General features: G+C 63.3%; 43 protein-coding genes. 22 read left to right on the forward strand and 21 right to left on the reverse strand.

Annotation, left to right across the window (positions count from 1 at the left end):
* Positions 1-83 precede the first annotated feature (83 nt).
* The 3 genes from AXK11_RS06300 (at position 84) to AXK11_RS06310 (ending at position 2,802) form a co-directional block, all read left to right on the forward strand.
* On the forward strand, positions 84-986 hold the full coding sequence (locus AXK11_RS06300; protein ID WP_068630420.1) for a tetratricopeptide repeat protein: 903 nt from the start codon (positions 84-86) through the stop codon (positions 984-986).
* A gap of 41 nt (positions 987-1,027) precedes the next feature.
* Positions 1,028-1,870 carry an ABC transporter ATP-binding protein gene (locus AXK11_RS06305; protein ID WP_082780972.1) on the forward strand — a complete coding sequence of 281 codons (843 nt, stop codon included), beginning with the start codon at positions 1,028-1,030 and terminating at the stop codon, positions 1,868-1,870.
* Positions 1,871-2,013: 143 nt separating this feature from the next.
* The gene (locus tag AXK11_RS06310; protein WP_068630422.1) at positions 2,014-2,802 is read left to right on the forward strand and encodes an ABC transporter permease; all 789 of its coding nucleotides are present in this window, start codon (positions 2,014-2,016) and stop codon (positions 2,800-2,802) included.
* A gap of 350 nt (positions 2,803-3,152) precedes the next feature.
* Here the strand turns inward: AXK11_RS06310 and AXK11_RS06315 are convergent, their stop codons facing one another.
* From AXK11_RS06315 to AXK11_RS06325, 3 genes are all read right to left on the reverse strand, one after another.
* Positions 3,153-4,667: a UDP-N-acetylmuramate--L-alanine ligase gene (locus AXK11_RS06315; RefSeq protein ID WP_068630424.1), complete on the reverse strand. Its 1,515-nt coding sequence runs from the start codon at positions 4,665-4,667 to the stop codon at positions 3,153-3,155.
* A 179-nt stretch (positions 4,668-4,846) separates the two neighbouring features.
* On the reverse strand, positions 4,847-5,764 hold the full coding sequence (locus tag AXK11_RS06320; protein WP_068630427.1) for a glycoside hydrolase family 16 protein: 918 nt from the start codon (positions 5,762-5,764) through the stop codon (positions 4,847-4,849).
* Positions 5,765-6,091: 327 nt separating this feature from the next.
* Positions 6,092-9,031 carry a TonB-dependent siderophore receptor gene (locus tag AXK11_RS06325; protein ID WP_068630429.1) on the reverse strand — a complete coding sequence of 980 codons (2,940 nt, stop codon included), beginning with the start codon at positions 9,029-9,031 and terminating at the stop codon, positions 6,092-6,094.
* Between the two features lie 287 nt (positions 9,032-9,318).
* Here AXK11_RS06325 and AXK11_RS06330 point away from each other — a divergent pair, with 287 nt between their 5' ends.
* The gene (locus AXK11_RS06330; protein WP_068630430.1) at positions 9,319-10,422 is read left to right on the forward strand and encodes a LacI family DNA-binding transcriptional regulator; all 1,104 of its coding nucleotides are present in this window, start codon (positions 9,319-9,321) and stop codon (positions 10,420-10,422) included.
* Positions 10,423-10,475: 53 nt separating this feature from the next.
* On the opposite strand, the gene AXK11_RS06335 is transcribed toward AXK11_RS06330, so the two are convergent.
* The 5 genes from AXK11_RS06335 to AXK11_RS06355 form a co-directional block, all read right to left on the reverse strand.
* Positions 10,476-11,984 carry an ArnT family glycosyltransferase gene (locus AXK11_RS06335; RefSeq protein ID WP_068630432.1) on the reverse strand — a complete coding sequence of 503 codons (1,509 nt, stop codon included), beginning with the start codon at positions 11,982-11,984 and terminating at the stop codon, positions 10,476-10,478.
* A gap of 109 nt (positions 11,985-12,093) precedes the next feature.
* A complete protein-coding gene (locus AXK11_RS06340; protein ID WP_156469231.1) occupies positions 12,094-14,094 on the reverse strand; it encodes a bifunctional ADP-dependent NAD(P)H-hydrate dehydratase/NAD(P)H-hydrate epimerase in 2,001 nt (666 codons plus the stop codon).
* Between the two features lie 185 nt (positions 14,095-14,279).
* The gene (locus tag AXK11_RS06345; RefSeq protein WP_068630435.1) at positions 14,280-14,885 is read right to left on the reverse strand and encodes a hypothetical protein; all 606 of its coding nucleotides are present in this window, start codon (positions 14,883-14,885) and stop codon (positions 14,280-14,282) included.
* Positions 14,885-15,343: a holo-ACP synthase gene (gene acpS, locus AXK11_RS06350; RefSeq protein ID WP_082780974.1), complete on the reverse strand. Its 459-nt coding sequence runs from the start codon at positions 15,341-15,343 to the stop codon at positions 14,885-14,887. Before acpS ends, AXK11_RS06345 begins: the two co-directional genes overlap by 1 nt.
* The gene (locus tag AXK11_RS06355) at positions 15,340-16,260 is read right to left on the reverse strand and encodes a pyridoxine 5'-phosphate synthase (protein WP_231865780.1); all 921 of its coding nucleotides are present in this window, start codon (positions 16,258-16,260) and stop codon (positions 15,340-15,342) included. The genes acpS and AXK11_RS06355 overlap by 4 nt, the downstream gene beginning before the upstream one ends.
* A gap of 74 nt (positions 16,261-16,334) precedes the next feature.
* Here AXK11_RS06355 and AXK11_RS06360 point away from each other — a divergent pair, with 74 nt between their 5' ends.
* The 3 genes from AXK11_RS06360 to AXK11_RS06370 all read left to right on the forward strand — a co-directional run bounded on the left by AXK11_RS06360 (position 16,335) and on the right by AXK11_RS06370 (position 19,816).
* Entirely contained in the window at positions 16,335-17,141 is an 807-nt protein-coding gene (locus tag AXK11_RS06360; protein ID WP_231865781.1) for a VC0807 family protein, read from the forward strand.
* Positions 17,142-17,280: 139 nt separating this feature from the next.
* On the forward strand, positions 17,281-17,904 hold the full coding sequence (locus AXK11_RS06365; RefSeq protein ID WP_068630437.1) for an OmpW/AlkL family protein: 624 nt from the start codon (positions 17,281-17,283) through the stop codon (positions 17,902-17,904).
* Positions 17,905-18,469: 565 nt separating this feature from the next.
* A complete protein-coding gene (locus AXK11_RS06370) occupies positions 18,470-19,816 on the forward strand; it encodes a DNA recombination protein RmuC (protein ID WP_068630439.1) in 1,347 nt (448 codons plus the stop codon).
* A gap of 100 nt (positions 19,817-19,916) precedes the next feature.
* Here AXK11_RS06370 and AXK11_RS06375 read toward each other — a convergent pair whose 3' ends face one another.
* The gene (locus AXK11_RS06375) at positions 19,917-20,855 is read right to left on the reverse strand and encodes a PEP-CTERM sorting domain-containing protein (RefSeq protein ID WP_082780976.1); all 939 of its coding nucleotides are present in this window, start codon (positions 20,853-20,855) and stop codon (positions 19,917-19,919) included.
* A gap of 379 nt (positions 20,856-21,234) precedes the next feature.
* Here AXK11_RS06375 and AXK11_RS09485 point away from each other — a divergent pair, with 379 nt between their 5' ends.
* The 10 genes from AXK11_RS09485 (at position 21,235) to AXK11_RS06420 (ending at position 34,388) form a co-directional block, all read left to right on the forward strand.
* Positions 21,235-21,384, forward strand: coding sequence for a type II toxin-antitoxin system Phd/YefM family antitoxin (locus AXK11_RS09485; protein WP_082780977.1), 150 nt, complete (start codon positions 21,235-21,237; stop codon positions 21,382-21,384).
* 27 nt (positions 21,385-21,411) lie between these two features.
* Positions 21,412-21,801, forward strand: coding sequence for a TIGR03067 domain-containing protein (locus AXK11_RS06380; RefSeq protein WP_068630444.1), 390 nt, complete (start codon positions 21,412-21,414; stop codon positions 21,799-21,801).
* A 517-nt stretch (positions 21,802-22,318) separates the two neighbouring features.
* Entirely contained in the window at positions 22,319-23,623 is a 1,305-nt protein-coding gene (gene dxr, locus AXK11_RS06385; protein ID WP_068630447.1) for a 1-deoxy-D-xylulose-5-phosphate reductoisomerase, read from the forward strand.
* 26 nt (positions 23,624-23,649) lie between these two features.
* The gene (gene rseP, locus AXK11_RS06390) at positions 23,650-25,098 is read left to right on the forward strand and encodes an RIP metalloprotease RseP (protein ID WP_068630449.1); all 1,449 of its coding nucleotides are present in this window, start codon (positions 23,650-23,652) and stop codon (positions 25,096-25,098) included.
* Positions 25,091-27,310 carry a (E)-4-hydroxy-3-methylbut-2-enyl-diphosphate synthase gene (gene ispG, locus AXK11_RS06395; protein ID WP_231865782.1) on the forward strand — a complete coding sequence of 740 codons (2,220 nt, stop codon included), beginning with the start codon at positions 25,091-25,093 and terminating at the stop codon, positions 27,308-27,310. Before rseP ends, ispG begins: the two co-directional genes overlap by 8 nt.
* Before the next feature lie 140 nt (positions 27,311-27,450).
* Positions 27,451-28,278, forward strand: a complete 828-nt coding sequence (locus AXK11_RS06400) for a hypothetical protein (RefSeq protein ID WP_068630451.1) — start codon at positions 27,451-27,453, stop codon at positions 28,276-28,278.
* A 106-nt stretch (positions 28,279-28,384) separates the two neighbouring features.
* Entirely contained in the window at positions 28,385-29,251 is an 867-nt protein-coding gene (locus AXK11_RS06405) for a hypothetical protein (RefSeq protein WP_068630453.1), read from the forward strand.
* A gap of 602 nt (positions 29,252-29,853) precedes the next feature.
* The gene (dnaA, locus tag AXK11_RS06410) at positions 29,854-31,326 is read left to right on the forward strand and encodes a chromosomal replication initiator protein DnaA (RefSeq protein WP_068630455.1); all 1,473 of its coding nucleotides are present in this window, start codon (positions 29,854-29,856) and stop codon (positions 31,324-31,326) included.
* Positions 31,327-31,420: 94 nt separating this feature from the next.
* Positions 31,421-31,960, forward strand: a complete 540-nt coding sequence (locus AXK11_RS06415) for a hypothetical protein (RefSeq protein WP_068630457.1) — start codon at positions 31,421-31,423, stop codon at positions 31,958-31,960.
* A gap of 112 nt (positions 31,961-32,072) precedes the next feature.
* Positions 32,073-34,388: a beta-N-acetylhexosaminidase gene (locus tag AXK11_RS06420; protein ID WP_068630459.1), complete on the forward strand. Its 2,316-nt coding sequence runs from the start codon at positions 32,073-32,075 to the stop codon at positions 34,386-34,388.
* Between the two features lie 344 nt (positions 34,389-34,732).
* Here AXK11_RS06420 and AXK11_RS09785 read toward each other — a convergent pair whose 3' ends face one another.
* From AXK11_RS09785 to rplM, 5 genes are all read right to left on the reverse strand, one after another.
* Entirely contained in the window at positions 34,733-34,873 is a 141-nt protein-coding gene (locus AXK11_RS09785) for a hypothetical protein (RefSeq protein WP_156469232.1), read from the reverse strand.
* A gap of 444 nt (positions 34,874-35,317) precedes the next feature.
* Positions 35,318-36,211 (reverse strand): hydroxypyruvate isomerase family protein, encoded by an 894-nt coding sequence (locus AXK11_RS06430; protein ID WP_082780980.1) that lies wholly within the window; start codon positions 36,209-36,211, stop codon positions 35,318-35,320.
* Between the two features lie 46 nt (positions 36,212-36,257).
* Positions 36,258-37,700, reverse strand: coding sequence for a Gfo/Idh/MocA family protein (locus AXK11_RS06435; protein WP_068630466.1), 1,443 nt, complete (start codon positions 37,698-37,700; stop codon positions 36,258-36,260).
* Positions 37,701-38,160: 460 nt separating this feature from the next.
* Positions 38,161-38,562: a 30S ribosomal protein S9 gene (rpsI, locus tag AXK11_RS06440; RefSeq protein WP_068630468.1), complete on the reverse strand. Its 402-nt coding sequence runs from the start codon at positions 38,560-38,562 to the stop codon at positions 38,161-38,163.
* Between the two features lie 16 nt (positions 38,563-38,578).
* The gene (rplM, locus tag AXK11_RS06445; RefSeq protein WP_068630470.1) at positions 38,579-39,007 is read right to left on the reverse strand and encodes a 50S ribosomal protein L13; all 429 of its coding nucleotides are present in this window, start codon (positions 39,005-39,007) and stop codon (positions 38,579-38,581) included.
* A gap of 266 nt (positions 39,008-39,273) precedes the next feature.
* Between rplM and AXK11_RS06450 the strand changes: the two genes are divergently transcribed.
* On the forward strand, positions 39,274-39,891 hold the full coding sequence (locus tag AXK11_RS06450; protein ID WP_068630472.1) for an HNH endonuclease: 618 nt from the start codon (positions 39,274-39,276) through the stop codon (positions 39,889-39,891).
* 408 nt (positions 39,892-40,299) lie between these two features.
* Here the strand turns inward: AXK11_RS06450 and AXK11_RS06455 are convergent, their stop codons facing one another.
* Complete coding sequence (locus tag AXK11_RS06455; RefSeq protein ID WP_068630474.1) at positions 40,300-41,409, reverse strand: AIR synthase related protein; 1,110 nt, start codon at positions 41,407-41,409, stop codon at positions 40,300-40,302.
* Between the two features lie 182 nt (positions 41,410-41,591).
* Positions 41,592-43,517 carry an amidophosphoribosyltransferase gene (locus AXK11_RS06460; RefSeq protein WP_068630476.1) on the reverse strand — a complete coding sequence of 642 codons (1,926 nt, stop codon included), beginning with the start codon at positions 43,515-43,517 and terminating at the stop codon, positions 41,592-41,594.
* A gap of 563 nt (positions 43,518-44,080) precedes the next feature.
* On the opposite strand from AXK11_RS06460, the gene AXK11_RS09790 reads away from it, so the two are divergent.
* Both AXK11_RS09790 and purL read left to right on the forward strand, forming a co-directional pair.
* Complete coding sequence (locus tag AXK11_RS09790; RefSeq protein ID WP_197456827.1) at positions 44,081-44,983, forward strand: PEP-CTERM sorting domain-containing protein; 903 nt, start codon at positions 44,081-44,083, stop codon at positions 44,981-44,983.
* Between the two features lie 214 nt (positions 44,984-45,197).
* Positions 45,198-49,673 carry a phosphoribosylformylglycinamidine synthase gene (gene purL, locus AXK11_RS06465; RefSeq protein ID WP_068630479.1) on the forward strand — a complete coding sequence of 1,492 codons (4,476 nt, stop codon included), beginning with the start codon at positions 45,198-45,200 and terminating at the stop codon, positions 49,671-49,673.
* A gap of 488 nt (positions 49,674-50,161) precedes the next feature.
* On the opposite strand, the gene AXK11_RS06470 is transcribed toward purL, so the two are convergent.
* The 5 genes from AXK11_RS06470 to AXK11_RS06490 all read right to left on the reverse strand — a co-directional run bounded on the left by AXK11_RS06470 (position 50,162) and on the right by AXK11_RS06490 (position 53,503).
* A complete protein-coding gene (locus tag AXK11_RS06470) occupies positions 50,162-50,650 on the reverse strand; it encodes an FKBP-type peptidyl-prolyl cis-trans isomerase (protein ID WP_068630480.1) in 489 nt (162 codons plus the stop codon).
* Positions 50,647-51,345 carry a lipid-binding SYLF domain-containing protein gene (locus AXK11_RS06475; RefSeq protein WP_068630482.1) on the reverse strand — a complete coding sequence of 233 codons (699 nt, stop codon included), beginning with the start codon at positions 51,343-51,345 and terminating at the stop codon, positions 50,647-50,649. The genes AXK11_RS06470 and AXK11_RS06475 overlap by 4 nt, the downstream gene beginning before the upstream one ends.
* A gap of 159 nt (positions 51,346-51,504) precedes the next feature.
* Positions 51,505-52,095, reverse strand: coding sequence for a CinA family protein (locus AXK11_RS06480; protein ID WP_068630484.1), 591 nt, complete (start codon positions 52,093-52,095; stop codon positions 51,505-51,507).
* Positions 52,092-52,742, reverse strand: a complete 651-nt coding sequence (locus tag AXK11_RS06485; protein ID WP_082780981.1) for an SET domain-containing protein — start codon at positions 52,740-52,742, stop codon at positions 52,092-52,094. The genes AXK11_RS06480 and AXK11_RS06485 overlap by 4 nt, the downstream gene beginning before the upstream one ends.
* Positions 52,742-53,503: an exodeoxyribonuclease III gene (locus tag AXK11_RS06490; protein WP_068630498.1), complete on the reverse strand. Its 762-nt coding sequence runs from the start codon at positions 53,501-53,503 to the stop codon at positions 52,742-52,744. The genes AXK11_RS06485 and AXK11_RS06490 overlap by 1 nt, the downstream gene beginning before the upstream one ends.
* Before the next feature lie 164 nt (positions 53,504-53,667).
* Between AXK11_RS06490 and AXK11_RS06495 the strand changes: the two genes are divergently transcribed.
* Positions 53,668-55,230 (forward strand): PLP-dependent transferase, encoded by a 1,563-nt coding sequence (locus AXK11_RS06495; RefSeq protein WP_231865784.1) that lies wholly within the window; start codon positions 53,668-53,670, stop codon positions 55,228-55,230.
* Positions 55,223-55,577, forward strand: a 355-nt coding sequence (locus AXK11_RS06500; protein ID WP_068630490.1) for a DUF167 domain-containing protein, incomplete at its 3' end; no start/stop codon positions are given. The genes AXK11_RS06495 and AXK11_RS06500, both read left to right, overlap by 8 nt.

The following is a 55,577-nucleotide window of genomic DNA, read 5'->3' on the forward strand; positions in this document are numbered from 1 at the left end:
CACGCGCAGTGGAGCCTTCCAGCCGCGCGGGTGCCTTTCGGGGTTGTTTGCCTGCAGTTACGTTGCGCAGGCTTTGCCGCGATATGACTCGCTCCCCTTTCGCTGCCCATTTTGCCGCCCGCCTTTGCGGGTTGCTGCTCGGCCTCGCGGCTTTTGTTCCGTTTTTGCACGCCGCCGATTCAGCCGAATTTCAAAAGGCGCGGGCGCTCTTTTTATCGCAGCGTTATCCTGAGTCGCGCGCTGCCTTTGAAGCGCTTGACCGCAGCAGCGAGCCCAACAATCCGCGCATCCACTATTACCTCGGTCGCATCGCCATGAAGCGCGGCGACGAGAAGGCCGCCATCACGCACTTCAGCCGCGCGACCGAGCTCGATCCGGCGAACTCTGGCTACTTCGCCGAGCTCGGCGGGGCCTACGCCGCCGCTATCGACAAGGCCTCGCTTTTTGAAAAGCCCGGCCTCGCGAGAAAAATCCGCGCCGCACTTGAGCACGCCGTTGAGCTCGACCCCGAGAATCTCGAAGCCCGCATCGGCTTGGTCGATTACTACCGCCAGGCCCCCAGTTTTTTAGGCGGCGGCATGGCGAAGGCCCAAGCCCAAGCGGAGGAAGTTCGCGCCCGCGATTTTGACCGCGGCACACACGCGCTCGCACGGCTCCTCGTTCGCCAAAAACGTTTCGCCGACGCTATCGATGCCTACGAGCAGCTCCTCGGCCAGAGCCCCGACAACTACCGCGCGCACTACGCCATTGGCCACCTGGCCGCCGAGCACCGGGTCGAGCTTGAGCGCGGCACCCGGCACTTGCGGGCCTGCCTCGACCAACAGCCGCGCGCCGATGAGCCCAACCACGCCGAAGTGCACTGGCGGCTCGGCCAAATCGCCGAAGCCCGGGGCGACACTGCCGCCGCACGTGCGGCCTACGAAGCTGCCGTCGCGCTCGCTCCCGGTTTCTTCCAGGCGCGCGAAGCACTCGACAGATTAAAGTAAAAGGAAACAAGCGGTTGAGAGTGATGTCATAACCCAAGGACATGAGCCCTGCTTCAGCCGAGGCGGCCAAAGACAAGGCCGCGACTCCGCCTCACCGACTAAAAGAGGCCGCTGCCCTTACGCTGCGCGGCGTGACCAAGTGCTACGGCGACGGCCCGCCCGTCCTCGACTCGATCAACCTCAGCGCACGTGCGGGCGAAGTGCTCAGCCTGATCGGCCCGAGCGGCTGCGGAAAATCCACGCTCCTGCGCCTCATCGCCGGCCTCATCCCGCTGACCCGCGGCACGCTCGAAATCGCTTCTCACGCTGAAGTCGGCTTCATCTTTCAGGAGCCCACGCTGCTGCCCTGGCTCAACGTTGCCGACAACGTCGCCCTCCCCCGAAAGCTCAAATCCGCGCCGCGCGGCACCACCCGTGCCACGCCCCCGTCCACCGCGCCAATTCTCCCGAGCACCGACACGCGGGAACTCCTCGCCCGCGTAAAACTCAGCGCGCGCGCGCGCGCCTATCCACACGAGCTCTCCGGCGGCCAAAAGATGCGCGTCTCAATCGCGCGCGCCCTGACGCTCAACCCGCAACTGCTGCTCCTCGACGAGCCCTTTGGCGCGCTCGACGAGATGACCCGCGAGCACCTCCAAGAAGAGCTGCTCGCCCTCCACGCTGCGCAGGCCTGGTGTGCGATCTTCGTCACCCACTCCGTCGCCGAGGCCGTTTTTCTCTCCGACCGCGTGTTCGTCATGAGTGCCGCGCCCGGGCGGCTCGCCCACGAAGTCGCCATCAACCTGCCCCGGCTGCGCAATGCCGATACGCGGCTGAGCCCCGCCTACCAGGCCCAGGTCACCCACGTCTCGCGCCTGCTGCGCAGCGTCGAGCAACAGGCCTGAGCCACACGCGCAAATACAGCGCCGCCCAGACGACACGCACCGCCCGCGCCCGCCGACCTCCCCCCCCACCGCAGCAACGCCGCCTCCGCCACTCGCCCCTATTTCCTCAAGGGTTGCCCTCGCCACGCCAATCAACTCGCCCAATGCCCACCCGATTTCGCAATATCCTCGCCCCCGCTGCGACTTGCCCCGTCGTAATCGCCCTTTGGTACACGCTGTGGCACCTGCTCGCGCCCACGCAACGCTTCCTGCTCCCGCTGCCGCACGAGATCCTCGCCGCCCTGCGCGATAACTTCGCGATCCTCGCTCATGCGATTCTCAACACCACCAAGGGCGCGCTCCTCGGCTTCACGCTCGCCGTCGCCCTCAGCCTGCTAAGCGCAGTGCTGCTGTCGCTCTCGCGGCTCATCCGCGCGAGCCTCTACCCCTACATGATGGTGCTCCAGATGACGCCGATCCTCATCATGGCGCCGATCCTCGTCCTGTGGGTCGGCCCGGGGCTGCCCAGCGTCGTCGTGATCACCTTCATGATGTGCTTCTTCCCGCTCGTAGTAAACACGACCCAGGGGCTCATCTCCACCGACCGCGGACTCGTTGAGCTCTTCAAACTCTACCGCGCCACCAAATGGCAAACGCTCTTCCGGCTCCGGCTCCCCGGAGCGCTCCCGTACTTTTTCACTGGCCTGCGCATCGCCGCGATTCTCGCCCCCATCGGGGCGCTCGTGGGCGACTACACCGCCGGCAGCTCCGTAAACGGCGGCAGCGGACTCGGCTTCCAAGCCGTCATCTTCAGCGGCCAAGGCAAGTACGCCGCACTCTTCGCCACCGCCGGGCTCACCTGCCTGCTCGGCTTTCTCTTCGCCACCGCCGTCATCAGCCTGAGCTGGCTGTGCCTGCACAAGTGGCACGACTCCTACCACCAGCACCACTAGAGCCTTCGCTCAACCGATTGACGAGGAATGGCCCCACTACGCGTGGGGCGGTGGCGGGTCGCCACGTGCCATTCAATTTGCGATTTTGCCCGTGCGCTGCGCGCCCAAGCAAAATCGCAAATTTAACGGAAGCTCCCCTGTCGCATTGCGACAGGGAGGAAACTCAAAACGCGAATGGAGCCTATTGGGGAGAGATGAAGCGATTTACCGGTGAATCACCGACTAATGATTGGGACCTTTCTACTGTGCGGCTTGTTCGTCGGGCGGAACGCCCGACAGCAAGCCGCACAGTAAATGGGTGCAGGCACTGCCTGCCGCCCCACGCGCAGTGGGAGGAGTCTTCGACTCTTTCACTGGACGGCGCAGCAACGGCTCGCCTTCGCGGCCTCGACGAAGTCGGCAATGATCCCGTCAAAAGACCCGCTGGTGAAAAACGCGAGCAAGCGCGGCCCACCCGTTTCGGCGCGCGTTGCGGTTAACGGGTTGGGCGACGAGTCCAGCAGCTCGGCCTTCATCCGCGCGAGCAGCTCCGCATTCGCCGCTGCCGTCTGTGCGCGAACGCCCTTTGCTGCGAGCTCGGCAATCACCCGCGCCGTATCAAAACGCGCTTCGCCTGCGATCCGCGACTCCGCCACCGCACCGAGGTAAACGCCATCGGCCTGGGCCAGTGCGGCGATAAACCCATCGAGCAGCACGCTCGTTCGCGCCGTGTTACTGCGCGGCTCAAACGCGGCGTAAACCGCATGCTCCGGATAGCGCGCCCGCAGCGAGCGCAGCGTCTCCCCCAGTGCAGTCGGATGGTGACCGAAGTCTTCAATCACCTTGAGCGCGGGCAAGTTCACGCGCAGCTCCTGCCGCCGCCTCACTCCGCGGAAGCGCGTGAGTGGCGAAAGGTCGAGCCGCGCAGGCGAGTCCGGCACCGTGGCGAGTGCGGCCGCCGTCGCCGCCATCGCTGCATTGCGCGCGTTAAACAAGCCCGGCTGCGCCCAATGCACGCGCTGCCCCCACGGCGCCCCCTTCCACAAAAGCGAAAACTGCGCGCCCGCTGCATCTTCCTCGAAATCCACGATCCGCACCTCGCAGCTCGCGCACTGCCCCACGCGCACGACTCGCGTCCACGGCATCGGCCCCAGTGCGGCGAGGTTCTCGTCGTCCCCGTTGAGCACTACCCAACCGCTGCGCGGCACCAGCCGCGTGAGGTGCCTAAAACTGCGCTGCACATCCGCCAAATCGCGAAAGATATCCGCATGGTCGAACTCCAGATTACCCAGCACTGCGACCTGCGGCGCGTAGTGGACGAACTTGCTGCGCTTGTCGAAAAACGCGCTATCGTACTCGTCGCCCTCGATCACAAACGGCGCCCCTGCACTGCCGAGATGCTGGCCCACAGGCGGATCGAGCGGCACGCCGCCGATCAAGAAACCCGGATCGAATTCGCCCACGCATGTCTCCGCACGCTCGCGCTTCCCCGCTGCTTGCCCGCGCAGCAAAAATGCGGTCAGTGCCGTCGTCGTCGTCTTCCCATGCGTGCCGCAGATGACAACCGGCCGCCGCCCCTTCAGGATAAACTCCGCCAGCCACGCGGGCAACGACGTGTAAGCCAGCTTCCGCGTATCGAGCAGCCACTCCACCTCGGGGTTTCCGCGCGACTGCGCGTTGCCGACGACCACGAGATCGGGTGCCAGCCCTTCCAGACGCGCCGCATCGTAGCCCTCGTAAATGGGGATGCCCGCCTCGCGCAGCACCTCGCTCATCGGCGGATAAATGCCCGCATCGCTGCCCAACACCTCGTGGCCGCTGGCACGCGCGAGCAACGCAGCATTCCCCATCGCCGTCCCACAAATCCCCATGAAGTAAATCCTCATCGCACAGAGGCTCCACCACTCCCCCGCCCAAGACCAGCCCGCAAAGCACCACTGCACGTGGGGGCTTCGACTCTTTCATTATGCGCGCGGCTCGCCCTCCCGCCTGGCCGCGTGTCTTCGACCCGTTTCATCTGCCGATGCCCCTCGCTGACGGCTCGTCAATCAATTGACAGATTCAACTAATCTTGGGCCGCGTAAACGCGCACGTAGTCGATGCGGTACTCCTGAGGGAATTCGGTTGTGTCATCGGGGTAGCCGGGCCACTTGCCGCCGACGGCGAGGTTGAGCAGGAGGAAGTGCGGCGTCTCGTCGAAAACCCAGTGTGCTCCTTCTGGCAGCTCGGACTCATCTACGACGTGATAACGCAGGCCGTCGCAAAACCACTCGATCCGCCCGGGCCGCCACTCGACGGCAAAGACGTGATACGCGCTGCTGAAATCCGCCACGATGCTCTCTCCTGAATCGCCTTCGGGCGACTGCCCGCCCATTGCGGCATGCCTCACCGATCCGGTGAGTGAATCGATGCCCGAATATCCCGGGCCGTGCAGGCTTCCATAAACGCGCTCCGGTTCGTGGCCGAGTAACTCCATGACGTCGATTTCGCCGCAGTGTGGCCAGCCGTGCTCGGCCTCATTTTCGCCCAGCATCCAGAAGGCCGGCCAGATGCCTTGCCCTTTGGGAACTTTGAGTCGCGCTTCGATTCGCCCAAATTTCACTGCGAATTTTCCGCGCGTAGTAATCCGCGCCGAGGTCGTGCGCCCAACCTCATCGCGCAGCGCACGGATGACTAATACCCGTCCGTCGCCGGCTTCGGGATCGGCGGCGACAAGGGAATTTTCGCGCGAGTCGGTATAGCACTGGAGCTCTGCATTTCCCCAACCCGAGTCGCCCAAGGCATAAGTCCAACGACTTTCATCCGGCCCCGAGCCCACAGGCTGATCAAACTCGTCGTGCCAAAGAAGCGCACCCCACTTTGCCGGAGTCGCTGTGGAATCGGTCGCGCGCGCAGACACGGCGCACACCGCGCAGAGGATTGCGAGCAGCGGAAGCGCGAGCCTATGAGCGGCGGCGGCGCGGCGGAAATCAATCGAGAGCATCGGAAGTGTGGAGGGGATAGATGGGGCTATCGGGATAAGACTTTGGGAAAAGCAGCAGGAGCAGGTTCAGGAGCGCGACTCCGGGGCAGCTTCGCTGCGAACAAACAGAGCGGAGCACGATCAAGCGGGCCTCGCCTGCGCAGCCTCGGGGATTCGCAGGCGCCAGCGGTTTCAGAGGCTGGCGACTTCGGGCGCCTCTCACAGGCAGAGTTTCCGCGCCCGTTTTTCGCGCGTGGAAAACTCGACCTGTGAGGAAAACTGCGAAACCGAAAAAATCGCCCGAACGGGTAAGCCCCACCCGTCGGGGCCACCCCCTCCCGGGCAGGCTCAGAAATTAAGCCCGACTTCGAGCCGCACACTGCGACCCGGCGCGTAGATCAGGCCGTAGAGGTCGCGGTCGTCTTGCAGGTTGTAGATGTTGAGCTGTGCGTAGGCTTGACGCTGCGCGATCTCGAAGGGGTATCGCAGCATCAGGTCGAGGTTGAGCCGCGCCTTGTGTTTTAGGGTGATCAGCTTGCCGTCCTTGTTGGTCTGTTTTTGACCCGCGACGGAGATGCCCGAGAAGTACTCGCGCTCGGACTCCCACTGGCCACCGAAGCCGATTTCGAGGCCTTTTAGCGGGCCTGCCCAAGTGCCGACTTTGTAGTGCGACCACAGGCTCAGCGAGTGCTTCGGTGTGTCGTCGCGACTCTGGCCCGCGCCCCAGCCGATGCCCGTCCAGGTCGAAGTGTCGCTCGGGTCGGTGTAGACTTCCTCAATCGGATAGCCGGTGAGCCCCCACTGGCCGTCGGGGTAAAACCACGGCGCCCAGCGGTTTTCGGGGTGTGGGTATTTGATGAATTTCCCCGGATGGGTGATCACGCGCTTGGTGTGCGCGTAGGTCACGATGAACTGGAGGTTGTCGGTGGGCGTGATCAGGATCTGCGCGTCCCAGCCCTCCGACTGGTCTTGCTGCTGCACGTAGGACTGCACGCCGCCGCCGTCGCCGCGGTCTTCCCAGCCATTGTTCGTGTGTTCGTCGCTCGTGAACAGCCAGCCGGCCCAGCCGCCGATCTCCTGGCTGACACGGATCACTTCGTCGAGGTAGGCCGCGCCCTCCGCCTGCGAAGCGTTGACGTACCAGGTGGGCACGCCGCCGGTCGTGCGCTGGTAAATCGCGCCGCTGGCGACCGCCGCGTTCCACTGCGAAATCGCCAGGTCCATCGCGCCATTTCCGCCGTTGCTCACGCCGGTGACGCTCGCGGGGCTGTAGTCGCTAAGGTTGTAGATGATCGGCCGCGTGGAGTCGAAGTTGCCCTTGAGTGTAGGCATCCACCATTGGCCGAAGGGCACGCCCGAGCGCTTGATCTTGAACTTGCTGATCGTCCCCGAGATGCGGCCATTCGCCAGCTCGACCTTGAGGCCGATCTCCTTGCTCTTGGCGACCGTCGGCCCGAGCGGATCGCCCGCTGCGTCGCGCAGACCGTCGAAGTTGGGCTGGATGCCGCTGGCGCGCAGCGCGTACACGCTGAGCTGCGGCGTGAGCTCAAGCATCGCGCCAAACTGGTCGGTCGTGTCGCGCATGGCCGGGCGGCGCGCGAAGCTCTCGCTGGCCGTCGGGTGGTAGACGGTGCTGCCGACGGCGTTTTCGTTTCTGTCGCTGCGCACGCCGCCGACGAGGATCAAGCGGTCGTCCAGAAACTTCCCTTGATACACGGCGTAGTCACCGGTGTTGCGTGCGGTGCTGTCGGTGCGGTTGATCGCGACCATCGGCACGTCGGCGGAGCCATCGCCCTGCCGCCCGAAGCGGATGTAGGAAGTGTCGGTCGGGCTCTTGTAATTATACGTGTTGTCGGCGCTGCGGGTCAGCGCGGTCTTGCGCACGGCCTTTTCGGTCGAGCGGCCAAAGAGGAAGCTGTTGCGCATCGCCAGCCACTTGCGCTCCTCGAAGAGGTTGAGCGCATAGTTGAGCTCTACGCGCACCTGGTCGCGAGTGGACCGCTCGGTCAGGTCGCTCCACTGGTATTGGAAAATCGTGTTGGGGCTTTGGCCGAGGGCGAACTCTGCGCCGTTGGCCACATCGAGCGGAAGCACCGTGATCGTGTCGCGCAAGTCCACGGGGCCCACGTTTTGGCGCATCGTACCGTTCACGTCGCGCACGTCGAAATCGACCCGCGAGTGGTTGTAGCCCGCGAGCAGGTTCAGGTTGCGCGCGAGCTCCTGGGAGCCCTGCACGCGCAGGTTAAATTGATCGGAGTCGCGGTACGTGTCTGGCCCCGACCAGCGAAACCGGCGCGGGTCTTTCCCCGCAAACTGCACGAAGCCTGCGTTCTGGAGCCGATCCGCCTGACCGATCCCATCGACATCCGAGCGCGCACGCACGCTCTGGAAACCGAGCCCTTTTTCGCGCGACTCGCCAAACTCCAGATCGACCAACAGGTCGGTCTTCGCAAAGGGCTTCCACTCAAAACTGGGCGAGGCAAACCAGTGCTCCTCATCGTAGAGCTCCGTCTGGTTTCCCGTGTTTTGCCAAGCACCCGTCAAGCGATAGCCCAGCGTGCCGGAGCCGCCGAGCGGTGCCGTCGTGTCGACCCAGGCTCGTTTGAAATCGTGGCTCCCGTAGGCCGCGCCGACCTGTGTCTCTGCGGTGTCGAGGTTTGGCGTTTTCGGCAGGTAGTTTACGATCCCGCCGAAGTTGCCGATCCCGTACAGCAAGGCCGCCGGGCCGCGGATCACCTCGATACGCCCGATGTTGACCGAATCCGTCGCACTCTGGCGGCGGTACCCGTCGCGCAACACCACATCGGTGATGTAGCCGCGGATCTTGAAAGTCGATTGCGTCTTGTTCGCCGTCGCGCCCTCCGGATTGTGCACGCCGCCCGCGCCGTAAAACGCGTTGGCGCCTTGGTCGTTTTGCGACTGGAGGATGATCCCCGAGCTATAGCGCAAGCTCTGCCGCAAATCGCTGGAGCCCGTGTCGCGCAAAAACGACTCGGTGATCACCTCGATCGGCATCGGTAACTCACGGATCGGCGTGTCGAGTCGTGTGCCCGAAATACTGTTCGTCGCGCGGTACCCCTTGTCCGCGCTCGTGCTCACCGTAAACGGAGACAGCACGAACGCCTCATCCGAAAGGCCGATGCGCGGGCTCTCCAGCTCGGCGGCCACTTGATCGGCCAACGTGGAGGAAGTCTCTTGGGCAAAAATCGCCGAGCTCAGCGGCGAGAAAATCAGGCTCCCTGCAAACGCCAAAAGCGCAGCACGGCCTACGATCAGAGGAGGCGTCATAACGAAGTAAGGGTGGTTGCTGTTTCGAGGGGGGGGGTAGGGAGGCGCCATCCCTTCATGAGGGTCGGCACCTTGGCCTCAAAATCCCAATCTCACTTCGTTGCGGTCAACCGAAAGCCAGCCTTTTTGTTGCATTAAAAATAGGGATTTATTTTTATATAACTTATTATTAATTAATATTTTGATAAAATTTAAATTCGTTAAATTACGAATAACATACGCAATTTTTCATTTTTGTTGCATTAAATTTCAGGCAACAAAATCTCAAGGTACAGTCACTCAACACTATGTCCCCAAAGCTCAACCAGGCCCTCCTTGCCGAACGGCTGAAACTCTCGCGAGCGACCATTTCGCGCAGCCTCGCTGACCACCCCGCAATCAGCCTGGAGACCCGCCAACGCGTCAAAGAACTCGCCGCCGAGCTCGGCTACCAGCTCTCGGATGCGCGACTCGCCGCCCGCGCAGAACGATTGGCCTCGCACGGCAACCGCCCGACACGCGGAGGCCGGGCGGATAAAGCGAGCGGATCAAGCCGCGAAGCCGGACTTACGGTCGGCGCGCTCATCGGGATTCCCGATCATCCCACGAGCATGACCGTTTACTCGCAAATCGTGAAAGGGCTGCGCGCCCGCGCCCAAGTCGAGCGCGTCACTCTCGACCTGTGTTACCAGCCTCCCGAAGAGCTCGACGTCGGGCGCATCCGCCAAGGCGCCATGAGCCAGATCCGCAACAACGCGTGGCGCGGCGCACTCCTCATCCACCCCTTCCCTGCCCAAACAGTTGCAGCACTCAGACGACGCCTCCCGCTCGTCTCCATTCTGGAGCGCTATGCGCAGACCGAGCTGGACATCATTGATGTCGATGACGCACCCGCGATCGCTCAGCTTGTCCGCCTCCTCGCCGAGGCCGGGCACAGCCGTATCGGCTTCGTTTCGTGGACTTACCCCGTTGCGGGTGGCTGGATCGCGCGCCGCTTCAGCGGCTATGTAGAAGCCCTCTTTTCACTCGGGCTGGAGTTTCGCCCCAAGTGGGTGCTCAACGTGCACCAAACCGCTGCGCCACTCGCCCCCCGCGCCGTCAGCGACCGCGTTGCCCAGCTTTTGGAAAAAGATCACGTCAGCGCCTGGGTCTGCGCCGCCGACCACCAAGCCTACGGCCTCATCTCCGACCTAAGCGAACGAGGCCTGCGCGTCCCGCAAGACTGCGCCGTAACTGGCTTCGACGGCCTCGCCCCACCCGCAGGGCTGCCTCAAGTCACCTCAATGGCTGTCCCCCACGAGCAAATCGGCGCCGCTGCCTTGACCCGCCTCGTCAACCGTATCGCCAACCCACTTTCCCCCTACAGAAAAACCCTCGTCGACCCACAGCCCATCCCCGGGCGTACAATCTAAACCGCAGTGATAACTGCCCCAGGACGCTAACTGCTCAACCCGGCCCAGTCAGCTCAATCTGACGTACGAAAATTCGTTAACACATAAATATCCTCCTTAGGATACTCCAAGAACACATCCTTTTTATAAGGATTCAGAAACTCTCGCCAAGGATCGGAAAGCCCATCTTTCATTTCCTCTAGAGGCTCAAACTCTCGTGAGAAGAGGATATAAAAGTCAATATCAGCGTATGAAACGGCACCTGCGCCCTCTCCCAAGACATGGACATAGGAGTAATTACAGCTATTCACATAGTACTCCACAACCTTACCTAGTACCGTGGAGCACACCAAGTTAACTGTTCGCCCTGTGCGCCGCCCCTCTTCGTTTACCTTCTCCAATATCTGACGAGTATGGGCTTCATAGTCCCAGACTCCAACTTTGTAAAAATTGGCATTCAAGGTGAAATTGATACCACAAGCCAGCACCAATAAAGAAATAACACCCCCTCTTAGATATCCCCCGAGGTCATTTAAACAAAAACAAAAAAGAATTACCAAAAGGGGATACAAGAACAAGGCCACTCGATCAATCGGATACCGAGCCCCAGCCAAATAATATGCCGCCACAATCGTCACTACTAAAAAAGTGGTTAGGCCAACGAAGACATTCCTTAAAGAAATCCACTCTCTTTTGAAGAAAAGTGCCGCCGATACCGTCACTCCCAGAGATAAAAGAAGAAAATTCAGGGCGAGATACACATTAGACTCATTACCTAAAGAGCCCAAGCTATATTTAGCCAATGAAAACAGAGTATCATTATAAAAATCGTGCACACCCCCGTAGTATAGCTGTCCGTACTTATGAAGGCGAAAAACGACAGGAAGGATAAAACAAAGAAATATCGCACCCACGGAACAACTAATCCCTAGCCCCTTTTTTAAAGAAGCTGCGTCTTTCCTGAAAACTGGCACCAGATTTAAAATAAAGGTCAAGGCCAGAAAAAAGTAGAGCATGGAAAATACGCTAACAGCAGACAGTCCTGCTAAAAAAATGCTGGCCAAAAACTTACGAACAGAAGGAGACTTAAAATCCTCTGAGGCAAAATAAAGCGAACCCATCATGAACGCAATCGACAGGCCATAGCCTCGCGCTAATCCGAAAAACTCCAATAAAAAAGGATTAGCGAGGGCCAACACAAAGAGCCCAATCCCCACAGCCGTGGATAAATTCCGAAGGGCTATCTTGTATAAAAAATAAGCATAAAAGGCGAATGAGATCACATTAGGTAGCCGCGCCCAGAACAGGGACACATTGCCAATGTAAAAAAAAGACTTCACCAATAGAGTATTTAAAACATGATTATTCGCATGGCGACTCCCCCTATTTATTAAAATATCCCAAAATTGCCATTTCTCAGCAGTTTCAATGGTCATCACCTCATCATAAACAGCGCCCACATGTAAAGCCCTGATCACTATATAACCCAAAAACAAGGCCCCTATCACTACGTAGGTGATCTGTACCCTCCACGGGCTATTCGCAACAGCACTTTTACCAGAAAACGGAGAGGAAGTAGTCATTTATTTAGTTTGAGTGTCCGATGGACTTTTTCGCTGCCAGTCAAAAGCCAAATGGCTGGTCATCGTAAAAAGAGGCGACTGTCCCAAAACCCACTTTGGCGAGGACATTTTATGAAAAAAATGTCTTATTTTGCCTTAGTGCATCCCCCAAATGATTGAGGAGCTGGACGGTGTGGGTGGTTTCCGGGTTTTGGGAGAAGGAGAGGGTTTCGGCGGTGAGGCCGTGCCAAGCTAAAGCGCGGCAGGTTGCCTGGAGGCAGTTTTCCTCGGGTCGTTTTGCGAGCTGAGTCCCAATCATCCCCGCCAGCAGGTCTCCACTCCCTCCCCGGGCCAGCACGGGGTCGCCAAAGAGACTGTAGATGATCACTGGTTCACCGTGCGCAAAATCGGTACGATCACTTGGGGGAGTAAAGCCGCGGAGGGCGCTCACCTCACCCGCAACAGGCACGGTTTCACTGCCCGGGCTCTCGCGAGAGCTACGAGGGCGGCCTGACTCCACCGGCATGGAGGCACTGTACAGACTCTGGTTGAAGCTGCTCAAGTGGCGTTCACTCGGGCAGTGTTCAGCTGCCGCACCCACTGCGCTGCCGTCACAAATCCGCGTTACTGGCCCTTTTAAAACGACGATTGCCCCTGCGCGGCTCGCAAACTCGCGCAGGTGAGCATCGGTCGGCTCGGTGCCTGCGATGCGCCTAAACTCGCCCGCATGCGGAGTGAGGATCAGCGGGCTTTTCGCGTTTTTAATCAGCTCAGATTGGAGTGCATCGGCATCAAGCAGGAGCGGAAGCACTGGGCCGTACGCTTTCACGAGCTCAGTCACGAGGGTTTGGGTCTCACGCTCGCGGCCAATGCCCGGACCGATCACTAGCGACGCTCCGCCCGCCGACCGACTGCCAACCGCTCGCTCAATGCGCTCCCGCAATAAATACTGCCCTTCCAGCGCAAGGCCGCCGCGTTCCGTCTCCGGCCAGCCTACCCAAATGGCCTCCGGCACTTGCGCGGCAAAGCTCGGCACGAGCGACTCGGGCACGAAGCCCGTCACCAGCCCCGCACCGCTGCGCAGGGCTGCGAGCACACACATGAGGGCCGCGCCCGGATACTCGCGCGAACCAGCCAGCACAAACACGTGCCCCTCGCGCCCTTTGTGCGTCTGCGGATCGCGCCACGCACGCAGTGGGGCCAGCACCGCCTCGGTAAGGACGCAATCTCCTGCCAGCGACGCCCCACTCGGAAGCGGCGGAAACGACTCGCGCTTGAAAAAGCCGAGGTCGAGGTAGCGAAGGCGCCCTGCTTCGCGGCGGCCCAAGACCTCGCGTTTCACCGATCCGGTCGCGTAGGTGAAATCTGCCCGGAAAACCGGCCCCGCGACATCTCCGCCAGCGACCTGTGCCGCCGGAAGATCGGTATGCGGTGCGGCATCGACAGGCGGCGATTGCCGCGAACCCTCCGTCGCCGACGCCCTAAGCCCGCTGGGTAGATCGACAGCGGCACGCAGATCAATCGGAAGCGCATTGACCGCAGCTACGGCAGCCACTGCGCGCGCATCCATAGGTGGTCGAAATCGAAACCCGAACACGCCATCCAGGCACAGCGTGTAGCGCACCTGCGCATTCACTCGTGTCGATAAATCGCGCGCCGAAATCGGCCTGACCCGATCCGGGAAGCGACTCTGTAGCGTCGCCCAAGCCCGCCAAGCGAGCGGCCGCAACGCGCGCAGACCATGTACCAAAAACACCTCCGCGTGCGCTGTAGGCTGCTCGGCCAAAATCGCCTCCGCCGCGATCAGAGCGTCGCCGCCGTTGTGCCCCTTGCCTGCGAGAACGAGAAGCCGCGGTTTCTGTCTGACTTGGGGCCCCAAGCCGGTGAGGTCACGCCACACTGCTTGTGCGACGGCACGGCCGGCCGCCTGCATCGCTGCCCACTCGCATTTCTTATCCCCCGCAAAAAGCCGCCTTTCAAACTCCGCCGCCTGCGCCGCCGAAAGAATCGGATGCGCCCAGCCTGTGAGCAGAGTTGCAAGCTCCCGGTTTGTGCACGAGACATTGGCCTCGGACGAGGATACGGGAGGCACCGCCGCTACTGCTTCTCCGGAGCGAGGTATTCGCTTCATGGAGAGAGGAAGAGGCGCCTCCACCATCCGTGCCAAAACAAAAGAGAAACGGGCTTTTTCTCCGGCGCATCGTCGCCGAGTGCAGCCCAGCGGTGAGCGGGGGCCGCAGATGAGATCAAGCTCCGCGCTATTGCGGTGAGCGAGGAATGGTTGAGCCGAGTCTGACGGTGGGTGACGGCCCCCTGTTAGGGAAAGGCGGGCTGGGGGGCGGGTGGGGCTTCGTTTTTGGGCGGGGAGAGTTGGCGGATCGATTCCTGGATGGCGCCCCAGGTTTCTTCGTCTCGCTGGCGCAGCCAGGCTTTGCGCAGGGCGTCGGGCTCGGTGAAGAGCAGCGGCGCGCTCGCACTCACTCCGCGCGTGAGCAGGGGCCGCGTAAGCGCGGGGATCGAGCGATAGTAAAACACGATGCCCTCGCCTGCGGCCCCCATTGCGCGCCGCACTTCGTAAAGCCGCGTGTATTGCCCCGACTCGCTATCCCAGAGCGCAACTTCCGTCGTATCGTCGTCCCACACGGCGTATTGCTGCCACTCGGCAAACACGGCCTCCAGCAGCGTGAAGTCGGCCTCTTGCCGAGCGGCCATCGGCACGGGCGAATGCGAGTTTTCCTCGGCGGGCACGTAAATGATCTGCGGCTCGGGTTGGCGGCGAGGCAGCGAGAAGACGAAAACCGCCCCGATAACAAAGCCCAACATGATCCAGGACGGCGTCTTCGAAAGATGCTTGGGCGAGGGCGGCCGTTCGTTGCCGTCGCCGACGCCGCGCGGCGGATCATCATCAAACGCGGTGTCCATCACTCGCCCCCCTGTTCTCGCTGCACAATCGCGGCGACGGCCATCGCGTGCGTCTCTGTATGCGAAAGGCTGAGCAACACATCGGTGCCGCCCACTGCGCGCAGCAGGGCCGCACCCTTTTCGTCGAGCCGCACGAGCGGTTCACCGCGCGCGCCGTGATAAACGCCCACGGAAGTCCAGCCCAGCTCGGCGCCGATCCCGGTAGTAAATGCTTTCGCCACCGCCTCCTTGGCCGCCCAGCGCACCGCGTAGTGTTTGTGCGGATACTTCAGCGCAGCGCAGTACGCCCGCTCTTCTTCGGTAAAGGTGCGCGCCAAAAAACGCTCTGCGTGCCGCTCAATCGCCCGCGCGATCCGCGACACCTCGACGAGATCGCAACCCAGCCCGACCAAGCGGCCGCCCCGCCCGCCCGCCGGAAGGGAAAACCCAAAAGAAGCTGCAGGCAGCCGCGCACTCATGCCCGCGCCTCCTCGCCCTCGGCCTCGGCGGAGACAGCGCGCGGCCCGCTTGCGCCATCGCTTGACTTTTCAGGAGTGAGGACACGCCCCTCGCGTGTGCTGCGCAACTCGCCCGCCGGATTCATCAGCGCGCGCATTTCGCGCACGGCCTCGGCCAGCCCCACCCAGAGCGCGCGGCTGATGATACTGTGGCCGATATTGAGCTCATGCAGATGCGGCAGCGTCCGCACTTCGGCGATGTTCACGTAGTTTATCCCGTGTCCCGCGTTCACGCGCAGCCCGGCCGCGTGCGCGCGCTCGGCGCCTTCGCGCAGCCGCACAAACTCAGCCGCCCGCGCCGCGGGCTCGTAGTACGCGTTCGCGTAAGCTCCGGTGTGCAGCTCGACCCAAGGCGCGCCGAGCTCGGCTGCCAGGTCGATCTGCACGACGTCCGGATCGATAAAAAGACTCGCCGCAATCCCCGCCTCGTTCATCGCCGAGACGACCTCGCGCACGCGCTCAAACTGGCCCGCCACATTGAGCCCGCCCTCGGTCGTCACCTCCTCGCGCGACTCCGGCACGAGACACACCGAGTCGGGCCGCAGCTCCAGCGCGATTTTCACCATCTCCGGCGTGCAAGCCATCTCCAGGTTCAGCCGCGTGGCGATCCTCGCGCGCAGTTCGGCGATATCCGCATCCTGCATATGACGGCGATCCTCGCGCAAATGCGCCGTGATGCCGTCGGCCCCCACCGCCTCGGCCGCGAGCGCCAGCGAAACGGGGTCGGGCTCGACGAGTGCGCGCGCCGCGCTCGCCGCATTCGCACTACGGTAGCGCGCCTGCCGCAGCGTCGCACAGTGGTCAATATTGAGGCCAAGAAGGATCATGATTGCCGCCCAAGCTACGCGAGCGATCCGCGCACTGGGAACCGTAAACACGCGCAGGCTTGTGTGTTTCTTCTGCGCGCGGCGTTCTGCATTGATCGACGCCCGCCCTCCCGATCCTCCCGCCCATGTCCACCGCCCTTCCGCATCCGCAAAACACGCCCGCGCCAGCAGCCGAGCCTCCGCACGCCGACACGCTCACCGCCGCCGCGCCTGTGCACGCGCCCGTCCCCAAGCGCGAAAACCTGCTCGTCAACCTGATCTGCAACATCGCGCTGCCCTCGCTCATCCTCTCCAGGCTGAGCCCACCCGAGCGGCTCGGCCCCGAGCTCGCCCTCATCGCCGCGCTGCTCTTCCCGCTCGGCTATGGGCTCTGGGATTTCGCGCAGCGGCGCACGGCCAACTTTGTATCGATCATCGGCTTTGCCAGCGTGCTGCTCACCGGCGGGCTCGGCCTGCTGCAAGTCGATGGACTGTGGTTTGCCATCAAGGAAGCCGCCGTCCCCGCCTTGATCGCCACCGCCGCCTGGGCCAGCGCACACTCGAAGCGCCCGCTCGTGCGCCAGTTCGTTTACAACGAGCAGATCATCGACGTCGCCCGAGTGGACGCCGCGCTCGCCGCCAACCAGGCCCTCGGCCCCGCTGCCGCCAAAGCCGCCTTCGATGCGCTCCTGCGCCGCGCTGGCCAGTGGCTCGTGGCCTCCTTTCTGGTTAGCGCCGCGCTCAACTTCGCGCTCGCCCGCTGGCTGCTCCAAAGCCCCGCGGGCACACCCGAATTTAACGCCGAGCTGGCCAAAATGAACCTGCTGAGCTGGCCCGTTATCGCGCTCCCCAGCACCGCCATCATGATGGCCGCACTGTGGCAGCTTCTGCGTGGGATTACCCAGCTCACCGGGCTGCCGCTCGAAGCCATTTTTCGCGCCAAAAGCGAGTAGGTCGGGAGCCAGCCGTCGCCCATTACTTTGAAATAAAAATAGTTACGACACCAAGTAGTTGGATTAATAACGGATTAATAGATCATTAATCCTGCTTGGCACCTGCGAGGAACTACGCATCCAAGTGGCCCTGCAAACCATGAAATCCAACACCATCAAAACCCTACTCGCAGCCGCTGCCTCGGCAGTACTGCTCGCCTCGACTGGCTTCTCCCAAGCAGCCGGTACCTGGACCGTCGGCATCGGCGCGCACAACATCTCGCCCAAGGCCAGCAACAGCAGCGCCGTCGGCGGACAGCGCGCCAAAACCGAGAGCGACACCCAGCCCACGATCGCCGTTGAGTACTTCGTGTGGCAAAACTTGGGGATCGAGCTCCTCGCCTCCACGCCCTACCGCCACAGCGTCAAGGTCGGCGGTGACTACGTCGCGCAAACGAAGCTGCTGCCCCCGACCCTCTCGGTGCAGTACCACTTCGTAAACGCCAGCAAGTTCACCCCGCTCATCGGTGTCGGTGTTAACTACACCACCTTCTTCGACACCCGCAGCGCGGGCGCCCTATCTGGAGTTGATCTCGACGCCAAGGAGACCTGGGGCTTCGCCGGTCATGTCGGCGTGGACTACAAGCTCACCGAGCGCAGCAGCCTGCGGGTCGACGCCCGCTGGATCGAGTCCAAGAGCGACATCCGGGTTAACGGCGAAAAGGTCGGCTCGCTCCGCCTCGACCCCATCGTCTACGGCGCGGCTTGGGTCTTCCGCTTCTAAGGAGTCTTCCGACTCTTCCATTTGGCGCGGCTTTTGTTGTGGGCCGCGTCACTTAACAACGAGCGCAGTGCATTTCGCACTGCGCTTTTTTGCGCCCCGAAAAACTCCCCCACTCACCTTCCACTACGCGTGAGGCGGTGGCGGGGCGCCACGGGCCATTGAATTTGGGAATCGGCTCCGTCGCTACGCGACGAAGTACGATTCCCAAATTTAACGGGACTTCCCCCAGTCGCGTTGCGACTGGGAAGAAACTCAAAACGCGGATGGAGCGTGTACCCATTTGGGCGGATTTTTTGGGTTAACCGGTAAACGCAGTCCTAGCTCGGCCCAACGAGGCCGCGCCCATAAAATCGGTCAACGACCGCGACTAATGGCCGGGACCTTTCTACTGTGCGGCCTGCTCGCCGGGCGGCACGCCCGACAGCAGGCCGCACAGTAAATGGGTGCAGGCACCGCCTGCCGCCGCCCGCGCAGGGCAACTCTCCCGCGCGAGCGTGAATGGAAAATACCACGGGCATTCGAAAACAGTCGAAGCCTGCGAGCTGCCCGCTCACACACTAAGCGCGTGAAACTCCTGCTCATAGCCCTCGCCGTCGCCACGCTCGCTGCTGCTCGTGCCTGGGCACTCGCCCGCCAGAGAAACAACATCCTCGCGGATCAACTCGCCCAGCGAAACAGCGACAACCAGCGGCTCAGCAGCGCACTCAGCGCGGCCGAACAAGCCCGCAACTCGCTCAGCGAGCAACTCACCGCTGCGCAAATCGCGCTCGCCGCACAGCAAGCCACCGCCGAAGCCGAGCGGCGCGCTGCCGAGGAAAAACTCGCCGACCGCGAAGCCACCGCGAAGCAGTACCTCGAAGACATCGCCGCGTTGCGCGCCACGATGAAAACCGAGTTCGAGGCCGCCGCCGCCAAGATTTTTAACGAAAAAGCCAAGACCTTTAGCACCCAAAACCAAAGCCAGCTCGCCAGCCTGCTCGACCCGCTGCGCGAGCGCCTCAAGGAGTTCCGCGAACGCGTTGACCATATTTACAAAACCGACAGCGACGAACGCAGCGCGCTCAAAACCCAGCTCGCCGAGCTCCGCGCGCTCAACAGCACGATCGGCACCGAAGCCCAGGCGCTCACCTCCGCGCTAAAGGGCCAGTCGCAAGTCCGCGGCGCCTGGGGCGAGCTCGTCCTGGAGCGGCTGCTCGACTCCGCCGGCCTCATCAAGGGGGAGAACTACCTCGTCCAGGAATCGCTCCTCACGGCTGATGGGCGGCGCCTGCGGCCCGACGTCATCCTGCGTCTCCCCGAAGGCCGCCACCTCGTCATCGACTCGAAAGTCTCGCTCGTCGCCTACGAACGCGCCGCCAACGCCAGCGACGAACCCAGCCGCGAGGCCGCCACGCGGGAACACGCGCGCGCCGTCCGCCAGCACATCGACGAGCTCAGCGCCAAAGCCTACGAGGACACCGGCAAACTCTTCACCCCCGACTACGTGCTCATGTTTATCCCGCTGGAGCCCGCCTTCGCGCTCGCACTCCAAGCCGACTCGGGCCTCTACGACTACGCCTTTAACAAACGCGTCGTCCTGCTCACCGCCTCTTCGCTGCTCGTCACACTCAAGACAATCGCCGCGCTCTGGAACCAGGACCGCCAAAACAAAAACGTCCTCGCCATCACCGACCGCGCAGGCGCGCTGCACGACAAATTCGCCGGTCTGCTCAAAGACCTGGAGGAAATCGGCGCGCGGCTCGCCGCCGCACAAAGCAGCTACGACAACGCCATGAACAAACTCCACAGTGGCCGCGGCAGCCTCTACTCCCAAGTCGCCACCCTCCAGAAACTCGGTGCCAAAACCAAGGCCCCGCTGCCCGCCGCACCTGAAAAATACTCACACGCAGAGCCCCTCCCCTCACTCTCCTAAGCACGCACATACTGCCCACCGACGAGGCGCCAACGAGGGCCTCGCACAAAAAACGAGTCGAAGACTCCGCTGCGCATGAGGGCGGGGGGCGCAGACCCATTTATTTTGTAGCGCACTCGTTGGTGCGCCGCCCTTTCTGCCGCTTGCGCCACACCGCCAAACCCAGCCCAAGCCCACTGAGGAGTGCGCCGTAGGTAGCCGGTTCGGGGGCGGCTTCGATTGACCAATAGTCTTTATCGTAGTCTTTCAGGTAGACCTGATTTTTCGCCCAGCCGTCGATTGTGATCTTCTTCATCGCATCCGCGAGGTGCTTGCTATTTTTCCGCACGAGCAAGAAGTCGCGCCCCTCCTCCCAACGCATAATACGCAGCGAAGCCCCATTATTTATATTCAAATCATCCAGAATGAGAGTTCTCTTGTCGTTGATCGATTCTTCTAGATGCCCAAAACTGAATATCCCAACGCCCTTTTCGACTATTAACTCCCTGATTCTTTCGATTCTCTCACCCGGAGAAGTACTGAACATAAATGTCGCCCTATTACTCAAGACCACCTTTGAAGAGTCAGAAATTTGGTTACTGAAAAACATACTAACCGCAGACCTATTTGTGATATAGATATTTCCGGCTATGGCCGTAGCCCCGCTTTCCTTACGGAGGTAAAGTACATTATATGCGCCATCAACAATAGTATCGCCCGTATAAGTATTAGAGCAATCCCCATCAAGGGCCACTATGCCTCGCTCTTGCCCCCTTTTCCCTGTGGGATGCTTCCCTGCGATGGTCAGGCCAACCTTGTGCCCCTTGTGATCCTGAATGACTGCAGAAAGTGAAAAAGCCAGGTTAATCGGCTTACCCTCCTCGGTAAATTCACCCGTGCCGTAGGTTCCCGAGTGAATCACTATTGCGGATTCATTGGAAGTTATCTGTCCATTACTTATATACGGACGTATATCGTTATATTTTACGTTAATCCCGCCACCCCCTACAGTCAAAGTCTTCCCTTGGAGGCGCAGTACTGAGTCATTCTCTTGATCCATCCATATCCCCCTGACTTCTCTATCCCAAGTCAGCCTTTCCGTTCCGACGATTTCGACGTTCGTGTCTTTCGTCCACTTCGACTCCTCAATACGAACTGCATTAATATCACTTATAATCGGGGGGGGGGGTAGATAATAGTAAATTCGTGTATAAGAATACTGAATATAAAATACCAAGAAGTCGGAAGAAACGCATAGTACGCTTACTTACTCCGCCTTCGGCTTTTTCGGTGAAACAAAAGCCACTACGTACTATCCCGACCAAGCTACTTGAGCTCCCCCTGTATCATTGCGGCCCTTCAGACTGACTTGCTTGGCAACCGGCCACAGACCGTGCCCACTTGACAGTCCAGACTAGCTGGGGCTGATTCGGCCCGCTATGGATTCCGCCCCCATCAACATCCAGGCAGCGAAAGCGCAGTTTTCGCGCCTCATCGCCGAAGTTACCGAGGGGAAGGAGATCGTACTGGCCAAGGCCGGAAAGCCCGTGGCCAAGCTCGTGCCCTACTCGCCGCCTCTCACGCCGTAGCATTCCGATGAGGATACTTCTATTACCGTGAATGAATTTGGCAGGCAACTCCAAGGCACTTGGGCGCTGGTGCGGGCAGAGCTCGGCGGCCAGCCCATGCCGCCCGAGGCGGCGGCGCGGGTGGAAATCCAGTTCGACGCGCAGGGCGGCTACTGCGTGCGCTTCGCCGGAGAAATCACCGACGCGGGCCGCTTCACGTTAACAGCGTGCGCAGAGGGTTGTGATAGTCCGCTGCAAATCGCGCTTTGGGGCGAGATCGGCACAAACACGCAGCGCAAGCTCCCGGGCATCGTCCAACTGCGCGGCGACCGGCTGCGGCTATGCCTCGCACTCGAAGGCGACGCCGCGCCGAGCGAATTTTCCAGCAAGGCGGGCACAGCCCACTACCTCGTGACTTACCGGCGTGGGACTCACTGATCGCCCGCAGCGCATCGACAAGGCCCCAACGCGGGCCTCGCCCAAAAGACGAGTCGAAGACTCCACTGCGCGTGGGGCGGCAGGCGGTGCCTGCACCCATTTACTGTGCGGTTTGCGTATCGCGCGTGCCGCGCGATACGCAAACCGCACAGTAAGAGCTTCCCGACCTGAGGTCGGGTCGAAAATGTAACCCGTCAACTTTTTCGCCGCGCCCAAATGGGTAGCCGCTCCATCCGCATTTGATGTCTTTCTCCCAGTCGCAACGCGACTGGGGGGATGGCCCGTTAAATTTGCGATTTTGTTTGGGCGCAAAGCGCACGGGCAAAATCGCAAATTCAATGGAAGTGGCGCCACGCCACCGCCCCCCGCGGGGTCAAGGACCCTTCTTTTGGGCGAGCTGCTCGCTGGCGGCTCGTCAGGATCGGCCCTCTCTCCGCGCGTGGGGGCGTTGGTACTCATGCAGAGTGCCCTTGCGTGGGGCGGGGCGGGGAGCCCAAGCTCGGCGTTTTTTACTCCCTTGGCCGCTCGCACCACTACTGCCCCTCTCCGCAAACGCATCGTCCTGCTCGGGGCGACGGGTTCGATTGGGGAAAGCGCGCTGCGTGTCATCGCGGCGCACTCCGACCGGCTGGAGCTCGTCGGCATCGCGGCGGCGCGCGGCTGGGAGGGCCTCGCGAAAATCGCCCAAGGGCACCGCAGCGTGCAGCACGTGGGCCTTTTTGACGAAGCGGCCTACGGCGCGGCGCGCGCGAGCGGGCGCTTCGCTGCGGGCACCCGTTTTTACGCGGGGCTCGGCGGACTATGCGAGCTGGCACAGCTTGCGGAGGCGGACATGGTACTGGTCGCAATCGTCGGCACCACGGCGCTTGAGCCCACGCTGGCGGCCATCGCGGCGGGTAAGGCTATCGCACTCGCTTCCAAGGAAATCCTCGTCCTCGCCGGAAAGTTTGTGATGGCTGCCGCGCGTGAGCGCGGCGTCGCGCTGCTGCCCGTCGATAGCGAGCACAACGCGGTTTTCCAGTGCCTTGAGCGGCGCACGCCGCACGCTGCTGCGCCGAGCGAGGTCGCCGACAAACAGGCCGCAACGGCCACCCGAAATGCAAGCCCCGCCGACATCACGCGAGCCAGCACTGCCCATTGTGCACCGCCCGGGCTGAAGCGGATCCTGCTCACGGCCAGCGGCGGGGCGTTTCGCGACTTGCCCGCCGAGCAGTTCGCACGCGTCACGCCTGCCGAGGCACTCCGGCACCCGAACTGGGCGATGGGCGCCAAGATCACAATCGACTCGGCCACGCTCGCCAACAAAGGGCTGGAGCTGATCGAGGCGCAGTGGCTCTTCGGGCTCGCGCCCGAGCAATGCCAAGCCGTCCTGCATCCGCAGAGCATCGTGCACTGCCTCGTCGAGTACGCCGATGGCTCGATCCTCGCCCAGCTCTGCCCGCCTTCGATGACGTTTCCGATCCAGCACGCGCTGCTGTACCCGGAGCGCGCGGGCGGCGTGGAGCCCACGCTCGGTTTTACCCAAAGGCTCGTGCTGGAGTTTGGCCCGATTGATACCGCGCGCTTCCCCATGCTGCGGCTGGCGCACGAAGTCATGCACGCGGGCGGCACTGCGCCCGCCATCTACAACGCGGCCAACGAAATCGCCGTCGCCGCCTTTCTCGACGGGCGGCTGCCTTTTCTTGCGATCCCCGAAGTGGTCGATAAGACCCTTCAACGCCTGCCACACGCGGAGCCGCTCACGCTCGCCGAAGTCCTCGACGCCGACGCACGCGCCCGCCAGCTCGCCACCGAGCTGCTCACCCCTTTCACACGCCTTTAATTTCCTAAAAACGCCACACTCTCTCCATGCCTGCCGACCTCTTCCAAAGCCTGCTCTCCAACGCGTGGGCGGTCATCCTCGTCATCCTCTTCTTCGGTGGCTCGATCTTCGTGCACGAGCTCGGGCACTTCCTCGCGGCGCGCTGGTGCGGGCTGCACATCGAGCGGTTCTCGATCGGCTTTGGGCCGGCGATCTGGTCCTGGCGCGGGAAAGACGGGGTCGAGTACCGCATCTCCTGGCTGCCGCTGGGCGGCTACGTCGCGCTGCCGCAAATCGCCGCAATGGAGGCGATTGAGGGCAAGGGCGCGGGCGCGGTCGATTTTTCCAAACTGCCGCCCGCCTCGTACGGTGCGCGGATGCTGACGCTCGTCGCGGGCGCCGCGTTCAACATCCTCTTCGCGCTCGCGCTCGCCTGCATCATCTGGATCAAGGGCCAGCCGACGAGCAGCCCCGCCACCTCGACGACGATCGGCTACGTCGCGCCCACGCTCACGCTCGAAGACGGCCGCGAAGTGCCCTCGCCCGCCCGGGAAGCGGGCCTGCTCCCGGGCGACCGGATCGCCGCCATCGACGGGGAGCCCGTCAAGGACTGGGGCGACGTCGTCCAGGGCATCGTCACCGGCTCGGGCCGCACGGAGGCGGGCACGCCTGTGACCACGTTTACCATTGTGCGCGAGGGCACTGAGGCCGCGCAGGACATCACCGTCTACCCGCTGCTGGCCGGGCCCGACCAGTTTCGCCGCGTGGGGATCGACTCCGGCTACGAGCTGATCGTCCTCGAAGTCGCCCCCGGCAGTCTCGCCGAACAAGCCGGACTGGCCGTCGGCGACCACCTGCTCAGCATCGACGGGCAGCGCGTCCTCAATGTCGCCACCTACGCCGAGCTCCTGAAGGCCGATCACACCGCGCCGCTGGCCATGCTCGTGCAGCGCGGCGAGTCCGTGGTCGCCCTCACGCTCCCGCCCCAGTTTAGCGAAGATCCGCCTCTCGGGCTCGCGCTGACGACCAACTTTGCCGTCGAGCACCCCACGCCCTTTGCGCAGCTCGCAGGCCACGCGCGGATGACTTGGCGCACGCTCTCCAGCCTGCTCAACCCGCAGTCCGACATCGGGCTCTCCAAGATGTCCGGCCCGGTCGGCATCGCGCGCGTCCTCCACAGCGCGGCGCAAGTCAGCTTCGTCGCCGTGCTCATGTTTACGATCCTGATCAACGTAAACCTCGCGATCTTTAACCTGCTGCCGATCCCCGTGCTCGACGGCGGGCAAATGCTCTTTGCCACGATTGCGCGGCTGCGCCGCCGCGCGCTGCCCAGCAGCTTCGTCCTGGCGACGCAGAGCGCGTTCATGATCCTGCTCTTTGGGGCGATGCTCTACGTGACCGTTTTTGGCGACATCCGCCGGCTCGCCCGCGACATCAGTGATAAACCCGCCGCGGCGAGCCAAAGCCCGGAACCCCCTTCTGAAGCCAGTGAGTAAGACGCCCAGTGGCGACGCCTCGCACGCGGGCGCCCTCCCTACAGAAGACGCGCCGCCTGCGAACTCGTGGAGGCGGCGCAGCCGCGAAGTACGCGTCGGCCCGGTCGGCATCGGCGGCGCCAATCCGCTGCGCATCCAGTCGATGACGACCAGCGACACGCAAGACGTGGCCGCCACTGTGCGCCAAGCCATCGCGCTGGCGGAGGTCGGCTGCGAGATCGTGCGCATCACCGCGCCCAATCCCGCCGCCGCCAGGTGCCTGGGGCCGATCCGCAAGGAGTTTAGCGCAGCGGGTTTTTCGGAAATCCCGCTCGTGGCGGACATCCATTTCCTGCCTTCGGCTGCGATGGAGGCCGTAGAGCACGTAGAGAAAGTCCGCGTAAACCCGGGCAACTACGCCGATAAGAAAAAATTTGCGGTAAAGGAATACAGCGACGCCGAGTACGAGCAGGAGCTCCAGCGGCTGCACGACGCGTTCTCGCCACTCGTGCGGCGCGCACGCGAGCTGGGCCGCGCCCTGCGCATCGGCACCAACCACGGCTCGCTCTCCGACCGGATCATGAACCGCTACGGCGATACGCCGCTGGGCATGGTCGAGAGCGCGCTGGAGTTTCTGCGAATCGCCGAAGCACACGGGTTTAGGGAAAACGTCCTGTCGATGAAGGCCTCCAGCCCGAAGGTCATGATCCAGGCGTACCGGCTGCTCGTGCAACGCATGGCGCAGGAAGGGATGCACTACCCGCTGCACCTCGGCGTGACCGAAGCGGGCGACGGCGAAGACGGCCGGATCAAAAGCGCAATCGGCATCGGCACACTCCTCAGCGAGGGGCTCGGCGACACGATCCGCGTCTCGCTCACCGAGGACTCGGTTTACGAAATACCGGTCGCCCGCGCGCTCGCCCATAAGGCCGCGCAGCTCTGGCGGCAGCCGCGGCCCGTTGTCTTTGCGCGAGGCGCGGAGGCACTCGGCTCAGACGTGGCCGAACAGAAGGCGGAAAATGGTGCGGCGGAGCGGGCTCATGCGGCAGATTCGCCCGCACCAAATTTTGAAGAGGCACCGACGCGGCGCGAAACAACGGAGTGCGCTCTCGGCGGCGGGATAAAAATCGGCGGCGGCCAAGTGCCTGCGGTCATCGTACGCGTGGCCGAGGTCGCCGCCCTGGCCGCAATTTGCGGAGCGTTTGCAGCGGCGCGGCTCGCCGACACGCCCGTTGAGGGCTTGCTCGTGCCGCTCACCAACGCCGCTACGCTCGCGAACGATCTCGCCGCAATAAACGACGCGGTGCGCCGCGCTGCCTGCGGCTTCGCCGTATTGGAGCTCGCCCCCGAGATCACGGCGGCCCGGCTCGGCGACGCGCTGCGCGACTCGCCGCTGCCGCGTGGGTGCGTGCTCCTGCTTGAGTTTGACGCAAAGGAAGCCGCTGAGCTTGCCGCCTTCGCGCAAATCGCCCGCGAGCGCGGGCTCGTGCTGGCGATTGCTACACGTCCCCACGCGATTCCCTCGCTCTCGGAAACGCTACGCCCACTTGCGGAGGCGCAGCCGCTCCTCTTTACGCTGGCGGCGACCACGCCGGACAACTCGTCGCACGCATTGGCAGATTATCGCGCACTCGCCGAGGCCCTGCGCAATGCTGCGCCGCACGCCCCCATCTGGATTCGCAACACGGGCACGACCGCAGTGCTGCCGAAGCCCGATTTTCTCTCGCGCCTGCTCGATGCGGCTACGCTCAGCGGCGCGCTTTTGTGCGACGGCATCGGCGACATGATCAGCGTCGAGACCGAGCCCGATCCCGTCCGCGCGCTCAAGCTCGCCTACAACGTGCTCCAGGGCGCGGGCGCGCGCACGACGAAGACCGAGTTCGTCGCCTGCCCGAGCTGTGGCCGCACGCTCTTTGACCTGCAAAGCACCACCCAGCGCATTCGCGAAAAAACCGGCCACCTGAAGGGCGTAAAACTCGCCATCATGGGCTGCATCGTAAACGGCCCGGGCGAGATGGCCGACGCCGACTTCGGCTACGTGGGCGGCGCCCCGGGCAAGATCAACCTCTACGTCGGCAAGCAGTGCATCCGCTACAACATCCCCCAAGCCGAAGCCGATGACCGGCTGATCGAGCTCATCAAGGAACACGGCAAATGGACCGAGCCGCCCGAGCCTGCTGCCGTGCCCGAAGCGGGCGCGGCTCTCGAAGTCGGCGCGGCGACTGCGCGCTAATCGCCCCTGCATTTCTGAGCCAGGCCGCTGCACTGCACGGCGGAGAAGGCCGCTTGTAGTTTTTTTTGGGCGCGCCTGCACTTGGGGTCGCCGTGCACTGTTCGTCGCCATCGGCTCCCCCAGAGTTTTCCCTCCCCCTCATGCTCCCGTTCGCCCTAAAATTCGGCGCACTGCTCGCGCTGCTCCTCCTCGGCCTCGCACTGGTGCTGCCCAGCGTCGCACTGGCGCGCCCCCAAATCATCGCCCGACTCGCCGCCCCCGATGGGGAGCTCCTCATTGAGGCCGAGGCTCACAGCCCCAACGCGGCGGGCTCGTCCCACATCCGCATGCGTTACCGCTATCGTGGCATTGAGCTCACCTACTTCGATTTCGGTCAAAATAAGCCCAACAGCGCAGTCTACCCTTACCTCCTGCGCGACGAAGCACAGATCCGCGATCTCGGGCTCAACCCCCGCACAGGCCATTGGTACAACCCCAGCTACCCGCAGTCGGGCCATACGCTGTACCTGCCGCCCTCCCAGTTCAGTGCCGCAGAGGTTGACCGACTCGCCGACCACATCCGGAAAAACAAGGAACAGCTGCGCGACATTTTTAAGAGCACACCGGTTCGGGGGAGCTTCGCCTTATCCGTGGTGAAGACCACGGCCCGCATTCCTTACGACGGGATTGCCCGCCTCGTTCACGCTGCCCCGCCCCTCAATACTGTCCTTTACGGTGACCGGTTAACGTTCGTGATTGAGCAAGACGGCCGCGTACTGCTGTACAACAGCTACCGCGGTGAACGCCACCCTCCCGAGATCGTAACCTGGGGCCAGATGCTCCCCCCGCGCAAAGGCAGCCGTAAACCTAGGCTGCGCCTCCGTGCGGTCACTGTCCACGAAGACGAACCACGCACCTTTGACAGCGGATTTGCGAAGAAACTGTTCGGAGGCCGCCTCCGGAAAGACTACGAAATCTTGCCCTGGTAGAGGCCCTGCTCCTCCCTCGTCCCGCTCTCCGCCTCGCTCGCAATCGCCAGCCTCCCCTCCAAGGCTTTCCCCACCTCGCACTGCGCAACCCCTGCCCTTCACACCCATGCTCCCACCCAACCTGAAATCCTGCGCGCTCCTCGCGCTGCTGTCCCTCGGCCTCGCACTGGTGCTGCCCGGCGTTGCACAGGCGGCACGCTATCAAACCATTATCCGGCTCCAGGCGCCCGACGGAGAATTCGTCGTCGATGCCCTGCCCTACAACCCAAACGAAGGAGGTAGTAACGCAATCCACGTGCGCTACCGCTACCGCGGCATTGAGCTTACCGACATCTACTTCGGCCACTACTGGAGGCTGAGCGAAATCCAGCTCGGCTACCTGAAGCGCGACGAAGCGCAGATCCGCGCGCTCGGGCTCAACCCCAAACCCGGGCAGTGGTACGAAAAAAAACCTCAAGAGGGTGCCACGCTGTACATGCCGCCGTCGCAATTCAGTGCCGAGGAGGTGGATCGGCTCGCCGCCTTTCTCAGGGAAAACCAGGCCCTCATCCGAAGTGCCTTCAAGAGCACTGACATTGGCATGCGCTTCCTGCTGTTCTTCAAGACGAGTGCCAAGATCCAGCTCCACGGTATTGCACACCTCGTTCACGCCGAGCTGCCCCTGGCCAGCGTCTCCTGGGGCCACCATAGCCTGCAGGCCGTCATAATTGAGCGCGAGGGGCGCGTACTCCTATATAGCAGCACCGATAAACGCAAACCCGCAGAGATCATCACCTGGGGCGAAGTACTGCCCCCGCGCAAGGGTAGCCGCAAACCCAGGATGATCCTGCGCCCCGTCACCCCCCAGTTCGACTCGAAGCACATCTACGACAGCAAGCTGATGAAGGGCACGAGGATGAGCGGGAAAGGGATGGCTAAAAACCTCTATCGCGAGGGCCGCTCCCTGATGGAGTATTACGAAATCTTGCCGTGATCAGGGCGGCGGCCCCCGCCGCGCGCGCCCCCCCCGCGCCGCACCGCACACGCCACTGCAAGCACACTGCTTTCCAGAAAAAAGCGGGGCACCCGCGGTAGCTCTCTTTCGCGAGACAAAGCCCCCCCAAGAGCCGTGCCGTTCTGCCCAAAATCCCCATCAGTAACAGTCCGCCGTGGATGCGCTAAATTACGCAGGATCAAGGGGTCATTCTGACCCCGAATCAGCCCGAAGCGTGGCAACCTAAAAATGCCAAAAGTTTCCCCCAAATCGCTGTGAACAACTTGTCGGGAACTTCGCCTTGAAATGGGTTTTGGCATCCCAGTTAGTGGCCCCCTCAGCCGCCCCGCGCGGCACCCGCCCGTACGCTCTTTCTCAAGTTGCTCAAACGCCCCAGCCAAGACCGCACAGATAGCGTACGCTACGCACTGGTTAACAGTAATTTATGTAAGAACGGCAAGCATTGCTGCCGCCACTGTCATCCGGCCACAAATTTTGAAGCCATTTCGGCAGGTAAAAACAGGGTGTTGGACGACTCGGGAGCCTCGACGGCGCGGCTCATGTGAATAAACCTCCGCCAACCTCTGCCCAACTGCCTGTCCATGTCCTCACTTACCCTAGCTCCCAGCCCTTGGGAGGCCGCCAAAACCAGCCTTAAGCAATTCTTCTCAGAAGAGGTGTTCAAGATGTGGTTTGAGCCGCTGCACTGCGTCGAACTTGGCGAGGACAATATCACGCTGGGCGTGCCCAATGACTTTGCCGCGATCTGGATCCAGGAAAACTACCTCGACCTCATCGTGAAGCACCTCGGCATGGCCTGTGGCCGCCAGCTCAGCGTCACGCTCCAAAAATCCGCCGCGCCGCTGCTGCACGGTCGCAGCGGCAATGCGATCCCCGCCCAAAGCAACGAGCGCGGCACGCAAAGCGCCGGAGGCCGCTCCGGAGGGAGCACCGCAGACGGGCTCGACGCCTCAGCGGGCCGTTTCGCGTCGACGCACGCCGCCACCCACGCCGCCGAGCAGTCGCGCCCGCGCTACAGCGAGCGCCTAGCCGAGGCCACGCTCAACCCGCGCAACACCTTCGACACGCTCGTCGTCGGCTCGAACAACCAGATGGCGCACGCCGCCGCGATGGCCGTCGCCCAAGCCCCCGCACAAGCCTACAACCCGCTCTTCCTCTACGGGGACACCGGCCTGGGCAAGACGCACCTGATGCACGCGATCGGCCACGCGATCCTGCAAAACCGGCCCGACGCCCGCGTCGTTTATCTCTCCACCGAGCGCTTCACCAACGAGTTCATCCAGGCCCTCCAGGAGAACAACCTCACCAAGTTTCGCCAGCGCTACCGCCGCGCCAACGTCCTGCTCCTCGACGACGTGCAGTTCCTCGCCGACAAGGAGCGCATCCAGGAAGAGTTTTTCCACACCTTTAACGACCTCTTCGAGTCGGGTAAGCAGATCGTGCTCTCCAGCGACCGCCGCGCCAGCGAGATCCAGAAACTGGAGGCCCGGCTCGTCTCGCGCTTCGAGTGGGGCCTGCCCGCCGACATCCAGGCCCCCGACTTCGAGACGCGCGTCGCCATCCTCCGCTCAAAGGCCGCTACGCTGAAGGCGGAAGTCCCGCACGAAGTCATCACCTTCATCGCCCAGCACATCTCGGGAAACGTCCGCCGGCTCGAAGGCGCCCTCATCAAGGTCAGCAGCTACGCCGCGCTCACCGGGCGGCCGCTCGACATCGCCAGCACCGAAAAGCTCCTTCAGGACGTGCTCATCGAGCAGGCGCAAAACCTGCTCACTATCGAGACGATCCAGAAGCGCGTGGCCGATCACTTCCAGATCCGCCACAGCGACATGACCAGCAAGCGCCGCCCCAACAACATCGCCATCCCGCGGCAGATCGCCATGTACCTCTCGCGCAAGCTCACCAAGCACTCGCTCCAGGACATCGGCGACTCCTTCGGCGGGCGCGACCACGGCACCGTCATCCACGCCTGCAAGGCCGTCGACAACATGATCGAGCAAGACCCGGGCATGCGCGGCAGCATCGAGTTTTTGCGCAACCAGCTCGCCCGCTAGTCGTCGGCGCGCCCTCCCGCCTTCCCTCCCGGAAACGAATCAGAAGACGCCGCCCGCCGCCTTACCCCGTCCTCCCGCCCCTCCCTTTTTTTCCATGAGCCTTTCGCCCGAACAAAAACAAACCGTCGCAAGCTGGGTCGCCGCTGGCGACAGCCTCTCTGTCGTTCAAAAAAAGCTCCAGGACGAGCTTCAGGTCTCCATGACCTACATGGACGTGCGCTTCCTGGTCGACGACCTCGACCTCACGCTCAAGGACCCCGAGCCACAGGCAGATGCCAGCGACGTCAGCAAAACGCCTCCCCCGCCCACGCCGCCCCACGCCGCCGCCGATGGTTCGGGTGCAGACAGCGGGACGGCTGCTGCGGATGAATTTGCCGACGGCGAAATCGCCGAAGACGACGCGGCACCGCCGGATGCCGCTGCGGGCAACGTCAGCGTCAGCGTCGACTCCGTGACGCTGCTCCCCGGCGCAGTCGCCAGCGGCACCGTGCGCTTCAGCGACGGCGTCACCGGTAAATGGGTCATCGATAATTACGGCCGCCCCGGCTTCACCGAAATCTCGCAGCCCGGCTACCAGCCCAGCCCCGCCGATGCCCAAGCCTTCATGCAAGAGCTCAGTCGCTCTCTCCAGTAAGTCCCCACCCCGCCCTGCCAGCCCGCATTTCCCATGCGGGCTTTTCATTAGCTGCGCCCCTTTTCCCTGCCCCCAACTTCCCAGCCCTTTCCCTCCTCCAACTCTGCCCTAAATGAATACCCAACCACTGCCCCTTCTTCCCCAACCCGCCCAGGTCGAGCGCGCCGAGGGCCAGTTCACGCTCATAGCGCAGACGCCCGTCGTCGCAGTGGGCGGCAATCCGCACGCTGCGAAAGTCGCCGCTCAGTTTGCGGCGATGGTCGAAGAAAGTTTTGGCCACAAACTCCCGCAGCTTGCAGAAACCGCCGACGGAACCGAGGCGGCGACGGCGGCCGCAACCGCGGGCGCGATCCGCATCCACCTCGACGAAGGCGCCGCGCTACCGCGCGAGGGCTACGTTCTGGAAATCACGCCCGCAGGCACTTCGATCCGCGCGGGTGACGCAGCCGGACTTTTTTACGGCGCGGTCACGCTCTGGCAGCTCCTCACCGGCGGTGCCGGGCTCGCGCTCCCCGCCACGCTCCCCGCGCTGCGGATCACCGATTCGCCGCGCTTCCGGTGGCGCGGCTTCATGCTCGACTCCGCACGTCACATGCAGTCGGTCGAGCACATCAAGCGGCTGATCGACCAGGCCGCCCGCCACAAGCTCAACACCTTTCACTGGCACCTCGTAGACGACCAGGGCTGGCGGCTGGAAATCAAACGCTACCCCAAGCTCACCGAAATCGGCGCATGGCGCATCCCCGCGGGCAAGGCGGGCATCGGGCCCGATGGGCAGCCGCTGCGCTACGGCGGATTTTACACGCAGGCCGAGGCGCGCGACATCGTCGCCTACGCCGCCGAGCGCCACATCACCATCGTGCCCGAGATTGAGATGCCCGGCCACGCGCGCGCCGCACTGGCTGCCTACCCCGAGTTCGGCCCCACAGGGCAGCCGACCGAGGTCACGCCCAACTGGGGCATCCACCCCTTCATATTCGACGTCACCGACGAAGCCTTCGCGTTTCTGGAAAACATCCTGCGCGAAGTGTTCGAGATCTTCCCCGGCAGCTACATCCACATCGGCGGAGATGAAGCGATAAAACCGCAGTGGAAAAAATCCGCGCGCGTTCAGGAGAAAATCCGCGCGCTCGGCCTCGCCGACGAAAACGCACTGCAAAGCTGGTTCATCCGCCGCATTGCCCAGTTTATCACCGCCCAAAACCGCAAGCTCATCGGCTGGGATGAGATCCTCGACGGCGGCCCGCTCCCCGAAGGCGCCAACGTCATGGTCTGGCACGACATCAAAAACGCCGCCGTCGCGACCCGCTCCGGCCACGACGTCGTCATGACGCCCACCGCCTACACGTATCTGAATCGCGCGCAGTCACTCGCCTCCGACGAGACGCCGGGCCACGACTGGGTCACCAGCCTGCAAAAAGTCTACGAGTTTGAGCCCATCCCCGACGACGTGCCGCAAGCCGCGGCGCAGCGGATCATCGGCTACCAGGCCAACCTCTGGACGGAGTACGTCCGCACGCCTCGGCAGGTGGATCACATGCTCTACCCGCGCCTCTCCGCCGTCGCCGAAAACGCGTGGTCTCCCGCCAGTCTGCGCGATTGGGCAGGCTTCCTGCCGCGCATCGCCGCGCAGCTCCGGCGGCTCCACCGCGCGGGCATCCGCGCCGCCGACAGCGCCTTCGCCGTGCAGATCGACGCGGAGCCCGCCGATGCCAACGCAGGCCCAAACCCGGGCCGCGCATACGTCCGCCTCTCAAACCAGGCCGCCTTTGGCGAGCTGCGCTACACGACCGACGGCAGCGAGCCGCACGCCGATTCGCCGCGCTACACCGGGCCGCTCGCACTCGCGCTTCCTGTCACCCTCACCGCGACCGCATTTTTTGAAGGCCAGCCCATCGCCAAGCCCCGCCGCGCAGTGGTGGACGCACTGGCGCTGCGCACCCGCAGCGCAGAAAAACTCCACCCCAACCCGATGATGCGCGCATGGCGGCTCGAAGACGATGAGCCACTCGAAGGCGAGCGGCTCGTTGTGCCGGTGGACATCATCACACCGACCTGGGTCTGGAAACAGGCGCCGCTCGACGGCATCCACAGCCTGCGCGTCGAAGCGGTCGATGTGCCCTACAACTTCGCCTTTACGGAAGACGAGACCGGCGGCAGCCACCCCACCCCCGCGAAAGATCCCGTTTACCTGCAACTGTACTTGGGCAGCTTCGATGGCGAGCCCGTCGCCCAGGCGCTCGTAGACCCGCAGCAGCCCACGCCGATCAAAGCGGTCACCTTGGCACTCCCCGCAGGGCTCAGCGGCCTGCAAGACCTGCACCTCAAATTCACCGGTAACGAGTGCACCAACAGCGCCCGCCAAACCCTCTGGGCCCTCAAGCGCGCCCAACTCCTCACTCAAGAGGAAGCGACAAGAAACCAGTAGCCCCGCCCCTTCCATCGCACGGAAAAGCCGCCAGCGAGCAGTCCGCAAAGTAACAGGAAGCTTATGCGCTGCTCTTCCGGCTGATCCTGAAGAGAGTGGAGCCTCCCCTCCCGCGCACTGCAATCGCAGCCCCTGTATTTGAGCAGTATCTTCGGCCTGCCTGTGGGATGAATGCGAGTCCACCATTCGCCACACAGCTGGACAGAGTCTCGCTGCGTTCCTGATTCTGTCGCGCGAGCGTAGATGGGAGGTGCCACTGGCACTGCGATGAGGCCGTGTCGCGCACACCCATGCACGACACGGCCCGTTTTGCTTCACCTAGGTCCCTGTATGACCTATGCTCCCTATTGACGGCGGAGCGGGGTTTTCTCCGCCGCCAAAGTCCTGGTCGCCGCCGGATCGCGGCCAACACCGGCCCCGATCTGCCCGCGCAATGCACGGCTCTTGATCGAGCAGTCAGCGGTGTTGGAAAATCGAAAAACCATCAGTGGGGGAACTTTTGAAACTCGGCTTGTTGAAACAGTGAACAATAGAGCCGCCAACGCCCACAAAGTGCAGGGCCTCAGCGGCATTCCCCTTAGGAACAGCGGCCGTTAAAAAACGGCAAGTGATTAATGATAGGCATGTTTACGTAAAAAAGAGTAAGCTTCATTACGAGCTCTGGTTGGCTCTTGGTCGGTGTTTTCACAAGGGCTGTAAATTCGGCCAGGCGGCCCCCCAAGGGCACTCCGATTTGCCCGACCAAGAGTTGGGAGGCCCTCCGCATTTTCGTCCCCGGTAGGAAAGCCCAACCCGGATCATCGGGAGCCTCCCAGAGTTGCCCATCCGGGTGAAGCCAACCGCCCGGACACCGTCTGAGACGGTATCGGACAGGTCTTGGCCAAACCGGGACAGCAGAAAGGGCAGCACGAGGCTCGCGGTGGAGCCGGTCAAACGTCGCACAGGTGCACCGCCTCGCGCAGCGACTCAACGATATCGGGTGCGGTCGGGATAAACTCGTGCGCCAGATATCCCTCGAAGCCGGTTTCGACAATCGCCCGGCAAATGGCCGGATAATTGAGCTCCTGATCCGCACCGATCTCATGCCGCCCAGGGACTCCTGCCGTGTGATAGTGCACGAAGTATTCGTGGTATTTGCGAATGGTGGCGATGATGTCGCCCTCCATGATCTGCATGTGGTAAATATCGTTGAGCAGCGCGAAATTAGGCGAACCCAACCGCTTGCACAGCGCTACGCCCCACTCAGTGCTGTCGCACAGGTAGTCGGGGTGGTCCACCTTGGAGTTTAGCAGCTCCATCGCCAGCACCACACCACGCTTTTCGGCATGCCCCAAAACTCGCTTCAGGGCAGCCTCGGCATTCGCCAGCCCCTCCTCCGGATCCATCCCGTTTCGGTTGCCCGAAAAGCAGATCGTGTTGCGGTACCCGGCATCCGCCACGAGGTCGATCTGCTTGAGGTAGCGTGACACCAGCTCGTCATGATACTGCGGCACTGCGAAGCCTTTCGCCAGACCGAGCTCCGCACCGCCGCACATAGGGCAGTGAATCCCATGCGCCTTCAGGGTCGGCCAATCGCTCGGGCCGACGGCTTCAATCGCCGAAAAACCAAGCTGCTTCACCGTCAGGCAAAGCTCGTCGAGCGACAGTTTTCTAAAAGTCCAGCGTGTCACGGACTGTTTCAGCCTTCCCTTAAGGGGAGAAGAGGATGGCGATGGCTTGGGCGCCCGGGCCGCACCAAGGCCAGCGGACGCCAAGCCCAGCCCGCCCAACATTGCTGCACGCAACGCCGTGCGGCGATTCAGGGTGTGTGTGGAAAAGCTCATATTGCAGTTCTCCTTCTGAACGAATGCCTGCTGAAGCAGCTCCCGTTCAGAGGCTGTAGTTCAGTTCCCAGCCGGGGCGGTAGTCCCGTTTCACAAACTGGTTAACAATATCGAAGTTGGTCATGCGCATCGCCTCGTGGTCCCACTGCATCCTTACCTGGCGGCCTTCACCACGCCCCTCCATGTTCATGTCTGCTCCGCGTACAGCCAAGTTGGCGACAAGCAGCGCCTCAGTTAATGGCCCGGCAAACTCGAATGGCGAGCTCACCTCTTTATTGCCGTACCCGGCAAGGCAGGCCTCCACCCACTGGGCGTAATGCCCATTGGCAACTCGCGGATATTTTTCCCGCACCTTCACCTGCCGGGATGCGGGCAGGAGCCGGGGATTACTCCCATACACACCGGTGAGTATCTTTCCCTTGGTGCCAACAAGCAGGCTATCATTCGCGGATAAGGGCGTATCCAGGCCGAGCTCTTCGGGAATCGTGGGCGTTATCCCCCCATCCATCCAGTGGACGGTCACTGGCCCTTTCGTGTGAAGTGCTTTGGGAAAGCGCATAGTGACGTGAGCGGCGGGAGGATTACTATCGGGTGCCGAGATACGCACACGAAAATCGGAGAACAGCCGCGCTACCGAGGCCTGCACTTCCTGCACATGCTGTAACCCCAACACTTTGAAGGCAATATCCAGCAGGTGGCAGCCCATATCGCCAATCGGGCCGGTGCCAAAGTCCCACCACCCACGCCAGTTAAAATTAACGACGTAACCATCCGAATACCGCACCGGAGCCCCTTCTACATAATACCTGTGCTTTGCGGTACCTAACCACAGGTCCCAGTCCAGGTTCGCAGGCACTTTAGCCGCTTCGCGCGGCCAAGGAATGCCCGCTGGCCACACGGGGCGATCTGTCCAGACGTAAACGGTGTGCACATCGCCAATAGCACCAGCCTCGTACCACTCACGGATCAACCGCGCACCGTCACTAGAAGTCCCTTGATTCCCCATCTGGGTCACTACTTTGTAACGCCTGGCCGCATCAGTCAGCACCCGAGCCTCCCAAACATCATGAACAAGAGGCTTTTCAACAAACACGTGCTTGCCCAACTGCATCGCAGCCAAGGCCTGAATCGCATGGTTGTGGTCAGGCGTAGCCACACACACCGCGTCAATATGGCGATGCTCCTTATCCAGCATTTCGCGAAAATCCTTATAACGCTTCGCCTTGGGGTAGAGCTTGGCGGCAGAGGCCATGCGGTTGCTATCTACATCACACAAGTGGGTAATCTCTGCCTTTCCGCTTTTGCTGAAGTTTGCAGCATCGTGTCCGCCCTGCCCCCCCACTCCTATACTTGCGATTGCCAATTTTTCGCTGGGGGCGGTAAAGCCCGTCCCGCCCAGCACGTGCCGGGGGACGATGGTAAAGGCCGCAGCGGCCGTTGAGGCACTTTTGATAAACTTACGTCGGGATGTCTGAGTCAGTGTTTTCATAAATACAGGTTGCTGAAGGATGCGATCAAGGCCGACTCCCGAGGTCTGCTAAGCAGAGAGGTGGCAGGATGGTGAAGGAAGTTAACCGGTCACAGGTTCCACAACTTGAGCCCCCTCATCCCCGCGGCTTTTTGCGGACGAGCCGAAAGTCCGGCACACACAATAAAGTGCCCGCGCACAACAAAGACTGCATTTCTTCATCTGGGGGAAGGAGGGGTGGGTTTTACTAAGAAAAGCAGCTCGGAAGAGAGCCGCCCTTCCATCGCGAGCAAGGTAAAAATTCGCCACAAGCAGTTTCCACCGCGCTTCTACTCAGTATCGACTTGCCGAACTCCGCGCGGCCCTCTGCGCACTCCTCATCCCGCAGCTCCAAACGCAAACAAGCCGCCCAAATTCGGGCGGCTTGTTTGTGAACCCCTGCCCACAAAAGAAGAAGGCCGGGGTGAAAACGTGCAGTGGCTCAGCGCTTGGAGAACTGGAAGCGCTTGCGGGCACCGGGCTGGCCGGGCTTCTTGCGCTCTTTCTCGCGCGGGTCGCGGGTCAGGTGTCCTGCCTTTTTGAGGACGGCGCGCAGCTCGGGGTCGAACTTTTGCAGCGCGCGGGCGATCCCGTGGGCGACTGCACCGGCCTGGCCAGCAACACCGCCGCCGGAGACATTGGCCGTCACGTCGAACTTGTCGCGCATCTCGGCGGTAATGAGCGGCGCGGTCGCGGCCTTGGCAAAGTTTTCGGGGGTGAAGTAGGCGTCAAAACTGCGGCCGTTGGCCAGTAGCTTGCCCGTACCTTCGATGATGCGGACGCGCGCGGTCGCGGTCTTGCGGCGGCCTGTGGCGGCGATGACGGAGGAGTCTGCGATACTCATGTTTTGGGCGAAAATCTTAGAGAGCGAATTTCACGGGCGCCTGGGCCTCGTGTGTGTGGTTGGGGCCGGCAAAGATGCGCAGCTTGGTCAGCATCCGGGCGGCGAGGCGATTCTTCGGGAGCATCCCCTTCACGGCGTGCTGGAGGATGAACTCGGGGCGCTTCTGGCGCATGTCGGAGAGTTTGCGGCGGCTCTCCCCCCCCATGTAGCCGGAGAAGAACATGTACTCGTTTTGCTCCTCCTTCTTGCCGGTGAGGACGACTTTCTCGGCGTTGATCACCACGACGAAGTCGCCCGTATCCACGTGCGGAGTATAGAGGGGCTTGTGCCGACCGCGGAGCAAGTTCGCGATCTTAACCGCAAGACGGCCCAAGACTTGCCCTTCGGCATCGACGAGGTGCCACTTGGCTTGCACCGTCTCTTTGTTGGCGAGGATCGTTTTCATGAGAAAAGAGGCCAAGGGCTAAGGCGCAGCAAAGCCCTGTCAAGGGACTTCAAAAAGCGCGCGGCCTTTTTTTAATTTATTACGCGATTGCGCGCACCCCATGCGCGGCATGCCCACAGCGACGGCTCTCCGCGACCGCGCCCGACAGTGCCCGCCGGTGGCGAGTGCCCCGCGCCAACGGTAAATCGCCCCCACGCCCCGAACACAGGTGACGCGGCCCCACCGTTGACAGCCCCGCGCGCCGCTCGCTATTCGCAGTATCCCGTATGGACGCCGTGCTCGATCAACCGGTGCTCGTGTTAAACCGCCTGTGGCAGGCGGTAAATGTCATCGCGGCGCGTCGCGCCTTCGCGATTCTGGCGCGCGGGCACGCCCAGGTCGTCTACAATACCGAGGACGATTTTCGCACCTTCGGGCTGCTCGACTGGATCGACTTCTCCGCCCAACAACCCCCGCGCGAAGCACGCGAGCTGGTGCGCACGCCCACACGCGCGATCCGGCTGCCGCGGGTAATCCTCCTCAGCGTCTTCGACCGGCTGCCGCGCAAGGAGCTCAAACTCACGCGCAACAACGTATTCGAGCGCGATAAAAACACCTGCCAGTACTGCGCGCGCGTCTTCCCGCGCGACGAGCTCAACCTCGACCACGTGATCCCGCGCGACTTCGGCGGGCGCACCACTTGGGAGAACATCGTGTGCTCCTGCATCAAGTGTAACTCGCGCAAAGCCAACCGGCTGCCACACCAGGCCGGGATGCGCCTGATCCGTAAGCCCACACGCCCCAAGTGGCGGCCCGTCATCTCGCTGGTTCTCGGCCACCAACCACACAAGGAATGGAAGGACTTCCTCGACCTCGCCTACTGGAACATCGAACTCGAAGCCTGAGGCGAGGCCCCACTTCCACTGCGCGTGGGGCGGTGGCGGGTCGCCACTTCCATTTACTGTGCGGCTTGTGTGTCGCGCGTTCCGCGCGACACACAAGCCGCACAGTAGAATGAACTCCCTGACTGGAGCTCAGGCAGGAGTTTAGCCCGTAAACTTTTTCGTCGCGCCCAAATGGGTACGCGCCTCATTCGCGCTGTAGGCGGCTTCCCTGTCGCAACGCGACAGGGGGATGCCCCGTTAAATTTGCGATTTTGCTTGGGCGCAAAGCGCACGGGCAAAATCGCAAATTGAATGGCACGTGGCGCCACGCCACCGCCCCCCGCGCAGGGGGCAGAGACCCTTTCATTTTGCGGCGCACTCGTTGGTGCGCCGTCAGCTTCGACTCGTTTATTATGCGCACGCGCACCCTCACCTGACCTGAAGCGTGTCAGCCTCGAAGCTGAGGTTGAGTGGCGGGACGGTGACGGCTTTGCGCGAGCCCTCTTTTTTCACGGTGCCGGCGAGCCAGGCGTCGTAGCCGCTGTCGCGTGCGGCGGCGAGCGTGGCCTCGGCCAGTTCGGGCGCGACGTAGGCGGCGAAGCCCACGCCCATGTTGTAGGTCGCGTACATTTCGCGCTGCGAGATCGGCCCCATTTCTTGCAAAAAGCGGAACACGGGTGGCGACGTGCGCAGCTCCGTGATTTCGTAAACGAAGGGCTCTTCTAGGCGCATGAGTTTGCGCCAGCCGTGGCCGGTGACGTGCGAGACGTAGCCCAGCTTGAGCCCGCGGCGCTGGCACTCGGCGACGAAGTTCACGTAGATGACCGAGGGCGCGAGCAGTGCTTCGCCGTAGGTGCCCGCCGCGCCGTGGCCGAGCGGCGTCGCGTAGCCCTGCGGCAAGCGCTCGGCGATCAGCCGGCACAGCGAGAGCCCGTTGGTCTGCACGCCGGAGCTGGCGAGGAAGAGGATGGCGTCGCCCTCGCGCACGTCACCCGTGATCCGCAGCGACTTGGGCGCGATCCGCCCTATGGCCGAGCCCGCCAGCACAATCGCCTCGGGCGCGACGATGCCCTTCAGCGTGGGCGTCTCGCCGCCGCCCCAGACGGCGCCCGCCTGACGGCAGCCCTCGGCCCAGCCCTCGACGAGCGCCTGCATCCGCGCCGCATCGGCAAACCACTGCGAGTCGCCCACGGCGGCATGCATGGCGACGGATACGGGCAGCGCGCCGCAGGTGACCAAGTCGTTGACGATTGTCGCGACCGTATCGATGGCGATCTCGCGGTAAAAGTTGAGCCCCTGCTGCGCGTAAACCGCATCGGCCACGAGGTTCTTTGTGCCGAGCCCTTCCTCAACGTGGGCGAGGTAGTGGTCGGCCGCCTCGATCAGGTAGCAGCTCTCGCCGCGCGTGGCGGCGGGCTCGGCGTAACCGTGCGCGGCGAGCAGCGGCGCAGTCGTGCGCGCGGCGCGCTGGCAGGCGCGCTTGAAGGCGTCGAGCTGGTCGTAGTCTACACCGGAAGATTCGTAAGAGAGGCTGGTCATGAGCGGGCGGGAGGAGCGGACGGGCAGTTCTGAAAAACGAGGGGGACAGCGCGGGCGGGAAGGCGAGAGAGGCGGGACGAGTTTCGCTAGCGGCGGCGAGTGCGAGACAGCACGCAACTATCGATGCGGAGGCGGAGAACGGAAGGCAGGCGGAGGACGAGCAGGAGGCCACGCGCACGCGGCTAGTAGGCGCGGGCTTCGGTCTTTTCGTAAAAGTTGAGGTAGGCCTGATTTACGACGCGGTAGCCGCCTGCGGTCGGGTAATCGCCCGTGAAATACCAGTCGCCCGTGTGCTGCTGCACGGCGGCGTGGAGGTTTTCCACGGTTTGGAAAATGATCTCGATCTGCCCGTCCCAACCATTGGCGGGCGGGGAAACGAGCTGCGCGATCTTGGCCGAGATTTCCTCGGGCGTAAAAGGCGCGTAGATTTTTTTAACGTGGTTGGTGCCGGGCTGTCCCGCGCCCGCCGCACGCGCGACCTCGGCGCGGCACAGGTCGTAGACCTCCTGGAGGAGCCCGCCGAAACCGCCGCGCTCCTTGATCAGCTCGACCGCAGCCTCAAAGGCGATGAACTTGCCGAGCTGCGACATGTCGATGCCGTAGCAATCCGGGTAGCGGATCTGCGGCGCGGTGGAGACGATCACGATCTTGCGCGGGTGGAGCCGCTGGAGGATGCGCAGGATCGACTTGCGCAGCGTGGTGCCGCGCACGATCGAGTCGTCCACGCAGACGAGCGTATCGCCCGGCGCTACCGCGCCGTAGGTGATGTCGTAGACGTGCGTTGCGAGCTGGTTGCGCAGGTTCTCCTGGCCGATGAAGGTGCGCAGCTTGATGTCCTTGCTGACGACCTTCTCGGTGCGCGGCCAGTTGCTGAGGATCAGCTTGTCGAGCAGCGCTTCGTCGAGCGCACCGCTGCGGCTGGCGGCGAGGATTTCGTCCTTCACCTCCGTGCGGCGGCGCTCGCGCAGCGCGGACATGAGGCCGTAGTAGGCCACTTCGGCGGTGTTGGGGATGTAGCTCACCACGCTGCGCTCCCAGTCGTGGTCGATCGCCGCGACGACCTGGTCGAGCAGGCGCGCGCCAAGCGCCTTTCGCTCGCGGTAGATGTCGATGTCGTTTCCGCGCGAGAAGTAGATCCGCTCAAAGGTGCACTCCGCGCGCGGCAGCGGCGCGGCAAAGCGCGTCTCGCTCAGCGCGCCGTCATTCTTGACGACCATCACGTGCCCGGGCTTGAGCTCGCTGACTTGCGGCGCCTCCAGGTCGAAGACCGTCATGAGCGGCGCGCGCTCGCTGGCGAAGGCCACGACTTCGTCGTTCTTGAAAAAGAAACAGGGGCGGATCCCCGAGGGGTCGCGCGCGACAAAGGCGTCCCCGTTGCCGATCAACCCGCAAACCGTGTAGCCGCCGTCCCAGCCCTCGGCCGAGCGCGTGAAGACGCGGCCCAGATCGAGCTCGCGGCTGATCCGCTGCGAAATCTCGTCGCCCGGGAGCCCTTGGGCGCGGAGCTGGCGGTAGAGCTCCTGGTGCTCCTCATCGAGCGAAAAGCCGATTTTTTCGAGGATCGCCTGCGTATCCGTCGCGAAGATCGGGTGCTGCCCCATCGCCGTCAGCGAGGCGTTTAGCTCGGTGGTGTTGGTGAGGTTAAAGTTTCCGCAGAGCGCGAGGTTGCGCGTCGGCCACGGGCTCCTGCGAAAGTACGGGTGGCACGAGAGCATGCTGTAGCCCCCGCTCGTGCTGTAGCGCAGGTGCCCCATCAGCAGCTCGCCGCCAAAGGGGAACGCGCGCTTCACCGTCTCCGGAAACTCGGGGTGCACCGTGCCCGCACGCACCTGCTCGTCGTACTGGGCGAGCAGCGTTTTGAAAATCTTGTCCAGCGGGTTCGGCTCCACGCTGCGCTCGCGAAACATGAACGGCTCGCCCACGGGCATCCCCAGTTTCACGCAAGCCACGCCCGCGCCATCCTGCCCGCGGTTGTGCTGCTTCTCCATGAGCAGAAACAGCTTGGTAAAGCCCCATAGCGGGCTGCCGTATTTCTCCTGATAATAAGAGAGCGGCTTCAGCAGCCGGATCAGCGCGACGCCGCACTCGTGGGTAAGCTTGTCACTCATCGTTGTGAGTACCGCGCCTCCTCCTGCGCGTTGGCCGGCCTGCGTGTCGGGCCAGCGGCCAACACCGGGTGGCGATGTCGGCAAATGGGATGAAGGCGGGGCGGCGAGTGGAGCGGGTTCCTCACGGGCCAGCCATTGCGCCGTGCCCTCCCGCGCCCGTCAACGGATTTGTGGGGGGCGGGGCGCCCCGGCCCTTTACCTCGCGGACAAGCTGCAGCAGGCAAAACCGTTACTCTGCCTCACCCACTCAGCGGTAAAAAACATAAGTAATCACCGACCCCCTCTAGGAAAAACATACTATCCATAAAGAATAGTATCGTAATTACCGCCCATTCTGATAGGGGAAGTATGTACCCGAATACCCGAATACCCGAATACCCGAATACCCGAATACCCGAATACCCGAATACCCGAATACCGCTAGTCGCTTAGCCGCAATAGTATTTTCAGGGACAGCACTATTACTCTCTATCGCTCTTCCACACACCTATGGCTCCCACGCCGCGGTTAATAAAAACTGGAAGCTAGACGGTGATTATACGGGGTCACTGAGAATGCAGGGTGTGGCAGACCCTGGCCTTTTCCCGATTGTAGACCTTAATGGTCATACAATAACTCTTAATTCCAAGGGAATTGAAATTGTCGCAAACACAAGAAGTGCCTTTTTAACTGGAGGAATTATTACATCGGGTACGAATTTCGTGAATGCGCGATTCACCACTCACCCGGGAAAGGTATATAATAATATCTATATTTCATCGGTCATTGCCGACTCGGATCATAAAGTCGGCCTTCGCGTGACAGGAAATGACGCACAGGACGCAGGATTCCATCTCAAAGGAGATCAGTCTAATACCTTTACAGGTCGTGTGGAGGTTTCTGGGCAGAGAAAGCATTTAGTCTTGGCAAAAACCAACGGCGCTATCGCTATCAGAGGAGATGTTTTCGTACAAAAAAGAGCCAGGATCAGATTCTTAAATAGCAACCAACTTCTAAAAACCTCTAACATCTCATTAAAAAGCTACGGAGAGCTACAATATTTATCAAACGAGAATACAACAAACATATTCAGAAACCTGACCATAGAAGATAACGGAATAGTAAACTTCATTCATCGAGACAGAGATTCGCAAAAATCGAAATACTATATTAAAGTTGATAATCTCATAATAAATAAAGACGGACATTTACAGGTACAAGGCTGGCAGGAAGGGCGAGATTTTCTGCTCGTGCGAAAAGATAGTACAGCCCTCAGAGATGCGCTTACCAAGGTGTCATTTGCAGGCTACAACTCGGGAAACATCCATCTTGAGGATTACGATAGCGAGTATTGGTCAATCTCCGCCGCTCCTGAGCCCGCTATGTACGGTGCACTCTTCGGTGCAGCGGGAATCGGGCTCTGGGGCTGGCGCAAGCGCAGATGCCGGGGCCGAAAAACCCAGCACCAAATGCAACGAAGACTTTAGTCGGCCCGTGCCGAAGGCACGGTAGAGCCCTGCTGCGTGTCTCATCTGCTCGCGTGAGCGTAAACGGAAGTGCCACAGGCACCTCGCCACATAGTGTCGGCGACGTAAATGGCCGGGGCGACACGCCCCTCGCGACGTGAATGGCGGGAGCGGGATGCCTCGCGGTTGACGCGGGGGCGCGGATGCGGGATGGCTCTCCCCTCTACCTCCAATCATGCTCACGCTTCGCGGCTCATCCGCCCTCTCCCCCTTTCGCCTCGAAAAGCTCCTCAAAACCCTGCGCAGCGAGCACGGCCTGCCGGTCAACGCAATCGACGCGCAGTTCGTCCACCTGTGCGACATCGACAGCGAGCTCAGCCCCGAGGAGCGCGCCGTCCTTGAGCGCCTCCTCGAATACGGCCCCACAAACGCGCCCGAACGGCAAGGCCCCGACGGCGAGGCAACGGACGGGCCACTATCCGCCTGCGTTGGGCAGACGGGCCGCCAACAAGCGGCCCGCACAATAAACCGGCCTTTGGCCGTGGGGCCGAGGGCGGGAACGATCTCGCCCTGGTCGTCAAAGGCGACCGACATCGCCCGGCTCTGCGGCCTCGCAAAAATCCGCCGGATCGAGCGCGTCATCACCTACACGCTCACGCTCGAAGATGGGGCTGCCGCCCACGCGCAGCCCGAAAGCCATGACGTGCGACCGGAGACCGCCCAGCCCCTGACAGGCCGCCAACGGGCGGCCTGCATAATAAAAGAAGCCGCCGCCCTGCTCCACGATCCGATGACGCAGGCCGTCTTCGACTCGGTCGAGGACTGCGCCGTCCTCTTTCGCCGCGAGGAGCCGCGCCCGCTGCGCACAGTCCCGCTGCTCGCCGAAGGTCGGCCCGCGCTCGAAGCCGCCAATCGCGAGCTCGGCCTCGCGCTCGCCGAAGACGAGATCGACTACCTCGCCGCTGCCTTTGCCCGGCTCGGGCGCGACCCCGCCGACGTCGAGCTCATGATGTTCGCGCAGGCCAACTCCGAGCACTGCCGCCACAAAATCTTTAACGCCACGTGGGACATCGACGGGCAGCCGCAGGATCGCTCGCTGTTTGCGATGATCCGCAACACCTACCAGCTCCACAGCGATGGCATCCTCTCCGCATACAAGGACAACGCCGCCGTCATCGCCGGCAGCGAGGCGGGCCGCTTCTTCGCCGATCCGCTGACGGGCGACTACACCGCGCACCGCGAGCCGATCCACCTGCTCTGCAAGGTCGAAACCCACAACCACCCGACCGCGATCTCCCCCTACCCGGGCGCCGCGACGGGCTCCGGCGGCGAGATCCGCGACGAAGGCGCGACGGGCCGCGGCTCGCGCCCCAAGGCCGGCCTGGTCGGCTTCACCGTCTCCAATCTCAAAATCCCCGAAGCCCCGCAGCCTTGGGAGAAGGACTACGGCAAGCCCGCCCGCATCGCCTCCGCGCTCGACATCATGATCGAGGCCCCGCTCGGCGCCGCGGCCTTTAACAACGAATTTGGCCGCCCCGCGATCAACGGCTACTTCCGCAGCTTCGAGGCCGAAGTCCCGGGCAGCGACGAAACGGGGGAGAGCGAGCCCACAACCCAGAGCGCAAATGCAGACGGCGAGGCAACAGACGTGCCGCCAACCAGCGGACGAGGGGCGCAGCACACGCCAAGTGGCGAGCCCTCGTCATCTTCTACCAATAAACCGCTCGAACGAGCGCGCCCAATAGAAGGGGCAAAGGCGCTCCGCGGTTACCACAAGCCCATCATGCTCGCGGGCGGCCTCGGCAACATCCGCGCCGAGCACGTCGCCAAAGGGCAGATCGCGCCGGGCGATGCGCTCATCGTTTTGGGCGGCCCGTGCATGTTGATCGGCCTAGGCGGCGGCGCGGCCAGCTCGGTCGCCAGTGGCGCGGGCAGCGAGGCGCTCGACTACGCCTCCGTGCAGCGCGACAACGCCGAGATGCAGCGCCGTTGCCAGGAGGTCATCGACCGCTGCTGGGCGATGGGCGCGGATAACCCCATCTCCTTCATCCACGACGTCGGTGCGGGCGGCATGGCCAACGCGCTGCCCGAGCTCGTCAACGACGCGGGGCGCGGCGGCTGCTTTGACCTGCGCAAACTCCCCAACGACGAGCCCGGCATGTCGCCACTGGAGATCTGGTGCAACGAGTCGCAAGAGCGCTACGTGCTCTCGGTGCCCGCCGCTCGGCTCGACACCTTTCGGGCACTCTGCGAGCGCGAGCGCGCGCCCTTCGCCATCGTGGGTGAGGCCACCACGCAAAAGCACCTCGTCGTCGAAGATCCGCACTTCGCAAACCGCCCCATTGACCTGCCGCTCGATGTGCTCCTCGGCAAGCCGCCGCGCATGCACCGCCGCGAAGCCACGCTGCGCCGCCCCACTCGCCCGCTCGACCTCGGCACAGTGAGCCTCGCCGAAGCCATCCGTCGCGTGCTCTCCCACCCGACTGTCGCCGACAAGGGCTTCCTCATCACCATCGGCGATCGCTCCGTGGGCGGCCTCGTCGTGCGCGACCAGATGGTCGGCCCGTGGCAAGTCCCCGTCGCCGATTGCGGCGTCACTGCCGCGGCCTTCGACAGCTACGCGGGCGAGGCGATGGCGATGGGCGAGCGCACGCCTGTGGCCGTTAACAACGCCGCCGCCAGCGCGCGCCTCGCCGTGGGCGAAGCCCTCACCAACCTCGCCGCCGCGCAAATCGGCGAGCTCGGCAAGGTCAACCTCTCCGCCAACTGGATGGCCGCACCCGATGTCCCGGGCGAGGCCGCCGAGCTCTACGCCGCCGTGCGCGCCGTCGGTATGGAGCTGTGCCCTGCGCTCGGGATCACCATCCCCGTGGGGAAAGACTCGCTGTCGATGAGCACCGTCTGGCAGGACGAGCGCAGCGGTGAGGAGCGGCGGATCACCGCGCCCGTCTCACTCATCGTCTCCGCCTTTGCCGCGGTAAACGATGTGCGCCTCTCGCTCACGCCGCAGCTCGCGCGCGAGCCCGACACCGCGCTGCTGCTCATCGACCTTGGCCGCGGGCAAAACCGGCTCGGCGGCTCCATCCTCGCGCAGACCTTTTCGCAACTCGGCGAGGCCACGCCCGACGTCGACTCCGCCGCAGACCTCAAAGCCTTCTGGACAGTCATCCAGCAGCTCGGCCGCGAAAAGAAACTCCTCGCCTACCACGACCGCTCCGACGGCGGCCTGCTCGCCGCCGCGGTCGAAATGGCCTTTGCCGGACACTGCGGCCTCGAGCTCACGCTGCCGCGCGCCAAGGCAAACGAAACCGCTCGCAGCGACAGCGAGGTAACGAACAGGCCGCCAACCAGCGGACGAGGTGCGCAGCACACGCCAAGTGGCGAGCCCTCGTCATCTTCTGCCAATAAAGCGGTCGAACGACCGCGCATGATAGATGGGCCTGCGGCCCCTCTATTCGCCGAAGAGCTCGGCGCCCTCATCCAGGTCCGCTGCGCCGACCTGCCCGAGATTCGCAAAACGCTCGCGGCGCACGGCCTCGACGCCTGCACGCACCAGGTGGGCCGCCCGCTGCTCGACAGCCATCGCGTCCGCATCTCCCAAAACGGCGAATTGCTCTACAACGAAGACCTCTTCGCCCTGCGCGCCCTGTGGTCCGACACCACCCGCCGGATTGCGCAAAAACGCGACAACCCCGCGTGCGCCGAACAGGAGTACCAGCTCAAACTCAGCGCCGATAACCCCGGCCTCACGCCGCGGCTCACCTTTACGCTCACGAAACCCGAGTGCCGCGCAGTGGCGGAGCCAGCGACAGACGCGCCCACATCCCCCACAGCACAGGCGCAAGCGGCGCCGCACGCACCAAGTGACGAGCCTTCGTCACTTGCTCCCGAAAAAAATGCCGAGGAGCCGCGCAAAACAAACACCCGCCGCCGCGCCGCCGTCGCCATCCTGCGCGAGCAAGGCGTCAACGGGCAGGTCGAGATGGCCGCCGCCTTCGACCGCGCGGGCTTCCGCGCCGTCGATGTGCACATGAGCGACATCCTCTCGGGGCGCCGCTCGCTGCGTGAATTTGCGGGCCTCGCCGCCTGCGGCGGCTTCAGCTACGGCGACGTCCTCGGCGCGGGCGAAGGCTGGGCAAAGACGATCCTCTTTAACGAAAAGGCGCGGGCCGAGTTCGCCGCATTCTTCGCGCGCGAAGACAGCTTCACCCTCGGCGTGTGCAACGGCTGCCAGATGCTCAGCAACCTGCATGGCCTCATCCCCGGAGCCGAAGCCTGGCCCCGCTTCGTCCAAAACAAATCCGAGCGCTACGAAGCGCGGCTCGTCTCGGTAAAAATCGAAGACAGCCCCAGCATCCTGCTGCGCGGCATGGCGGGCTCCGTACTGCCCGTCGTCGTCGCCCACGGTGAAGGCTTCAGCGAGTTTCCCAGCGCCGACGCCGCGCACACCCTTGAGCGCTCCGGCCTCGCCGCCGCGCGCTTCGTCGACAACCACCACCGCCCCACCGAGCACTACCCGCTCAACCCCAATGGCTCGCCGGGCGGACTCACCGCGCTGACCACGCGCGACGGCCGCGTCACCATCATGATGCCGCACCCCGAGCGCGTCTTCCGCACCTGCAACCTGAGCTGGGCCCCCAGCGACTGGCTCCGCGACGACGACTCCCCCTGGATGCAGCTCTTCTACAACGCCCACCACTGGCTCAGGTAGATCAGGGGTCAGGTAGAAAACTGAGCACACGGCAGCACATGGAGCCGCCACTCCGTGCGGGGGCGGCCCTGCGCGGGCGGCGGCAGGCGGTGCCTGCACCCATTTACTGTGCGGCTTGCTGCCGGGCGTTCCGCCCGACGAACAAGCCGCACAGTTGAATGAACTCCCTGAACGGAGCTCAGGTCGGAGTTTAACCCGTAAACTTTTTCGCCGCGCCCAAATGGGTTTCCGCTCCACCCGCGATTCAGGCGTCTTCCCCTGTCGTGAAACGACAGGGAGGAGTCTTTTAAATTTGGGAATCGCGCTTCGTCGCGTAAGCGACGGGGCCGATTCCCAAATTCAATGGCACGTGGCGCCACGCCACCGCCGCCTGCGTAGGGCCGCCCTCCCGCCCCCGCGCGCAGCGGAGTTTTCGGCACCTATGGGGCGACGAAGAGGCCGTCGCGCATGAGGCGCACGGCGTCGCAGGCCCCAAAGTAGCGGGCAGCCTACGCGCCGCAGTGGTCGGTGCCGTCGGGGCCGTGGGCGTGGCCGTGGTGCAGCTCTTCGGTACTCGCATCGCGCACGGCGACCACCTCGACATCGAAGTCGAGATCGACGCCTGCCAGCGGGTGGTTGGCATCGAGTGTCACGCTCTCTGCATCCACAGCGACGACGGTCACCACGGGCGCGTGCGGATCGGTGTCCGTCTGGAAACGGTCGCCCACATTGAGCGCGCCCTCCACGGGGATTTTCTCGCGCGGGAGTTTTTGCACCTGGGCTGGATCGTGAGCGCCGTAGGCCCGCGCAGCGGGTACATTCACGCGCTGCCGAGTCCCCGCAGCGAGTCCGCGCAGGGCGGCGTCGAGCCCGTCGATGATCTGCCCCGCACCTTCCAGATAAGTAATCGGCGCGCCCCCCGAAGAGCTATCGAGCACACGGCCTGCGGGATCGCGCAGCGTGTAGTGGAAAGTCACGACCTTGGCCTGTGGCTTCATTGGCCGCCGGTCAGCGAGTTCACGTAGTTCATCAGCGGGCGCACCTCCTCGGCCGGAGTCACCCAGTTGCTGTAAAGGATCTCGGGCAGCGAATACTGCGTGGAGTAGAGGCTGTGGTTGGCCTGGTCGTTGCTGCTGAGGTAGCCGGCCTTGAAGGCGGCTCCAGCGTACAGGCCACGGTTCTTCGAATAGACGAGGATCGGCTGCGCGATGGCATCGGCCAGCGTGTATTCGTTGGCCGCACTCTTGGGGCCAGCGACAGCTTTGGCGTCGGCTCCGATGTGGAAGCGGCCTTTGAAGAGCAGGCGCGGCGTGGACTCATCATTCAGGACGAAGATCGTCTCGTTAGCGCTGGCTCCGAGCTGGAGGCCGAGGCTGCCTTCGCCCGCGGTGAGCAGCGCAGGCACGCTCCAGGAGCCATCGGCGCGGCGCACCATGATGACGCCCCAGCCGTCTTTCACGCCAAACAGGAAGCCCGCGCTAAACTGGTTAACGATGATGAGCCCCTTGGCGTGTTTGAGCACTTCGCGAGGGATCGCATGGTCGGGCGAGGCCATGAACTCTTGCAGGATGGCCTCGCAAGTCTCGACACGGCGGACGTAGTCGTCGCGCTTGGGACTGGCGGCATGGAGGCTGCCAAACGGCGCGACGAAAAACAGGGCGAGAAGCAGCAACAAAAAGGAAGGTGTTTTCATGGGTCGCCCCTCCACTCACGCTCTCGCGGCAGGATGTGGCAAGTAACATATTCTGCCGATGGCGGGTCACCGTTCCGCTCCTGCTCTCGGCGGGGCCTTAGCCTCAGCTCCCGCGCTTACTGAAGCGGGCCACTGCGCGAGCGGGGGATACGTCACGCGTCACAGCCTGCTCGCGCGAGCGTAAGCGGGAGAGCTTGCCGAGCTCCGCAGGTAATCACAGAGCGCGGCGAGGGCGGCAGCGGTGACGGTTTCCTGCACGGCGAGGCGTGACAATGCGCCGGGGCAGGCCACGCGCCCGCTCTGCACAAAAAAGTCGGCGCCGCTGGTGTTGGCGCTCTGCATTTGCTCGCCCCTCCCGCCGCTCCCGCCCTTCCCGTCCCCCGCTCGCCCGTGCCAGCGGGCGAGGGCCCACCACGCGAATGGCTCGCTCACACCGTGTTCGGGCGAGGGCTCGGCGTAACCGGTGGTCGCCACTGCCAAGTCTGCGCCGAAGAGTCGGCACGCGCCGCGCGCCATTTGCTCGGCCACCGCAGCGGACACGTAATTCACGGGCTCGCCCTCCGCGCGGGAGACGCCGAGATGGGCGACTTTTTGCGCGCCCGAGTAAGCCGTCAGCCCGCCCAGAAAAAACTGCGATGCGCCAGAGATCGCCCCGATCGCCGCCTGCACCCGGCCACAGGTCAGGCTCTCCGCCACGGCCAGGGTGAGCGGCGGCTCGGTGCGCAGCAGCAGTGACTTCAGCTCGGTCATGGTCGGGAAGCGCAGCGCGTACGCCTGGCTGATGCGGCGCTCGCCCCAGCGTTTTTTTGGCGGATCGCCCGCGCGGAGGCCGCCCGCTCGGCTTTCAGGATCTTCCGCACGCGCCAGCGATGTTTCTGGTGCACGATGTAGCCCACACATTTGGGCGAGCCGCAGCGGCAGGGGTGGTTGCGCCATTCTGCGTAGTCAAAGCCATAGTCGTAGCTCAGCTCCTCTCCCGCTGCGATGTCGCGCGAGGCGATAATCCAGATGTGGCCGCGGATGATGTCCGTCTCACAGTTTCCCTCGCAGGAGTGGTTGATCAGGCGCGCAAGATTCCACGGCACGTCGCCATCGATATCGTAGCGCGCATTGAGCTCGAAGACGTAAACGCTGCCGCCCGCTGCCAATCGCCGCTGCTCGCGGCGCAGGGCCTCGGCCTTCGTGATCCGCTCGCCTACGTACTCGATCACCCGGGTGCCCTTGGGGATCGGCTTTCGCGCGTAGAGGCCGCCACCGTGAATCCTGGAGCGGCCGCGCCGCACCCATTCCGAGCCCACCTTGGGCGGCCGCGCTTTTGCAGCAACAGGCGACTGCGGCCCCGCCAGCCGTAGATCGGCCCTCGCAGTGCGCGCCCGCAGATCCGTCGCCCCACTCATCACGCCAACTCCAGCTCAAGCCCGACCGGACAGTGGTCGCTGCCCATGACCCCGGGCTCGATCCACGCGCGCTTGAGCTGCGGCGCGAGTGCCCGGGAGACCATGAAGTAATCGATCCGCCAGCCGATGTTTCTGGGGCGCGCCCCCGCGCGATAGCTCCACCACGTGTAATGGCCGCCGCCGCTCTCGAAGTGGCGGAAGGTGTCGATAAACCCCGCGTCCAGATAGTCGCGAAAGCCCGCGCGCTCTTCGTCGGAGAAGCCGGGGTTGCCCACGTTTTCCTTTGGGCGGGCGAGATCGATCTCCTCGTGCGCGACATTGAGGTCGCCGCAAAACACGACCGGCTTCGTCTTCTCCAGCTCGCACACGTAGTCGAGGAACGCGCGATCCCAGGCCTGGCGAAAACCGATCCGCGCCAGCCCGTCCTGCGCGTTGGGCACGTACACGCCCACGAACCAGAATGCGTCGAACTCCGCCGTGATCGCACGGCCCTCGGCATCGTGCTCGGGCGAGCCGATCCCCGAGCGCACGCTCAGCGGCTGCGTGCGCGTAAAAAGCGCCGTGCCGCTGTAGCCTTTTTTTTGCGCGGCGTTCCAGTGCAGCCCGTAGCCGCTCGGCCAAGCCACGCCCTGCACATCGCCCGGCAGCGCCTTCACCTCTTGTAGGAAAATCACGTCGGCATCGGCGCCGTGCATCCAGTCGAGGAGCCCCTTGCCCAAAGCGGCGCGCACGCCATTCACATTCCACGAGACAAGTTTCATTCGCCCGGGCAGTGAAGCGGGGCCGCACTTCATGACGCAAGCGGGGATTGCCTCGGCCCGCCGCGATAAGCGAGGCTGCCCGTTTTTACATGGCGTTCCAACCCATCCCCCTTGGCCAGCCCATCCCTGACTTGCCACACGCCGTCTCGTGTAGCCTGCCCACCATGCATGCCGTCCGCGGTTACGAGACCAAGGCCTCCGAGATCATCGACGCCATGCGCAGCGGCTACCCGCGCTTCGTCCTGAATCGCTTCGTCAAACAACTCACCGCACACTACGCGCAGCAGCGTGGCTGCGCCGCGGCGGCCAGCGGAGCACCCAGCCCAGACGCAAACGCCGCGCCGCGCCGCCTCTGGCTCACCAGCTCGGCCCCTATGGCCGCCGCCCTCCAGGCCGAGCTCGCCGCAACTGCCAGCGGTGCCCCCGCAACTCAAGGCGCCCAGGCAGCGGATACCGCTCCTGCCCAAACCACGCGCACACCAAACATCGAGCTCCACGACTTTGACGGAATCGCGGGCCTCTCGCATCCCGACAACCCCGCACTCGCGCAGCGTGCCCACGTCTTTTTGCAAAACACGGGCGGCTTCCTCTCTTCGCGCGCCGCCGAAGATCGGCTCCACGCACTCGGGCTGGCGCCTGCGCCGCAGCACGAAGCCGCGCGCCCGCACGCTGAAGCACTCGCCCACATCCGGCGCGCACTCGCGCCGCTATTCGCGGGCTGCGCGCCCACAACGCTGCTCCCCGCAAGCTGCGGGATGAATGCGCTCTACGCCTCGTTTTGCGCGCTGGCCGAGCGCCAAGCCGCGCGCGGTCGCCGCACATGGGTGCAGCTCGGCTGGCTGTACCTCGACACGATCGCACTGCTCAAGCGGCACGCGCAGCAGCAGGCGCAGCCCGGCGACTACATTTACCTGCCCGATGTCTGCGACCTCGCCGCGCTCGAAACGCTCTTTGCCCGACGCGGTGCGGAAATCGCGGGCATCGTCATCGAAGCGCCAACCAACCCGCTGATCCAGACGCCCGACCTCGCCGCGATCTACACGCTCGCGCGACGCCACGGCGCCGCCGTGATCGCCGACCCCTCGGTCGCCTCCGTCTACTCGGTCGACGTGCTGCCACATGCGGACGTCGTCGCCACCAGCTTGACCAAATACACGGCCAGCGAAGGCGACCTCGTCGCGGGCCTGGTCGTCGTCAACCCGCAGCACCCCGAGGCCGATTCGTTGCGGCGCGACATCGCCGCGCGGCTTGAGCCCGTCTACCCGCGCGACCTCGCGCGACTCGCCTGCCAGATTGATGACACGCGCGCCGTCCTCGCACAGATCCAGCGCAGCGTGCCCATCGTCGCCGCGTGGCTCCAGGCACACCCTGCGGTCAAGGAAGTCGCCTGGGCGCACTCGCCGAAAACGCGCGCCAATTACGAAAAAATCGCACGCGCCCCCGGCGCCGTTGGCGGCCTCATCTCCTTCGCGCTGCACGCACCGATTGAGAAGTTCTACGATGCCGTGCCGCTACCAAAAGGCGCGAGCTTCGGGATGAAAACCACGCTGCTGTGCCCCTTTATCTACCTCGCCCACTACGATCTGGTGACCAGCGAGGCGGGCCGTAGCGAGCTCGCCGCCAGCGGCATTGCACCCGAGCTGCTGCGCCTCTCGGTCGGCACCGAGCCGGTCGAGGAAATCCTTGCCGCGCTCGACATCGGGCTGCGCCAACCGGGCAATGGCTAAGCGCAACACACTCCAAAGCCGCGCGGCAAATCGCAGCGCAAGCGCGGGCAGCGCCAGGGCCAAGGGCAGCGCAGTGCAAGCACCGGCCGAAGCGCACGCGGCGACTCACTGCCTGTTGACGATCAAGGCCGTGCCCAATGCACCGCGGAGCGAAGTCGTCGGCTGGCTCGGCGATGCGCTCAAGGTGCGGCTCAAGTCGCCGCCCGTTGACGGCAAGGCCAACGCCGAGCTGTGCCGCTACCTCGCCGAAGTGCTCGCGCTGCCCAAGTCCGCCGTGGCGCTGGCGACCGGCGGCGCCTCGCGCGAGAAGCGGCTGCGGATCGACGGGCTAAGCCTCGCGCAACTGC

This window comes from Cephaloticoccus primus, assembly GCF_001580015.1.
GTDB classification, from domain to species: domain Bacteria; phylum Verrucomicrobiota; class Verrucomicrobiia; order Opitutales; family Opitutaceae; genus Cephaloticoccus; species Cephaloticoccus primus.

Excerpts from the sequence above, each read along its gene's own strand:
- rplM (WP_068630470.1), bottom strand. The coding sequence starts at position 39,007 with ATGAAAACGATCCTCGCCAACAAAGAGACGGTGCAAGCCAAGTGGCAC.
- AXK11_RS06430 (WP_082780980.1), bottom strand. The coding sequence starts at position 36,211 with ATGAGCTTTTCCACACACACCCTGAATCGCCGCACGGCGTTGCGTGCA.
- AXK11_RS06310 (WP_068630422.1), top strand. The coding sequence starts at position 2,014 with ATGCCCACCCGATTTCGCAATATCCTCGCCCCCGCTGCGACTTGCCCC.
- AXK11_RS06460 (WP_068630476.1), bottom strand. The coding sequence starts at position 43,517 with ATGAGTGACAAGCTTACCCACGAGTGCGGCGTCGCGCTGATCCGGCTG.
- AXK11_RS06470 (WP_068630480.1), bottom strand. The coding sequence starts at position 50,650 with ATGAAGCCACAGGCCAAGGTCGTGACTTTCCACTACACGCTGCGCGAT.
- AXK11_RS09785 (WP_156469232.1), bottom strand. The coding sequence starts at position 34,873 with ATGGTTTTTCGATTTTCCAACACCGCTGACTGCTCGATCAAGAGCCGT.
- acpS (WP_082780974.1), bottom strand. The coding sequence starts at position 15,343 with ATGAGTGCGCGGCTGCCTGCAGCTTCTTTTGGGTTTTCCCTTCCGGCG.
- AXK11_RS06320 (WP_068630427.1), bottom strand. The coding sequence starts at position 5,764 with ATGCTCTCGATTGATTTCCGCCGCGCCGCCGCCGCTCATAGGCTCGCG.
- AXK11_RS06325 (WP_068630429.1), bottom strand. The coding sequence starts at position 9,031 with ATGACGCCTCCTCTGATCGTAGGCCGTGCTGCGCTTTTGGCGTTTGCA.
- AXK11_RS06300 (WP_068630420.1), top strand. The coding sequence starts at position 84 with ATGACTCGCTCCCCTTTCGCTGCCCATTTTGCCGCCCGCCTTTGCGGG.
- AXK11_RS06495 (WP_231865784.1), top strand. The coding sequence starts at position 53,668 with ATGCATGCCGTCCGCGGTTACGAGACCAAGGCCTCCGAGATCATCGAC.
- AXK11_RS06305 (WP_082780972.1), top strand. The coding sequence starts at position 1,028 with ATGAGCCCTGCTTCAGCCGAGGCGGCCAAAGACAAGGCCGCGACTCCG.
- AXK11_RS06420 (WP_068630459.1), top strand. The coding sequence starts at position 32,073 with ATGAATACCCAACCACTGCCCCTTCTTCCCCAACCCGCCCAGGTCGAG.
- AXK11_RS06450 (WP_068630472.1), top strand. The coding sequence starts at position 39,274 with ATGGACGCCGTGCTCGATCAACCGGTGCTCGTGTTAAACCGCCTGTGG.
- AXK11_RS06330 (WP_068630430.1), top strand. The coding sequence starts at position 9,319 with ATGTCCCCAAAGCTCAACCAGGCCCTCCTTGCCGAACGGCTGAAACTC.
- AXK11_RS06490 (WP_068630498.1), bottom strand. The coding sequence starts at position 53,503 with ATGAAACTTGTCTCGTGGAATGTGAATGGCGTGCGCGCCGCTTTGGGC.
- AXK11_RS06375 (WP_082780976.1), bottom strand. The coding sequence starts at position 20,855 with ATGGATCAAGAGAATGACTCAGTACTGCGCCTCCAAGGGAAGACTTTG.
- AXK11_RS06340 (WP_156469231.1), bottom strand. The coding sequence starts at position 14,094 with ATGAAGCGAATACCTCGCTCCGGAGAAGCAGTAGCGGCGGTGCCTCCC.
- AXK11_RS06335 (WP_068630432.1), bottom strand. The coding sequence starts at position 11,984 with ATGACTACTTCCTCTCCGTTTTCTGGTAAAAGTGCTGTTGCGAATAGC.
- AXK11_RS06400 (WP_068630451.1), top strand. The coding sequence starts at position 27,451 with ATGCTCCCGTTCGCCCTAAAATTCGGCGCACTGCTCGCGCTGCTCCTC.
- purL (WP_068630479.1), top strand. The coding sequence starts at position 45,198 with ATGCTCACGCTTCGCGGCTCATCCGCCCTCTCCCCCTTTCGCCTCGAA.
- AXK11_RS06315 (WP_068630424.1), bottom strand. The coding sequence starts at position 4,667 with ATGAGGATTTACTTCATGGGGATTTGTGGGACGGCGATGGGGAATGCT.
- AXK11_RS06435 (WP_068630466.1), bottom strand. The coding sequence starts at position 37,700 with ATGAAAACACTGACTCAGACATCCCGACGTAAGTTTATCAAAAGTGCC.
- AXK11_RS06345 (WP_068630435.1), bottom strand. The coding sequence starts at position 14,885 with ATGGACACCGCGTTTGATGATGATCCGCCGCGCGGCGTCGGCGACGGC.
- AXK11_RS06415 (WP_068630457.1), top strand. The coding sequence starts at position 31,421 with ATGAGCCTTTCGCCCGAACAAAAACAAACCGTCGCAAGCTGGGTCGCC.
- AXK11_RS06485 (WP_082780981.1), bottom strand. The coding sequence starts at position 52,742 with ATGAGTGGGGCGACGGATCTGCGGGCGCGCACTGCGAGGGCCGATCTA.
- AXK11_RS06480 (WP_068630484.1), bottom strand. The coding sequence starts at position 52,095 with ATGACCGAGCTGAAGTCACTGCTGCTGCGCACCGAGCCGCCGCTCACC.
- dnaA (WP_068630455.1), top strand. The coding sequence starts at position 29,854 with ATGTCCTCACTTACCCTAGCTCCCAGCCCTTGGGAGGCCGCCAAAACC.
- rpsI (WP_068630468.1), bottom strand. The coding sequence starts at position 38,562 with ATGAGTATCGCAGACTCCTCCGTCATCGCCGCCACAGGCCGCCGCAAG.
- AXK11_RS09485 (WP_082780977.1), top strand. The coding sequence starts at position 21,235 with ATGGATTCCGCCCCCATCAACATCCAGGCAGCGAAAGCGCAGTTTTCG.
- rseP (WP_068630449.1), top strand. The coding sequence starts at position 23,650 with ATGCCTGCCGACCTCTTCCAAAGCCTGCTCTCCAACGCGTGGGCGGTC.
- AXK11_RS06405 (WP_068630453.1), top strand. The coding sequence starts at position 28,385 with ATGCTCCCACCCAACCTGAAATCCTGCGCGCTCCTCGCGCTGCTGTCC.
- AXK11_RS06360 (WP_231865781.1), top strand. The coding sequence starts at position 16,335 with ATGTCCACCGCCCTTCCGCATCCGCAAAACACGCCCGCGCCAGCAGCC.
- AXK11_RS06455 (WP_068630474.1), bottom strand. The coding sequence starts at position 41,409 with ATGACCAGCCTCTCTTACGAATCTTCCGGTGTAGACTACGACCAGCTC.
- AXK11_RS06475 (WP_068630482.1), bottom strand. The coding sequence starts at position 51,345 with ATGAAAACACCTTCCTTTTTGTTGCTGCTTCTCGCCCTGTTTTTCGTC.
- AXK11_RS06365 (WP_068630437.1), top strand. The coding sequence starts at position 17,281 with ATGAAATCCAACACCATCAAAACCCTACTCGCAGCCGCTGCCTCGGCA.